The following is a 57,671-nucleotide window of genomic DNA, read 5'->3' on the forward strand; positions in this document are numbered from 1 at the left end:
TGCTTTGCTTCTAGTTCTTCAATACGTTTAATCAGAGTATCGTCAGTTCGTTCTTGAGAAGCTACATCAGTAGATGCGATGCGATTTTCTATTACAGAGATAGGAGGACGCTTCTGTACTAAGACCATTGCTCGTTTGATCGCTGTGATCAACTCTTTCTGCTCAAAGGGTTTTTCAATAAATACCAGATATTTATCTTCAAATGGCTCTGCAATCTTGCTGGTTACTTCTTCCTTCCGTCCAGACATTAAAACTAATGGAATACGGCTAAGCTCAGGACTTTGCTGCAAAGTTTCATAAACCTCAAATCCACTCATCCGAGGCAGTAAAAAATCTAGCATGATCATCCAAGGCTTTTCTTTCTGGATCATCTCCAGCCCTTTGATGCCGTCGGCGGCCTCTAGCACCTCAAAGTTTGCTGGCGGGAGCATGTCGCGCACCATGTTACGGATTACGCGACTATCATCAATTACTAGTATTTTGTGAGCTGCCACTGCTGATAACCCCTCAGTTATTTTGGTGAATAGAGATTTAGCTTGATTAGCTAGTTTGTGGGAAGACTACGCCACTGTCACTGACAGGATAGGTGAAGTTCTAAACGACAATGATAGCAAGCATATTTTAGTTTAATTAGCCATTGTAATTAGTGATCTATTTAGGCTTGTATTAACTAGAAGCTTAGTAAGTAAATAAAAGCTTACTAGTTTTTGTCAGATTTAGCTCTTGAACCCGCAATAATTTAGCACACAGATACCCAAAAATTAGAGAATATCTCCCCTAATTTGACAGCACCTTAATATTATAAAAATTTGATTTAATGAAAGTCCGTCATCGGTGGACTTTCATCAAATATTTAATAAAACCCAGATTTTTTGTGGTACGGCTTTGCCGCACCACAAAAAATCTGGGTTTTGTTTTGATGTGTGTTCTGTGTTTTGAGTTTGGCAGCAATAGCTGATGTTGATCCCTTGACTTGGTCTGTATAATCTCAAGTACAAAGATCGGGCATGGTTTAACTATGCACAGATTTTTTAGAATATTTAAGCGATCGCCAATGCTAAAACTGCCAACTAAACCAAACCCAACCTTAATTAATCCAAGCCCTGATAAGATTTCTGATGGTCATGTGCCAAATGGGCAAAAGTCAGTAATTGTTAAATTAGAAAATGTTCGCAAGACTTACACCAATGGTGCTGTTGGCTTACGCGACGTTAGCCTTGAACTATATAAAGGTGACTTTAAATTTATTACAGGGCATTCGGGATCGGGAAAATCAACCTTACTGAAATTGTTGTATGGTGCTGAACAGGCTACGGATGGCGATGTAATTGTGAATGGGTTTAACCTAAATAATTTAAAAGGTAATAATCTTGCTATGTTACGTCGCAAGATTGGCATAGTTTTTCAAGATTACAAACTTGTACCGCGCCGCACTGTATCTGAAAATGTTGCTTTTGTATTGATGGCTCAGGGATATACCTACAAGGAAATCCAGCGACGTGTGCAACCTGCGCTCAAAATGGTAGGGCTAATGCATAAGGCAGATTGTTTTCCTGAAGAGTTGTCTGGTGGGGAACAGCAACGTACAAGTATCGCAAGGGCGATCGTGAATACACCGCCGTTAGTTCTGGCGGATGAACCAACGGGCAACCTTGATCCTGATAATGCTTGGCAAGTAATTAAAATTTTGAAAAAATTGAATTCCTTTGGGGTGACGGTGCTTTTGACTACTCACGATGAGCAGTTGGTCAGAGCCGCTAATCATCCTGTCTTGCATTTGCAAAATGGTTACATCGTGTAATTATTGAGCGCGGGCTTTGCCTGCGCTCAATATAAATATTGAATACAAAAATGGTACAAAACGTCCTTCGCTTCTTTACTAAAATCGACTATCTGCTACGCGAGACTTTTTTAGGATTGCGGCGTGGCGGATGGATGAATTGGGCTGCTATCAGTACGGTGGCTGTGTTGTTGTTTTTGTTTGGGGCAAGCTTACAGATCTCTTGGCAACTGGAAAATGTACTGGGGCAACTTGGCAGTCAGTTGGAGATATCGGTCTATCTGGATGAGAATGTGGTTGGTGAGTCGATGCAACCGCGATTGCTGTTAGTGGATGGAGTTGCTGCTGCAAAGCTAATTCCTAAAGAAGACGCATGGGAAAATTTGATGAAGGATCTGGGTAAAAATGATCTTAATCAGGCGACACAACAACTTGGTGGCAATCCTTTAGTTGATGAGTTTAAGGTGAGGGCGGTGTCTAGCGATCGCGTGCCTGATATTGCTAAGCGTATTTCTGGCTTAAAGGGTATTAATGAGGTTTGGTATACCAATGAAGTGGTGGAGCGCATCGGTCAACTGCGCCGCGCTTTGAGTAATAGTAGTGTAGCGATCGTGGCAATTTTTACGGTGATTGCGATCGCGGTTATTACGACGACAATTCGGTTAATTGTGTTGGCTCGACGGCGTGAGATTGAGGTGATGCAATTGGTGGGCGCTACGGCAGCATGGATTTATTTTCCATTTGTACTGCAAGGTATATTTTTTGGAGTTACGGGCGCAGGGACTGCTTATTTAATGTTGATGCTAAGTCTGAATCTTTTAGGTGATGCGATCATTAATCAACCTGAGTTAATTAAATCCCTAACTTTGGGGTTAACCACAGATTTGCGATCGCAACTGATTTTACCTGCAATATTAGTAATCTTTGGCTCGGTGATTGGTGTGTTAGGTAGTCTGCTAGCTGTGCGTAGATTTTCTTTCAATTCATGAAGTAAGTAATCTCTTCGGGCTTACTTACTTCATGAATTGCTGAGGCAATGCTTCTAGCGGACTCTACTATGCAATATGATATGATTGCTGCAAGTATGGGTATGTAGCTCAGTTGGATAGAGCATCAGATTCCGGTTCTGAGGGTCGGGGGTTCGAGTCCCTCCATACTCGTTGATGATCACAAAGTAAATTTTGCTATGCACCGCAGGTCAAAATTTAAATGACAGCGTTTCACGCTAATGATAAAAATAAATCTTGCTGTGCTTTGCACGGCAAGATTTATTAGTAAACAAACTAAATTTTTTAATCTATGGAACGTGGATTATTGTGGTTGCCGTTGCTGGTAGTGTTCTTTTGGCTGGTGTGGTCAGGATGGAATGAGTACCAAAAAATTGAGTCCTATAAACAGTGGGCTGAGCAATTTGAGCGTCATAAATATGACATCTATGCTGTATTGGGACAAAAAGGCGATCGCCTCACATGGGGAAAGCCAACTCGCAAAGATCCACTAGATATTCAAACAGTTACTTTTCAAGATATTTCCCGCATCCGATTTCGGATTGATAGTAAGTTTTTTGATGCAAAAGATTCTGAATTTCCATTGAATGCAAAGAAAATTTCTCTGGAATTAGTGTTGAAAACGGGAGAGATGCCTAGCATTAGGTTTACTGATATCGATATTGCGGCAGCTTGGTATCGTTTTTTAAGCGATCGCTTAGAAGCTTTATCCAAACCTTAAGTTTTGTTAAGTCGATTTAAAGATTAATTTAACGATTTATGGTCGATCCAAGTATATTTACTTAGCTCAAATTGATTCTTAACCTTGGTATAAACGTAACTTTAACTTCATCTCTTAGGCTTGAATCAAGTTGTGAGGGTTTACTTTGGAAGTTATTTTAGAAGTTGCTTTAGAGTTGATAAAAGCGATTGCCGTAACATTGCTGTTGCTTCTGCTAGGAGATTTCTTTTCAACATTTTTGTATCATGTTCCTGAACATGTTTTTGGCAAGTTTCATTCCATCGTGCATCATGGTAAAAACCGCAGCTTTCTACATTATGCAGTTTTGACCAGAAATCCTCTCGTATTGCTAGATGGTATTTTAGGAGCAGTTCCTTACTTTGTATTTACCCCTTGGCTATGGCATTTATCAGCGATCGGTACGATTATTGGTCTGTTGTTAGGCGAGTTTCATGTGGTGTGGAGGCATGTTTCAATCCTTGAATGGAAAACTCCAGAACCTTGGAAATCTTGGTGTGATTTGTTATGGATTACTACGCCTGAAAGACATTGGTTGCACCATCAAAATGCTTTTGCTGCCTATGGTGATATTTTCTCATTCTATGATTATCCTGCTCAAAAATGGCTAACTTTCTTACGCTTTATCCGACGCAAATTTAAGCAGATTAATCAAGCAAGTAGCAGTAAAACTATCAGCGTTTAACTTCTTAAAACCAAAGAGAGAGGTAGCGAAGCGACCTCTCTCTTTGGTTTTATGGCAATTTTAATTGTTGAGCGGGTGTAAAAAATTGGCGAGTGACCAAATTAGTTAATAGCAAAGCTGTAATTAAATTAGCTGTAGTAATTGCAAATAAAATTACTAATTGATATCGTACTGCTAGTAATGGTGATACGCCGCCTAGAATTTGCCCTGTCATCATTCCAGGGAGTGACACCACACCAGCCACCATCATCACGTTAATTGTGGGAATCATGGCGGCTCTAATTGCGTCGGATTGGTAATTAACAATCGCCTGTTGTGGGGTTGCACCTAAACATAAATGGGCTTCGATATCCCGCGATCGCTTGACCAAATCCTGTGTATATCGCTCGGCAGCGATCGCAGCACCATTCATCGAATTTCCCAAGATCATTCCTGCGAGGGGAATTAAATATTGTGGTGAGTACCAAGTATCAGGCTGGACTACTAAAAATGTGGTGTAAGCAAGAATTGCTAATGTGCCAATGATGACTGATATCCACATGATTTGTAGGACATAGGGGACTTTTTCCCGCACGCGATTTTTGGCTTCACGGGCTGCCATGAGACTCATCAAGAAAATGATGAATAGGATTACGACTGGTTGTTTGATTTCAAATACAGCATCTAGCAAAAATCCCACTACGATTAATTGAATAATGCTGCGAAAGGTGGCGATGATTAAATTCTTGGCGATCGCTAATTTTTGCCAGACCGATAAACTAATGGCGATCGCCACCATACCGAGGGCGATCGCCATTTTGGGAATATTCAGATCGATAACAGCCGTCATAAATTAATCATAATAAAAGCGCTTGGCGTTCTTATTATCCATAGAAATCAGGAGAAGTGCTAAGTATGGCTCCTGATTTTCTAAGATTGCAATGCTGCTAACGTTTCTGAAGTTAGCACTCCATCAACAGGTAATCCATACAATGATTGTGCTTTTTTAATGGCAGCAGTAGTCTTTGAGCCTTGAATGCCATCGATCGCTCCATCATACAAACCTAGCTGGCTTAAAAGGGTTTGACCTTTTTTAATGGAATTGTCGGTGACTTTGCTTGTGGTTTCTTTACTAGCAGTCTCCTTATAACTAATAGCAGTGCTACCAGATTCTAGAGCCGCCATAGTTAGAGAACCTGCAACACCATCGGTAACTAATCCATAGGTTTTTTGAGCGAGAATAATAGCCTCTTGAGTCATTGGACCATTAATCCCGTCGATCGCGCCACCATAGAAACCGCGATCGCTCAGCAATTGTTGCAAATTTTTGATTGAGTCTGATTTGGTACTAGCGACGTTGCTCTTCGGGACATAATTGCTGCCAGACTCTAGCGCTGCAATAGTTAGAGAACCTGCAACACCATCAGCAACTAAGCCGTAGGTTTTTTGAGCAAGAATAATTGCCTCTTGAGTCATTGGACCATTAATCCCATCGATCGCGCCACCATAAAACCCGCGATCGCTTAGCAATTGTTGCAAGTTTTTGATTGAGTCTGATTTGTTATCGCTATTAGCAACATTAATAGGTGTGACCTTGACAGGTGAAACTTCGGAAACATTAGCTTCGTAAGTGTCTGCTTCTAACGCGGCAATTGTTTGCGCTCCGATCTCACCATCAGCATTTAATTTGTAAAAAGTTTGTGCGGCAATAATTGCTTCTGTAGTAGCCGCACCCTTAACACCATCGATCTCTCCTGGGTTAAAGCCACGTCTGGCTAATAGCTGTTGAATGCTTGCCACTTCAGGTGTGTAGGCAAAAGCCGCAATAGGCAAAGCATTGATGGCGATCGCACTTGCTGCTAGCCCAATACACAAGACTGATTTCGCATATTGTGAAGATTTGGCGATCGAGTTCAGTAGTTGACAATCTAAATTCTGATCAAGATTTTCGCCTTGCCGTAGCTGTTCGCAAAGCATTTCACTATGGAGATACGCAACAAGTTCCATACAATTCGGCCTCAATAAAAATGCCATTAAGCTCATTAATCGGCTCTTTTCGATTCGTGAAAAAAAAACTGATTTCGATGGATTTCCGCCATTTATATCCCTTGGTGCAAGATATAAATTGCTGGTTTAAAAGAGCCTATATATTTATTGTATGGAAAAAAACAGTAAATGTCATAAATTGCCTCTTTTTGTAATCTTTAAATAGTCCAACAAGAGGAATAGGCGCAAAGTGCCTGTCATGTTTAAAAACTTTTGCCGATCGCCTCAGCAAGTCCATCTAAGGTATATTCCAACGCCTCACAGTCAACCCGTCCTAATAACTCGTAGCAAGTCTTAGAAGTCTGAGGTCCAATTGAGGCAATTTTTATTTGGGCAATCCAGCCCTGCCAAATTTCTGGCGAGGCTACGCGATCAAGTAGTTGGCAAAAATGCTTGACGGTTTTGGAGCTAGCAAAGGCGATCGCATCTAAGCTCTGATTTTGAATTGCAGCTAGAGCCACAGGATCGATCTCTTCAGGACATCCCGACTCATAGGCAGGAATAGCGTCAACAGTCGTCCCATGTTGCTGCAACTGCTCTACTAAAATCTCCCTTCCGCCCGACTGCACACGGGGAAATAACATTTTTTTGTCAGTTAAAACATGATTGGGAATAGCAAGAAAGGCATCTACTAAAGCATCGGCAACAAAATCTGTGGGTACTAAATCTGGTGAAATTCCATAATTTGCCAAAACTTCGGCTGTTTTTCGCCCCACTACAGCAACTTTCAAAGAATGCAAAGCACGGCTATCTTGACCCGATTCTCGCAAGCGCCCAAAAAAGCTTTCAACGGCATTCGCGGATGTCAAAATTAGCCAGTCATAATTGGATAGATTGGCGATCGCCTGATCGAGCATTTCCCAACTAGTCGGCGGGACGATTGCCAAAGTTGGCATCTCGATTACCTTTGCCCCTTGACTGATCAATAAATCTGTAAATTGGCTAGCCTGACCCGCCGCCCTTGTTACCAAAATCGTTTTGCCTTGCAATGCTAACTTGTCCTTTTCGAGATCTACCTGTTGCTCAAAATTTTCCAACGATTGACTGCACTGATGTGACAATTGCTCATGAAACTTTACGGCTTCACCAATAATAATTACTGAGGGCGATAGCGATCCTTCAGGTAGTTTTGCTTGAATATCCTTCAGAGTTCCTGTCCATACTTGTTGATCGGCTCTTCCACACCAACGCACGATCGCGATTTTTGTATCCCCAGATTTTCCCGCTTGTAATTTCTCTAATAAGCTTGCCAGATTATTTGTCCCCATCAAAATTACCAATGTTGGAATTTGGGCGATCGCTTCCCAAGGTAATCGAGCCAAATCATGCCCCGTCATAACTGCAAAACAAGAACTCGCTTCTACTTCCGTAAGTGGTATGCCTGTCAACATCGGCGCTGCGATCGCACTGGAGATTCCTGCCACAACTTCCCATTCACAATTTGCTGCTTGTAGGGCAAGTATCTCAGGTAGCGATCGCCCAAATATCCAAGGATCTCCACTCTTGAGGCGCACCACGTGCTTACCTTGCAAGCAATAATCCACCAACATTTGATTGATTTCGGCTTGTTTGATGCTTTCCTGTCCGCCACGTTTACCAGCAATGATGCGATCGCAGTTTTCTGGAGCGAGATCTAATAAAGTGCGATCGACCAACGCATCACTAATAATTACTTCAGCAACGCTAATCAAGTCCCTAGCACGAACCGTCAAAAACTCCACGCTACCAATTCCTGCCCCAACAATAAAAACTTTGCCTTGAGTTATATTTTTCTTTGAAATATCTTGCATTCTAGGACTCATTCAATAAATTACTTTTTAAAGCTACACATCTACCTCATCACACTCCGAGTCAAAGTCCTGAGATAGTCCAGAGACAAATTTTCTGAGGTTCGTTTAGAGCATATAGGTAGCCAAAAAATCTTTTACGCCTTCGAGCATTTGTTCAACATCGGAACGAGAAAATTTATCAAATTCACCATGTGCTGCTGCATTGCGAATATCCGCCCAAAAACGTAACTGTTTAGCCTTTAATTCATTAAACACTGCCGCTTTCTTCAGCTCGTCAATGAGAGGGTTTAATGTAAGTGGTTCTGATTTTCCCTTTGTAGTTGTTTTAAAAGTAAGAATAGGTGGGGTTTGTTGATCGCAAAGTGTGCGTAAAGATTTTTCTAATACTGCTCCAGTTAAAACTGCTGCTGGAACATGATCGTATTTTCCCCTCGAACCTTCATTTAGTAGATTTTCAGCTTGTTCTAGATAGTTAGCTACAATCTCAGCCTCAATTTGAATTGATAGATTAGCTAGAAAACCATTTTCAAAATCATCTTTGATAGCTTTTAGTTTGCCAACAGTTTCAGACATTAATAGTGTGTCAACATATTGTTGGTCAATATGTATTGCGATAGCCTTACTACGAGAACCAATCTGGAACTTCTCAAACTCTTCGATTAAGTTCCTGTGTGTATTATTTTTTTGAAGTATCTGACCTAGAAGTGATAAGCAGCTTGTTTTCCACTGCATAGCAGCAGAACTTATACTTGTATTGCATCCATTAGTTAGATCTTCTTTAATCTGTCGATTAATTTTTTCTCCTTCATTGATAAGTACGTCAAAACGATCAACATACTTTTTTTGCAAGTTGACTGGTAGGGTCACTTAATATTTTTCTCCATATTTTGTTTTGATGTTCGTCTTTCAAATTATACTAAAAGTATTTGCTTAGAAATACATCACACTTTATTGTAAATGCTATAAACAAGCTTGCTAGTTATATCAGCATATGAATCTACAAGAATTGCAGAGACATCGATTAAAAATTATTGAACTAGCAAAACAATATCATTCTCATAATATTAGAGTGTTTGGCTCTGTTGCCAAAAATGAAAATACAGAAAATAGTGATATTGACTTTTTGATTGATCCTGATCCAGAACAAGATTTATTTGACGTAATTCGCTTACGCAGAGCATTACAGGAATTACTAAATTGTGACGTTGATATTGTCCATAGCACAGCCCTGCACCATACTATCAGACAGGAAATTTTGTCATCAGCAATTCTATTATGAGCAAAGTACCAAAATCGCCTCTGTTTTTTCTCTATCACATTAAGGAATCCATAGAGGCGATCGCTATTCATATTCAAGAAGGAAAACAAAGTTTCTTAACCAATAGAACAGTGACAATGGCTGTAATCCGAGAGCTAGAAATTATTGGCGAAGCAGTTAACAAACTTCCTGCCGAATTCAAAAACAATTATCCTTTAGTTCCTTGGCGCGATATTGGGGATTTTAGAAACGTTTTAGCTCATCACTATTGGGGGATTGATTTAGAAACTGTCTGGAATATCATCCACAACCCTGACAAATTGCCTGATTTAAATAATCACGTTAAAACTTGTATTCAAGATTTAGAAAATCACTCTTCTGAAAATCCTGAGTAAATTGAACCAACAATAATCATTATTTCGAGATAATCCAATTTAGAGGCAAAATCTCACTAAAATTGATTCATATGAAGTAAATTTACGGGAACGAGCCAAGAACTTAAGTTCTTGACTCGTTCCCGTAAGTCCTAACTCAAAGATTCTCAGGATCTATGCCCATTTCGCGAAGTTTAGCTGCATATTTAGACATAGCATTTAGAGCTTGTTCTTTTTGTTGAACCTGTTCAAGATAAGTTAAAAACTTGCTCCCATCAGGGTTAAAAACATTTAAACTTTCATCAGTTAGCTCAAAGCGAATTCCTAATCGTGGGCTGATCCAATTTTGGACATCATCAATTGGCTCTAGTCGATTCTGTTCTTGATTTCTGATCCATATTGCCAAATCATTAGAAAGATGATCGTAAACATAATATTCCTCTACCCCATAGGTTTGATAAAAATCAAACTTGCGAGACATTTCTAAAATACGATTGCCCCTAGACAAAATTTCAAATACTACTTGAGGGGCTATCCCTGACTCAAGATGTTGAATGTAAGAACCTCTTGCTCCTTTAGGTCTGCCAAATACCACCATTGCATCAGGCGCACGGCGAATTTCAGGGCGATCTTCCACAGGATACCAGAGCAAATCTCCTGCTACAAATACATTCTCATCATCTTTAAATAGAGATTCCAATCCACCTGTAATCGTCACTATCCATTGATAATGCTCGGTACTTTCTGCCATCGGTTGTCCGTCAGTACTAGGGTAAATAGTCTCTAATTTGCTGATTGTATTAGTCATGTGGTTTGACCTGTGCGATCGCCAAGCAACTGAGATTAATTATATAGCTACCGCAATATTAAAGTAGCCAAGAGATTGTGTGATGCTTCGCGTCGCACAATCTCTTGGACTATTCTTGGACTATTTTGAGATAATCCAATTGCGGCGGAAAAATCTTGCTAAATCTGACTCATCGATCGCTAAGCAGATCGGACGACCATGAGGACAAGTGTGAGGATTGCGGGTTTGTTGCCATTGCCAGAGCAGATCGCGAATTGTAGAAATTTCTAACTTTGTACCATTGCGAATTGCGCTACGACAGGCTGCCGTTGCCCTTGACATGGTGGGATCATCCTGCTGACTCATTTCTTGCAAAATTACTGCACAATCCTCATGTCCAATTAAGATTTCAGGCAGCGATCGCACAGCCCATAGGTTATTTCCAAAAGCTTCTATTTCTAAACCTAATGCTTGCAATCGTTCAATCTCATCATCAGAAAGTTGCTTTAATAAAATCGGTTGCTCGATTGCCACGATTTGCCATTGAGTTTCGATTTGTTCAAAGAGAACTCGCTCATGGGCAACATGCTGCTCCACTAGCCATAAACCACCCGCATGTTCCGCCAAGATGTAAGTATCTAGAACCTGCGCGATCGCTTTTAATGATAAATTCGGCTGCTTAAAGGTTTCGCGTTTGGTAGGAATCAAATAAGAAGTTTTTCGCTCAGCAGTTCTTAATAGATCATTAGCGGCACTATTGTAATTAATTTGTGAACTTGATTCAGGTACTTTTAGGGCTTCCGTAATACATTCTTTTAACTGAGTTTGAATTTCTCCTAAATCCTGAATATAGGCTTCAGACTTGGCGGGATTACGATTCCAGTCAATGCGATCGCAGGGTAAGTTTAAATTAACAATACACACAGGAAAACGATTGCGTGGCAAGGTTCGCTCTAAACTAGAGAGAATAGTTTGCTCTAATTCAGGAAAGTTAATTACCCGCCCATTGAGATTGATTTTTACCCAATCAGGACGACGACGAGATAGGCGATCGGGTAGTCCGAGGGTAATGGATATTCCCTCACCCCCAGCCCCTCTCCCAGTGAGGGAGAGGGGAGCAAGACTCTGGTTAACCCTCTCCCTCACTGGGAGAAGGGTTTGGGGGGTGAGGGCAAACTCTCTAAACACCAGATCATAGGGCTGAATCGAACTAATAATTTGGGGCAAAATATCACTTGCATTCTCTCCTGCCCAAATTGTGAGCCATTCTTTTCCATCGAGATTAACTTGCCAGTTAACCTGTGGATTCGCGATCGCCATTTGCTGAATTTGTAACTGTACTTTGCGAACTTGCTGTGAATTGCTAGGCAAAGATTGTAAGCGATTGGGATAACGAGAAAATAGATTGTGAACTGTGACGACTGTACCTGTGGCGATCGCCACCACCTTTGGGCTAGTGGACAAATTACCGTAATGATCATAATGAGCCTGATAGCCCACTGGTTCTAGAACAGGACGACTGCAAATATTCAAATCAGCAAGTTGGGCTAGACTATAAAGAGCTTCACCCCGAAAGCCTAAACTATTAATCTGTTGTAAATCTTCAGCATTATTGATTTTACTAGTTGTATGCGGTGTAGCTGCCTGTGATAAATCAGCGATCGTCATGCCACAGCCATTATCACTCACTTGTACTGAGAGGGAATCTGTCCAAATGGAAATCACGATTCTGGTTGCGTTAGCATCGATCGCATTTTCTGCAAGTTCTCTAACCACTGCCGCTAAGGAATCAATCACCTCACCTGCGGCAATTAGATGGACAACTTCTATAGGTAGAGTGTGAATGTTTTGCATTGCTTATCCTAAGCGCTGCTTCAGCCAAAACTGTAATGTGGGTAGTGCAATCCGATAGCCATATTTTGCACCATAGACTAGTCCCTTTTGTTCCAAACTATCCAATGCTCCTTGAAGGCTGCCACCTTTAGAAAGTTGATGTTTTTGAATATATTCACGACTATGGGGGCTAACTGTGGGATCGATCGCAAGGCTTTCTAGTACCCTTACTTGAGTGGGCGGTAAGAGCATGATCAAAGACTCAAAGGTAGGAGCAAGATCTTCGATTAGTGCCAACATGTTTTGATGGACATGATGCGGTTGAATTAGAAACTCAGATTGAGCATTTATTTGAGTGAGATAATCCAGCCAAATGCGTCTAGTTAAAGCGATCGCATCACTCAAATTTCCTTGGATATATTCTGTAAATAGCTTTAATACGCTAGTTTGGGGATCGAACTTCAATCCTTTTTCTTGCATGGTTGGTTCTAGCCATTTGCAAAGTTCGTCATTGCTAAGCGGTGGAAGTTCGACCACATTTAAACTTAACTTATGCATCCAAGGTTCAGGGACTGTAGCGATCAAAATATAACTTACCCGACTCTGAAGTTGAATTTCGCGGCGCAAATATTCTTCCCATTCACCTTTACGATCCCATGAACGGATATGCGTGAAGTTATGCAAGACGATCGCCACTCGGCAATCGAGCCATTCTGCCATCTGTTGTGGCAAGCTGAGCAAATTCTTAAATAAATTCCAAATCCCTGTTGAGGAAAGCTTCCAAATCATCCGAGGTTTGCACTGTTCCGTTAGTTCAAAAGTAATCGGCTCATCCTTAAGTAAACTTTGCAGCTTGATCAGTTCTTCAGGCTGATCAAAGGTACTGAGCAAACTTTCAGCTAATAGTTTTAAGAAGCGATCTCCATCAGTTGCTCGTAAACAATCTAAAGTAATTACTCTTGCACCAGCTTTTTGAGCAGCCCATTTGACCAAAGTTCTGCGCCCACTTCCAGCAACACCTGCGATCAGCAAATCGCCATCTTCTAACAAAATTTGACTAATTTGCTCTAATTCTGTTTGTCTACCCACCAATTTCTGGGGCAAAAATGGATTGTTAATCATCACGCAATTGTATCGTAATTCTTCCTCACCCTAATTCTCACTGCTGGTCTTTGGCAATTTTCATTATAAAGCTGATTTTGTGAAAGCCCACCTATAGCTACGCAAGAGATAGATAGGACAAATCAAAACCCAAAAGATGAGTGGCGGCGCGAAGCGCCGCCACTCATCTTTTGGGTTTTATGTCCTAAGCAAAACTTACATTGCTATAAGTCAGACTTTCACAAAACCCTTGCTGAGGTTTGTACTGCCATCGGCAGTACAAACCTCAGCAAGGGTTTTACTTGCTTCAAGATTCTTTAAGGCGATAATTACTATTTTTTAGTACTATGGTGATAACCGTTTACCTAAAAATATCGATGGCACTTGAGACAAAAGATCTTACTTCTGCCCCTCCAGTAGCTCGTTGGCATACCTTTACTGCTGATGAATCGCTGAAATTACTCCAAAGTGATGCTGAGCAAGGCATTACTAGCCAAGAAGTTGCGGCTAGATTCGAGCGTTATGGAGCTAATGAGCTAGTTGAAAAAGCTGGGCGATCTTCACTGCAAATCTTTATTGATCAGTTCACAAATATCATGCTGGTCATGCTGATGGCAGTTGCTGTGGTCTCGGCTGTCCTAGATATTAGGGATAACGAATTTCCGAAGGATGCGATCGCCATTTCTTCAATTGTATTGCTTAACGGCATTCTCGGCTATATGCAAGAGACTAACGCCGAAAAAGCTCTTGCAGCTTTGAAGCGCATGTCTTCGCCCAAGGTGAGGGTGATTCGCAATGGTGAAGTCATCGAAATCAACGGTAAGGAGCTTGTCCCTGGCGATATTATGCTTTTAGAAGCAGGGGTACAGATTGCTGCTGATGGAAGATTACTCGATGAACAGAATTTGCAAGTGCGGGAATCGGCTCTAACAGGGGAAGCTGAAGCTGTTAATAAAGAAGCAAAACTGGTTCTAGAAGAAGAAGCGAGTTTGGGCGATCGCCTGAATTGTGTTTATCAAGGTACGGAGGTCGTGCAGGGACGCGCCAAGGTGCTAGTTACAAAGATAGGAATGCAAACCGAATTAGGAAAAATTGCCGCCCTAATTCAAGATGTCGAAAATGAAGATACGCCATTACAGCAACGGATGACCCAATTAGGGAATGTACTGGTAAGCGGTTCTCTGGCCTTAGTAGCCCTAGTTGTCCTAGTCGGAATGCTCAATAAAGGCAACTTTGGTGAACTCCTCAAAACTTCACTGAGTATGGCGGTTGCTGTCGTGCCTGAAGGCTTGCCTGCGGTGGTGACTGTCACCCTTGCCTTGGGAACTCAACGTATGGTCAGAAGAAATGCTCTAATTCGCCGTTTACCAGCCGTTGAGACTCTAGGTTCTGTCACGACAATCTGTTCTGACAAGACAGGAACTCTTACCCAAAATAAAATGGTGGTGCAAGGAATTCGCACAGGGCTACATTCTCTGCAAGTTACAGGTGATGGATATGCGCCGATAGGTGAATTCAGCATCTTAGGAGATGCGAGCAAAGATTCAGCCTTTGCTGTGAATAATATTCCTGAAGTTCAGCAGTTGTTGATGGCTTGCGTATTTTGTAATGATGCAATCTTGCAGCAAAAAAATGGTGAATGGATTATCATCGGCGACCCTACTGAAGGTGCTTTGCTAGTGCTAGCAAGCAAAGGTGGTTGTGAAGCATCGGAATGGCAGCATCGGATGCCTCGTGTATTTGAGGTTCCCTTTTCATCGGAACGCAAACGTATGAGCGTGCTGGTACAAGGTGAGCATGGGGGGAATGTACTTTTTTGCAAAGGTTCACCTGAATTGACTCTAGAATGCTGTACCCATATTCAAATTGGTGATCAGATCCGTGAAATTGAGGATTTTCAACGTCAACATGTACTCGCGCAAAATAATGAACTTGCTAGCCGTGGATTGCGCGTCCTTGGATTCGCCTATCGTAATTTCTCGGAGTTACCAGAAGACGGAATTAACGAAAGAGATGAGAGCAATTTAGTTTGGGTTGGCTTAGTGGGCATGTTGGATGCACCACGTCCAGAAGTTCGTGAAGCTGTGAAGCGCTGCCGTGAAGCAGGTATTCGTCCTGTAATGATCACTGGGGATCATCAACTTACTGCTAAGGCGATCGCCGAAGATTTGGGGATTGCTGAGTCAGGCGATCTCGTCCTCACTGGTCGAGAGCTAGAACGCATGAGTCCCGAAGATCTTGATCGGGAAGTTGGACAAGTTAGCGTCTATGCCCGAGTTTCCCCTGAGCATAAACTGCGGATTGTCCAAGCCTTACAAAGACAGCATCAGTTTGTAGCTATGACTGGCGATGGTGTGAATGATGCACCTGCACTGAAGCAAGCTGATATCGGTATTGCTATGGGGATCACTGGTACTGATGTATCCAAAGAAGCCAGTGACATGATTCTTCTGGATGATAACTTTGCGACGATCGTTGCTGCTACTGAGGAAGGCCGTGTAGTTTATACAAATATTCGCCGTTTTATTAAATATATTCTTGGAAGCAACATCGGCGAAGTCATTACGATTGCAGCGGCTCCAATGCTAGGCTTAACTGTGCCTCTTAGTCCTTTGCAGATTTTATGGATGAATCTTGTTACTGATGGTTTGCCTGCCCTTGCACTTGCCGTTGAGCCAGCCGAACCAAACGTGATGAAAAGACCTCCTGTTGATCCCCGCGAAAATATTTTTGCCAGAGGAATGGGATCTTACATGGTCAGAATTGGGATTGTCTTAGCAATTATCACGATCGCGCTTATGGCTTGGGCTTATGGTTACACTACCACCAACTTCAGTGACATCTATGACAAAGAGCGTTGGGCTACTATGGTATTTACGACTCTGTGTTTAGCGCAAATGGGTCATGCGATCGCTATTCGTTCCAACACGCAGCTAACCATTGAGCTTAACCCAATGACAAATCTTTATGTCTGGGGATCAGTGATTATGACTACAGTCTTACAATTGGTACTGATTTACGTGGAGCCATTCCGTAATTTCTTTGGTACACATTTAATCACCCCAACAGAATTGGCAATTTGCTTTGGTTTTAGCGCATTGATGTTTGTTTGGATAGAATTAGAGAAATTGGTAATTCGTTGGTGGTTGTGGCAACGTCAATCCTAGCCCCAATCTGAATGACAATCCTAAAAAGTATGCTAGGCTACAAATTTGGGTAGCGATTCAAGTGTATTAAAGTTCAAGAATCAGTGGAGGAGTTAATTTGAAAAAGGTTGAAGCAATCATTCGTCCATTCAAGCTTGACGAAGTCAAAATTGCTCTGGTAAATGCTGGCGTAGTCGGTATGACGGTATCAGAAGTACGTGGTTTTGGTCGTCAAAAAGGACAAACAGAGCGCTATCGTGGCTCTGAATATACAGTTGAGTTTTTACAAAAGCTCAAAATCGAGATTGTCATCGAAGATGATCAAGTTGATATGGTGGTAGACAAAGTTATTACTGCTGCCCGTACTGGTGAAATTGGCGATGGTAAGATTTTCGTATCTCCTGTAGAACGAATTATCCGAATTCGTACTGGTGAAAAAGATTTAGAAGCTGTCTAAGTTTTCTGAACACCATAATAACTAGCCATATTAAGAGAGTCGGCACGCAGTGCCGACTCTCTTAATGTTTTTTAGGATGCTAGCAAAATAGATTCTAATATTTGAGCAATGAGCGCTCCTAGAATGGCGACGGTTACATATTTCCCAATCATCGGATTTTTCCCAAGTGAATCATCTTTTTGGCAGCCTGTGAGAAATAAGGACCATGCTTGTGTGGCATTAATAGTCTGGAATCGATTAAATCTAGATGTAAATATTAAACGCATAGATTTTACCTAGTCTGGATAGAGCATCAGGATGAAAATCGCAACGTTCCACGCATCCTTATTTTTGAAAATAACATAAGAATCGTAATAAAAGTTAACGTCAGTTTGACAAAAGCGAAAAAGGGTAAGAATCGCTTAGCGATTCTTACCCTTTTTCGCCATTTGCGATGTGCTTTGCACGCCGCAAATGGCTGTAGATGACAATAAGATGTAACAACGCTTTGCGTTCATCTTATTGTCATCTACAGCCCTGCATACCACTCGTAACCGAGATCTTCCCAATAACCCCGTTTTTTGCCAAGACTACTTGTAAGCTGAATTCTAGTTACCCATTTACTGAGCTTATAGCCAAGCTTGACAGGTGAGGCAAGACGCAATGGCGCACCATATGCTGGTGTTAAAGGCTGCCCATTCTTCTGATAAGCCATTAAGGTTTGCGGATGCATCACCGAGTCAATATCCCAACTTTCGTAATAGCCATCTGCTGAATAGAAATATACGTATTTAACTTGAGCAGATGGCTTTGCGATCGCTATTAAATCTCTTAACCGCACACCGCCCCACTGCACGATCGCCGCCCAGCCTTCAACACATACATGACGGATAACCATGCCAGTAAAAGGTATTTTTTGGAGATCTCCCATGCTTAGACTCAAGGGATTATTTACTTCCCCGTCAATCGTGAGGCGATAAGCCAGAGGGTTAATTACTGGTGTACCACGGAAACTATTAATGATTAATTTATCTGGCTCGATCGCACTAATTGGAAATTCTGGAACTGGCTGCTGTGGTTTAAAGATCAGTGACTCAACCTGCTGATTTAATGGCTCCGATAAACTACCTACTAAACCCTCAGCAAGGCTACCAAAGCCAATCGCTAGCAATCCTGCGCCTCCTAGTGACAAAAAGCGGCGGCGTGGGACTAAATCAGTCTCATCTAACTCAATCTCTGAGTTTGGTAATTTTTGTTCAGGTTCTTGTGACATAACTTAAATATAACAAAGGCGGCGCGAAGCGCCGCCTTTACTTATACCAAGGCACAAAATAGCGTAGCCATTTTATGCTTTTAAAACCCTTACTGGGTTTGGTTTTTAATTCACAAAAGTGTGTCAACACTTTTGTGAATTGGTATTATTCCCAAAACATTGAATCTAGCAGGCGATCGCCACCCACTTTTCGCCCCAATTGAGAATGAATACCACCCAAAATTAATGAGATTGGTACTGCCATAAAGTGCGTAATTCGCAACGCATCCCAGCCACCAAAACTATCTACGATCCAATAGAACTGGGCTGGCTTATACATGCCGATCCCTGTAAAAATTGATAACAATAAGATCGGAATTAGAAATGTGTAAACCAAGCGATGCCAAGCATAGTTTTTGCGCTTGGTATTTTGGCTAACTATTAAGGCTTTAACATCTTTGTTACTCGCATATCGATGTCGCCAACGCTTGCTTAGCAAAACATAAATTCCATACCACAGCAGATTTAACGCAAATAGCCACATTGCAGCAAAGTGCCAATGTCTCCCACCTGCTAACCATCCCCCTAGCCCCAAAATTGCAGGAATATGAAAACCACCGCGCCCACCAAATACAGGATTAGCGTTATAAATCTGTAAGCCACTAGTGATCATTAAAAATAAGCTGACGAGACTTACCCAATGAAAAATTTTGGCTGGTAAATCTTGTTTGGGCTTGAGCGTCTGATCTTGAGTTGGCGATCGCATAACCATTCCTATAGAGGTTTGCTTAGATTCTAGTCCAACTTCTTGCAGCCTCAAAAAACAAAAAAAGAGGTGACGCTTTGCGTCACCTCTTTTTTTGTTTAAGTACTACTGAGGCTTCTTAGTTTCGTCAGCAGGCTTAGCCGTTGGATCGGCAGGCTTAGCAGCGTCAGGCTTAGCCGTTGCGTCAGCAGGCTTAGCATCTTTAGCAGCGTCAGGCTTAGCCATTGAGTCAGCAGGCTTAGCATCAGTTGCAGCCTTGTCTTTAGCAGCATCAGGCTTAGCCATTGAGTCAGCAGGCTTAGCATCTTTAGCGGCATCAGGCTTAGCAGCATCAGCAGGCTTAGCATCTTTAGTGGCATCAGGTTTAGCATCAGTTGCAGCCTTGTCTTTAGCAGCATCGGTAGCAGCAGGAGTGGATGTAGCGGCTGGAGTAGCAGTAGGAGTTTGAGGGGTTTCTGTGGCGCAAGAAACTAATCCAGCAGATAGGCTAAGGCTAGCAATGATCAAAAGAGCTTTGAGATTCATAGTTGTTGGATTTTGTCTTTTTGGTAAAGGTTTTGGTTATTTTTTGAGTGAGTAACTATCCGTGATTTTGTGGAGGAGCTTGCGTATAATTACTCACTGCGTCAATTCTAGGTTAAGTGATGGTTAATTAATAGCTTAATTTTTGTAAATTTGTGATTTTTATAACTGATTTGCGTAGCAAACTATGCAGAAGCCTGACAGGGTAAGGAAATGCTTGAAAATATACCTATAAGAATTTTTGAACTATTAGTCCAAGGCGATCGACTAGCTAATACTGATTATGATTTATTGCTGAATGAATTAAGAGAAAATAATTGCTTTGATCGGTTAGCTCTTAGTAATTATGATTTAAATATAAATTTAAAGGTGATTTACGAAATAGTTGATCAGCGTTCTCAACTTTTACGATTAGTTTATCCAGAAATTTTAGAAACTTTAGCGCTGCACAATGTCAAAATCGATCCCCCATCGGCAACTCTGCCCCTGCTATGGCATTATTGGCTGCCCCTTGCTCAATGCCTAGCCCATCATCAACAAAAAATTGCTAGACCATTTATTCAAGGATTACTGGGAGGTCAAGGCACTGGCAAAACTACATTGGGTATAGTGCTAAATATTTTGCTGCAATATCTCGGCAAAACATTTTTAAGCATTTCTCTTGATGACTTGTATAAGACTTATGTAGATCGCCAAAAACTACGTGATCGCCGCCCCGATCTGATTTGGCGTGGTCCCCCTAGCACCCACGATATTGATCTGGGGATGCAAGTTTTGCAGCAATTGCGCGATCGCAATCCCGATCATCCTCAACCGATCTCCATTCCCCGCTTTGATAAATCGCTGCACAATGGTGCAGGCGATCGCATTGAGCCAGAAATTTCCGATGGTGCGGATATTGTTTTGTTTGAGGGTTGGTTTGTGGGGATGCACCCCTTACCAATTTCGGCTTTTCGTAATTTTGTCCCACCAATTTTGTCAGAAAGCGATCGCGAATTTGCCCTCGAATGTAATGCCAATCTCTACAACTATCTGCCACTCTGGGAATATCTCGATAGCTTGATCGTGCTTGTTCCTGAAGATTACAGCTACAGTCTGCAATGGCGGCTTGCCGCCGAGCATAACCTCATAGCTGATGGCAAATCAGGGATGAGTGACGCAGAAATCACCGAATTTGTTGAATATTTTTGGAAAGCGCTACATCCTGAACTATTTATGCCCCGCATGATTGATCGGGGTTACCCTGCCTCATGTGCTGATCTGGTGGTCGAAATATCGCGATCGCATTTACCAACAAGGATTTATAGCTAAAAGACCATAGATAGAGTTGCGGCGCGAAGCGCCGCAACTCTATCTATGGTCTTTTACAAAGCGAAGCTCTTGCTTTTTAGGTTTTATCGCAATCAATCGGAGGGAATAGTTTATTATGATGTTACAAATAAAATAACTCGACTGATTTAACGATTCTGAAAATAGTATTTTCTCATATTACTTTAAGTATTTTGAGTGATTACCCAAGTCAGGATCAATTATCATAAATTAAAATTAAGAATCGTTAAGATCTTACTCACTACATAGATTAAGGAACATTTGCAATGGGATTACCCTGGTATCGAGTGCATACAGTTCTCCTGAACGATCCAGGAAGACTGATTGCCACGCACCTGATGCACACTGCTCTCGTAGCAGGGTGGGCAGGCTCGATGGCACTTTATGAGTTAGCAATTTTTGACCCCAGTGACCCCGTCCTCAACCCCATGTGGCGGCAGGGTATGTATGTAATGCCTTTTATGACCCGTCTGGGCATTACTAATTCTTGGAGCGGCTGGACAATTACTGGCGAACAAGTTGCTGACCCCGGTTTTTGGTCTTTTGAAGGTGTTGCACTCGCACACATCGTACTTTCTGGTTTACTCTTCCTTGCTGCGATTTGGCATTGGGTTAACTGGGATTTGGAACTATTTAGAGATCCTCGCACAGGCGAGCCTGCTCTGGACTTGCCTAAGATGTTCGGCATTCACCTGTTTTTATCTGGTTTACTCTGCTTTGGCTTCGGTGCATTCCACCAAACAGGTCTTTTTGGTCCTGGGATGTGGGTCTCTGATGCCTATGGCTTGACTGGTCACGTTGCTCCTGTTGCTCCTGAATGGGGACCTAACGGTTTTAACCCATTTAACGCTGGTGGTATTGTGGCTCACCACATTGCAGCAGGTATCGTGGGCATCATCGCTGGGCTGTTCCACTTGACCGTGCGTCCACCAGAGCGTCTATACAAAGCTCTACGTATGGGGAATATCGAAACTGTACTATCCAGTAGTATTGCGGCTGTATTTTTTGCAGCTTTCGTTGTCGCTGGAACCATGTGGTACGGCTCGGCAGCAACCCCTATCGAATTGTTTGGACCTACCCGCTATCAGTGGGATAGCAACTCTTTCCAACAAGAAATTTCGCGTCGTGTTCAAACAGGGCTAAATGCTGGTTTGAGTGCTGAACAAGCTTGGTCGAAAATTCCTGACAAACTTGCTTTCTACGACTATGTTGGTAACAGCCCTGCGAAGGGTGGTTTGTTCCGCGTTGGTCCGATGAACAATGGTGATGGTATTGCTCAAGGTTGGCAAGGACATCCAATTTTCAAAGACGGTGAAGGTCGTGAACTCAGCGTTCGCCGCTTGCCTAACTTCTTTGAAACCTTCCCTGTCGTTTTACAAGACCAAGATGGCGTTGTTCGTGCTGACATTCCTTTCCGTCGTGCTGAATCCAAGTACAGTGTTGAGCAAACTGGCGTAACTGTATCTTTCTTTGGCGGTGAGTTGAATGGTAAATCTTTTGCCGATGCTCCAACCGTTAAGAAGTACGCTCGTCAAGCTCAGCTAGGCGAAATCTTTGAATTTGATCAAGAAAAGAATCACTCTGACGGTGTTTTCCGTACTAGCCCTCGTGGTTGGTTCACCTTTGGTCACGCAGTATTTGCTCTGTTCTTCTTCTTCGGTCACATTTGGCATGGCGCTCGTACCTTGTTCCGCGATGTGTTTGCTGGGGTTGACCCAGAACTCAGCGAAGAGCAAGTTGAATGGGGTGCTTTCCAAAAAGTTGGCGACAAAACTACTCGCGCTGTTGAGGCATAGTATCTAATGGAAGCTCTCACTTACACTTTTATTTTCGCTTGTTTGATTGGTTTGTTCTTCTTTGCAATCTTCTTCCGTGAACCTCCTAAGGTTATCTCTAACTCTAAAGATAAGAAGTAAATAAAAAAGCCCGCCTAGGCGGGCTTTTTTATTTAGAAGCATTAGCCCTGCACTCAAGTGCGGGCTATAAGCTCAAACCCGTTGAAACGGGTTAATTAATAATATTCTGTAGTCCACTTCAGTGGACTTGAGCTTTTAGCCAAGAACTTGAGTTCTTGGCTAGTCCTATCTATAAAACGAAAATTTTACCTATGGAAGGTCAACACCCAAAACTCATTGTATTTTCCCAGCATGGTATGAGTGACGGCAATTATGCTATGGAGACTCTAGCCAAAAAAGTTGCTCCCCAAGCATCTCAAATTATTGCCCCTTATCTAGGCTCTTTACCGTCCTTCGTACCAGATAGATTTAGGTTCTCGATTGAAACGCATTTTGCGATCGCCCCGCTTATTCAAAAAGTAGCTAAATCTGCTGAACAAACGTTTCAAGCTTATCCAGATATACCTGCGCGGATCATTGCTACATCACTTGGTGGAGTCATTTGGGTAGAAGTCCTATCTCGCCATCCCGAATGGTTGCCTCGTATTGAATCTTTAGTCCTTTTAGGCTCTCCCATTGGCGGTGCAGATGTTGCCAAAATTATGAGTGCTTGGGGATTTAGGATTGGCATGGCTAAACATCTGAGTGAAGATAGACGATACTTAGCCGAAAAGATTGCGGCGGTAATTCCGACATTAGTTGTCGCGGGGCATATTATCGGCGGCTGGGATCTAATGGTTACGGTTGAGTCCACGAAAATCAAACATGCTCATTTTATTTGTTTGAATGGAGTCAATCACTCCGATCTACGGACTCATCCTAGAGTGATTCAAGCAATTCAAGAATTTTGGGCAAAGCCTCAAAACCCTTTGTAACTCTAAACTTCAGAACTTTGCCAACGGATTAACAAGAAATGAGATCCCAAGAGAGCCTTGAGATAGGCTAAATTGCTAATAGTTCTTAAAATTAATCTGTATGTCTTATTACATTTCACCGCGCTTTCTGGATAAATTGGCTGTACATCTTGCCAAGAATTTTATGAAGTTGCCAAATGTGAATGTGCCGCTAATTTTAGGTATTCACGGGGGCAAGGGTGAAGGTAAGTCTTTTCAATGTGAGCTAGCTTTCCAGAAACTAGGGATTGATCCGATTAGAATGTCGGGTGGTGAGTTGGAAAGCCCTGATGCTGGTGATCCTGCACGATTGATTAGGATGCGCTATCGTGAAGCTTCGGAATTAGTGAAGGTGCGGGGCAAAATGTGCGCTTTATTAATTAACGATCTCGATGCGGGGGCAGGACGAGTTGATAGCACTACGCAATATACGGTGAACACTCAGTTAGTCAATGCCACGTTGATGAATATTGCTGATAACCCAACGAATGTGCAGCTTCCAGGGAGCTATGACAGCAATCCGATTAGACGTGTACCGATTATTGTGACGGGGAATGATTTTTCGACTTTATATGCGCCGTTGGTGCGTGATGGACGGATGGAGAAGTTTTATTGGCAACCCGATCGCAGCGATCGCATTGGTATTGTCAGTGGTATTTTTGCGCCCGACAATATTCCGCAATGGGAAATTGAACGGCTGGTGGATATGTATCCCGATCGCTCGATTGATTTCTTTGGTTCTCTGCGATCAAGTTTGTATGATGAGCAAGTGCGGAAGTTTGTCTATGAAATTGGTTTAGATCGTTTGTCGTTACGGTTGGTCAATAGCACTGAGGCTTTACCTGAATTTCGTCCACCGAGTTTTGATATGAGAACTCTCAAAGAGGCAGGCGATCGCTTGTTAGCTGAAGGCGATCGGGTCAGTCAGCGTAATCTTATTCAAGAATATATGCCCGTAGGAAAGGTGCATTAAATACTTAAAACCCAAGAACCTGTAACACACGCTGCGCGTGTGCTACAGGTTCTTGGGTTTTAATTTAAGTGTGATTATTTAGATTTAGGTAGATACAATAGATTTACTCACAATTCAAGAGCAAGGATGGAAAGCTATGACCGTCACCACTGCGAAAAAAATGACATTTGAGGAATATCTCACCTATGAAGATGGCAGCGATCGCCGTTATGAATTTAACGATGGAGAATTGGTTGAAATGACTCCAGCAACGGTATTTCATAATGATTTGATGATGTTTTTTGCTTTCTTTTTGCAGTCAGAAATAAATCACTCCAATCATCCATACTGTGTTCGTGTCAATAGTACTCAAATATTCAATGGTAAAAGAACTCGCCGTCCTGATGTCTTGGTCATGACCGTTGCTCAATCAAAAAGCTTAGGAAATCAGCCAGATATTTTGCATGAGCCATGTTTGTTGGTAATTGAGATTGTCAGCCCAACTTGTCGCTCAGTAGATACCGTCGAGAAGCGGAAGGAATATGCACAATTTGGGATTCCCGAATATTGGATTGTTGATTTTTTGGTGGGAACGTTTTCGGTTTTAAATTTGGTAAATGGAAGTTATATCGAGAAAGTATATAGAGAAGCCGATCTCATTGCCTCTGATATTTTTCCCAGCATTTCTCTATCGATGAATCAAGTAATGGCAAGCATATAACTTTGCTAATTTTGGGATTTACCATTAATATTTTAGATATTTGCTGATGCTTTGATTTTGGGCAAATACCTTTGACTTATGACTCAGCCGCTAGATTTTTCTAATCAGGATTTACGGAATCGCTCGTTTAAGGGGCAAAATCTTGCTGGTGCGAATTTTCGGAAGGCTGATATACGGGGATGTGACTTTGGCTACGCTAACTTAGATGGTGCAGATTTTTCTGAGGTGAGAGCAGGTCAAAGCCGTAAACAAATATTTATCGCGTTTGCGATTGTGATTGCAATTGTTATTGTATCTACAGTTATAGGTGAGATTGCGGGAGCTTTTGGCTTAGGTGGTTTTACCGATGTAATTTCGGGTGGAATTGGAGGAGGAATTATAGGTGTATTTATTGCTACGATGACAGGCGTAGGGGAGGGAGAACTTGGGGAAGGTGGTTTAATTGCAGGTACAGGTAAGATTCCATTTGCGCTTATGGTTGCAGCGCTAGCAATATTTATAGGTACTAATTCCATTACACGTTTTAGTGAAGGCTATATCCTTGGTGGAATTATCTCGTTTTTATTGTCACTTTCAATCTTCTTTTTTACTTATCGAATCTTACAAACGGCATTTAAGGAGATTAAGAATGGAACTGGAACTTCTTTTAAAGAGTCAATACTCATCGGTGCCAAGTTTACATCTGCCATCTTGAGAAACTGTGACTTTACCGACACAAGTATATATGCTACTGATTGGACTCATGCTGATTTTAAACGATGTAAGTTCTCAAGCTATCTCAATATTCCACTGATTAGAGAACTATGTGTAACGCGAATTGGGATGAATCAGGATTTTAGTTTTACCAATCTGTCTGGTCTATATTTAATGGAAGTGAGTTTTCGTTGTGCAAATCTAACCGCAGCAAATTTAAATGAAACCAATCTCAGTCAAGCAGATCTGGAAAATACGAATCTCTGCAATGTCCAAGCAATTAGAACAGATTTTACAGGTGCAAATTTTTCTGGAGCTTGTATTGAAAATTGGGCAATAACGTCAGAAACAAATTTTACTGATGTTGTCTGTAGTCATATATTTCTTGATAGTGCAAGAACTGAACGTCAGCCAGCGAGTGGTTTTCTAGAACAAGGTGACTTTGCCAAGCTTGTTACTCAGTCAACCAAAAGCCTAGATTTTTTCTTCCGTAATGGCATTGATCCTCAAGCCTTTGACTTTGCGCTCAATAACTTGATGGACAATTACCGTGAGATGGGAATTTCCCTTAAATCAGTGGAAGATTTCGGTGATGGCGATAGAATAGTTCGTTTTAATACAGTATCAGATGCTCCAAAAAGTGCAATGCACGCCCAATTCACCGAAGACTATGAGGAAATGCACCAACAATTAGAGGCTTCACATAAAAAAGTATGGGAACTTGAGCAAAAACTCGATCGCATTGATTTAGAAAATAAAATAGAGAGATTTGAACTAGAAAAACAACTAGCCGTAGCAACAGCAAAACTAGAAGAACGCCCCACATCTCAATATTTACAAAACTTGGTTTATCATCAAGCTAATCAAAAATTACTCTACGCACCCCACTCTACATTTGGTGACACCATGACAGACAAATCAATTCAATCAGGCGGCGATGTTTTCTTTACTGGCAGAGATAACTTAGGCGTTAGCGGCAAAGACTTACAAGGCGTAGCAGGTCGCGACATTAGCGGCACTGTCACCAACACCCTCCAACAACTCCGCGAAACCAACCAACCCGAAGCACCACAACTATCTGAACTCCTCGAACAACTCCAAAAAACAGTCGAAAGTTCCTCAGAACTAGACCCACCCGAAAAGCAAAAAGCTCTCGAATATCTCAACCAAATTGGCGAGATGTCAGCCAAAGACCCATCACAAAAAAAGGGAATGCTCCCAATTTTGCTAGATGCCTTCACAGGCGTAATTAGCAAAGCCGCCAACCTCATTGATCCCGTTAAGAAAATCGCAGCCGCAATTCTCAGTATTTGGCAAGCTTAATAGCGACAAGTACTTAACATGATTGCGAAATGTGCGATCGCCTAAATAAGTCAAAACAAAGTTAAAAGGAGATAACTGATGAGAACAAACACCTTAACTGATTCCATTACAATCGATACAGAAATCCAACATGGCAAACCAGTATTGAAAGGTACACGTATTCCCGTAGCCATTATTATTGGTTCCCTCGCTGGAGGTATGAGCTATGAAGAAGTCATCCAGGAATATGCGGTCACTCGAGATCAAATACTTGTAGCTTTGACATACTTTGCCGAACTCCTAAGCTATGAGACAGTTTATCCAATGGAGAAAGTCAGTTGAGATTTCGTTTCCTGATTGACGAAGATTGTCCATTGAGTTTAGAAAACCTACTCAATGGTAAAGGTTATGACACTATTCATGTAAAGACCTCTGGACTAAGTGGCACAAAAGATCCTGAACTATTTGTATTTGCTCAAAAAGAACAACGAATAATTATCAGTCGTGACCTTGGATGGGCAAATATAAAAACTTACCCACCAAACACACATTGCGGTTTAGTCGTCTTACGATTTCCATTTGAGGCAACCGCAATAGAAATTCGGCAAGTATTAGAGAAATTTATCGATAGTGTAGATATGTTAGAGATAGTTGGAGCAACTGTAATTGTTGACAAAAATAAATTTAGAGTCAGGAAAGCGTTAGTCCAAGATGATGATTAGATCGCTTGTCAATTATTAATTTCTATTGGCAAATCTTGGTGCAGGACTGCGGAATAGATATTGAAAATCCCTTTGGCGATCGGCAACAGATTCGGGACCATAGCCCCATAAACTCTTGAAATAAAAGAAAGAAACCCCTAAACCACGATTTCTGGCATTTACAGCTTGAGAATAAACCCTAGACATCGGCACATTACTATTGCGGAGTCCAGAGAGAATGGCGATCCCTGTGGAAATTTTACCTTGTACTTCCACAATTTCAGGACGACTAATTTGAGCCAGAAAATCATCTAGGTCATCGCGATACACTTGTACTAATAATTCATCAACAAAGCCCTGACGCACCCAGCTTAGCCAGTCTTGTAACTGTTGTCTGTAGGCGAAGTCATGATAATTGGGAGATACTGAGAAAATCACATTGGGTTTTCTTTGCTTCACAGTTTTACTTAGCCTTGACATAAAAGCCGTAATCTTGTTAGCTCGCCAGCGTACCCAATCAGGATTATTGACATCGGCGGGAGCTTCTTTTTTAGTTTCTTGGCGATAAAGATTGAGAGTGTAGCGATCATAGCCAAAGGTTTTGGGAAGGCTAGTGTGATCATCAAACTGGATACCGTCTAAATCATATTTAGAGACAGCTTCTAATATAAGGTCAGTCAAAAACTGCTGCACTTCAGGATGAAAAGGATTGAGCCATGCAACTTCACCTGCGGCTGTGATTGAAGTTTTATCGCCATTGCGTTGTTGGGTGAGCCAATCTGGATGGGCGATCGCTAGCTCAGACATTTGAGGAGCCATAAACCCAAACTCATACCAAGGCATCACCAACAAATTATTTTGATGCCCCTGAGCGATGATGTCTTCAACAATATCCTGTCCTTCCAAACCGCGATAGACAAAGGGCTGAATTCCTGCCTCTTGGGCGACCGTACTGGGATACATCACATAGCCTGAATTCCAGACAACGGGATAGATGGTGTTGAAATTGAGTTGCTTGAGTTGCTTGAGAGCTTCACTAAGCTGTTGGCGATCGCGAATTACTGAGAAGTCGTTACTGGTTAGCCATACGCCCCGAATCTCTTGGCGCTTGTCTACAGGCTGATTGATGGGTGGACTTGGTGGAATGCTGGGTTGGGTTAACTGCGGAATTTGTGATTTAATTTGGGCGATCGCCTGATCATTCACTAAAAATACAGGAATCAGGCTATGTAAGAGTATTGTGGTTGCAAAAGTTACGACAAAAAGAAATGACAAAAAACGTTTGCGCGATCGCAACATTTGCCTAAAGCTATGTTTAAGATTATGCCTAAAATTATTTTCTTGCCAATTTTGAGGCATAAAACTTCGTATAAGTTGCATGAGTCGCATAAGTATCGATAATTAAACTAAGTAAAAATACTGATCGCAATTCTCATTGTAAGTCTAGTTTTGGCGATGCTGGTTTTGAGCAAGACTCGTCAAAGCTAGAGTTAGTTTCTGATCTGAGAATTAAATTAGCCTTAAAAAGCTATTTTGAGTTTGTTACAGATCTCGTTGGCGAGACAAGCGTATTTTTGCCGAATCAAATTAATATAACGTTTTGTAAGCTAAAAATAATTATGAAGTTTGCAATGCTATAGGCGTTGTAAACCAAATCACCGTATGAGGAGTGCGCTGTAATGCTCAAGCAAAACCATCGAGCATGGGTGGAAGTCGATCTCTCAGCAATTAAGCATAATGTGCAGCAATTAAAGTCTCTGCTAACTGCGCCTACGGAGTTAATGGCGATCGTCAAGGCTGATGCCTACGGGCATGGGGCAATCGATGTCAGTCAAACCGCGATCGAGGCGGGTGCGACTTGGTTAGGAGTTGCCACAATTCCTGAGGGGATTCAGTTGCGTTGTGCGGGAATCACGGTTCCCATTGTGGTTTTAGGTGCAACGAACGGGGTTGATGAGATCAAGGCGATCGCTGAATATCGCTTACAACCAACAATCTGTAATCCTAAGCAAGCATTGATCTACCACGATGTTCTTTCGCAAATTGGCGAACAGGTTCCTGTCCATCTCAAAATTGATACAGGCATGTCGCGATTGGGCGTAAATTGGCAAGAGGCGATCGCCTTTGTGCAACTGGTGCAGCATTTGCCGAATTTAGAAATTATCAGTGTTTACTCGCACTTCGCCACTGCCGATGATTGCGATCGCACCTTCATGGAATTGCAAACTAAGAGGTTTGAGCAAATAATTGTCGCACTTAAGGCTGAGGGGCTTTATCCGCCACGTATTCACATTTGTAATACAGCCGCGATGTTGTGCGATCGCCAAATTCATTTCGATATTGTGCGAACTGGACTAGGTATTTATGGGCTTTATCCTGCGCCTCATCTTAAAAATATTGTCGATCTCCGTCCTGCGCTTACGGTCAAAGCGCGGATTACTCAAGTTAAAGAAATTAAAGCAGGGACAAGTGTGAGCTATGGACGATCATTTATAGCGTCACAGGATATGATGATCGCAACTGTGGCGATCGGCTATGCTGATGGCATTTCACGCGGTCTATCCAATCGCATTCGTGTATCCGTGAATGGTCAAAAAGTTTCTCAGATCGGCACAATTACGATGGATCAATGTGCGATCGATGTTACACATGTCTCAAATGTTCACGTTGGTGATGTAGTGACATTTCTAGGCGGAGCTTCAGAGAATACTGCTGATGATTGGGCTAATTTATTAGGTACAATTTCTTGGGAAGTTCTCTGCGGGTTTAAGCATCGTCTCCCTAGAATTAATGTGGTAGGCGAAATTAGGAAGTCTGAAGCATTATCTGGAGCATCACAAATTGGACTTGAGTGAGCTAAGGATCGCAAATTAAATAAAACCCAGTATTGAGGAGGCAGGCGAAGCCCGCCTCCTCAATACTGGGTTTTGAATATTGCAAGTTATTTAATTTGAGATCCTAAGCTCCAACCCCTTGGCATAATTCTGTAACCAATCTCGAAAACTAGGTGCAAGTATCTTTCTCTCAGGATCATCATGCCACATTGAGATAATCTGTCCGATGTTTCCTCCTTCTGCAGGAGCTAAATCTAGACAATCATGATTGCCACAACCATCATAAGTTAGAGGTATCCATTTTGAACTCCACCAAACATTACAAATACCTAAATCAGGTTCACATCCTTGATCTTGTCCATCTTCATCTTGAAATGTTCCACTATCTAGAAGTCCTTTCCAGATTTGCCATTCATCCTCAATACGCTCTAGAGATAAGAATTCACATCCATTAATCAATCCATAGTTATAGGATGTTTGTCCATTATGAATGCGATAGGAGGATTTGACATCTTCAGGAAGTTGGATAGAAAGCAAATCTTCTAATTCACTAATTTGAACATCAGAAGCTCCTGCCGCTAATATATCAACGTGTTCTGGAGCATTGGTTCTTAGCCAAGCTTCTATTCTTAACCAGATTTCTTGCATAAATTATGGTGCTTAAAATTTCTAGTATTTCTTGACTAGCGCTTCTATATTTCAACTATAGCATTTGGCAAATGAGTGCATACTTATAGCTGTCGCCATTCTTGTTACAGCGCTTTGCGCTTTCTCAAAAACCAGAGAAGTTTTGGAAAAGCTTGCTTCGCAAGCTTTTCCAAAACTTCTCTGTATTACACAAACCCTAAATAACCTGTAAGACATAAAACCAAATAGTGTGAGGTGGTGCTTCGCGCCGCCTCACACTATTTGGTTTTTATTTGTCCTGATACAGGTGGCTATAGCTATATAATTACTTTCTATATCAATTGTCTGTTGAGCCTATGACGCGCTTTGCCAATCAACTAGCTCAAGCAAAACAACAACTCTCTGAATATACCTTTGTTGAGCTTGTTTATCAGGGTTCCCGAACTATAGTTTATCGGGCGGTAGAGAGTGTTACCCAGCAGCCTGTAGTTATTAAGATCTTAGCTCAGGAATATCCCACATTTAGTGAGTTAGTGCAGTTTCGCAATCAATACACGGTCGCGAAAAACTTACCTATTGTAGGCTTTATTCGCCATCTACAACTATTACACTGTGGTAATGGCTACGCATTAGTCATGGAGGACTTTGGGGGGATTTCCTTAAGTCAATACTATCAACATCATTCGCTCACTATCAGAGAAATTCTTGATATCGCGATCCAACTTGCTGATATTTGCCACGAACTTTATCAACATCGGGTGATTCACAAAGATATTAAACCTGCGAATATTTTGATTCACCCAAAATCCAAGCAAGTTAAGCTGATAGACTTTAGCCTTGCTTCGCTGCTGCCAAAAGAGACTCAAGTACTCCAAAGTCCGAAACACCTAGAAGGAACTCTGGCTTATCTGGCTCCAGAACAAACGGGGCGGATGAACAGAGGGCTTGACTATCGGGCTGACTTTTACGCTCTAGGTGTAACACTATATCAACTGCTGACTGGACAACTTCCTTTTACCAGCGAAGATCCTCTGGAATTGCTCCATAGCCATATAGCTCAAATTCCTGCGGTGGTAAATGAGGTCAACCCTAATGTTCCTGTGATGGTTGCGGCGATCGTGGCAAAACTGATGGCAAAGAATGCTGAAGATCGTTATCAAAGTGCGATTATTCTCAAGCATGATTTGGAACTATGCTTAGTTCAATGGCAAGAAACGGGCGCAGTTGTTGAATTTGGACTAGGACAGAGAGATTTAAGCGATCGCTTCCTCATTCCCGAAAAACTTTACGGACGTGAAGCTGAAGTTCACACCCTACTATCAGCCTTTGATCGGGTATCTCAGGGAACATCAGAACTGATGCTAGTGGCGGGTTATTCAGGGGTAGGTAAAACTGCCGTAGTTAATGAGGTACATAAACCGATCGCACGTCAACGGGGCTACTTTATCAAAGGCAAGTTCGATCAGTTTAATCGCAGCATTCCCTTTTCAGCTTTTGTGCAAGCCTTTCGCGACCTAGTTGGGCAACTGCTCAGTGAGAGTGATATACAGCTACAAACTTGGAAGACGCAGATTTTAGAAACTTTGGGGGAAAATGCTCAAGTTATTGTTGAACTGATTCCAGCTTTAGAACGCATCATCGGCGCTCAGCCTCCCGCACCAGAATTATCGGGAACTGCTGCTCAGAATCGGTTTAACTTACTGTTCCAACGGTTTATTCAGGTGTTTACTACCGCCGAGCATCCATTAGTGATCTTTGTCGATGACTTGCAATGGGCAGATTCGGCATCCTTAAACTTGATTCAAGTGCTAATGGCTGATGTGCAGACAGGCTATTTGCTATTGCTAGGAGCCTATCGTGATAATGAAGTCTCTCCTGCTCACCCTCTGATGTTAAGCCTTGATGAGATGCAAAAAATCGAGGTTCCCATCCATACGATTACGCTTCAACCTCTCAGCTTTGCTAGTCTTAATCACCTGATTGCCGATACGCTACATGCCCGAGAATCGCTAGCTTATCCCCTCACAGAACTGGTTATGCAAAAGACTCAAGGTAATCCCTTCTTCGCTACTCAGTTCCTAAAGACATTGTATCAAGAGCAACTGATTACATTTGACCACGATGCCGATCACTGGCAATGCGATATGGTGAAAGTTCGAGAATCGGCTTTGACTGATGATGTGGTCAAGTTTATGGCTTTACAGTTACAGAAATTGCCAGAATCGACCAAAGAGATGTTAAAGTTAGCGGCTTGTATTGGAGCGCAATTTGATTTAACTACGCTGGCAATTGTTGCGGAGCAATCCCAAACGGAAGTGGCGACAGCATTATGGCGAGCTTTGCAGGATGGCTTGATTCTTCCACAAAGCATTCTTTATAAGTTCTATTTAGGAGATTTAGGAGGACTAGGAGAGTCAGATGCGAAACAACTTGAACCAAATGAAATCCTCAATTATCGATTCCTGCACGATCGCGTTCAACAAGCTGCATACTCGCTTATTCCTGATACTCTAAAGCAAACAATGCACTTGAAAATAGGGCAGCAATTATTGCAGGCAACTCCTCTGGCAGAAAGAGAGGAAAAACTATTAGATATCATTAATCAATTCAATCAGGGTGCAGAATCAATCAGATCTTCCCATGAGCGCCACGAACTAGTAACACTCAATTTGGCAGCCGCAAAAAAAGTTAAAGCATCAACGGCTTATCAGGCTGCTATGGATTATCTAACCAAAGGCATTCAATTATTGCCTGACGATAGTTGGCAACAAAGCTACGAAATGACGTTAGAACTCTACGAACTAGCCACCGAAGTAGCCTGTTTGAGTGGAGATTTCTCTCAAATGGAAGTTTTTGCTCATGTTGTATTCCAGCATGCTCGACAGTTGTTGGATAAGGTGAAAGTTTACGAAGCCAAAATTTTAGCCTATGTAGCTCAAAGCCAGCAACTAAAAGCCATTGAAACTGCACTCTCTGTCTTGGAATTATTGGACGTGACATTTCCCAAAGAACCCACACAGATAGAAATTGATCAAAGCTTGGACGAAACTCAATCAATGTTGGCAGGAAACCAACTAGAAAAATTACTGGGGCTGCCAGAAATGGTTGATCCCAAAGCACTTGCCGCAATCCGAATTTTGGCATCAATGACGGCAGGTGTCTACGTAGCAGTACCTACTCTTTTACCATTGGTTGTTTTCAAACAAGTGCAACTATCAGTCCAGTATGGAAACACATCGGTGTCAGCCTCGGCTTATGCTTGGTATGGGTTGGTTTTGTGTGGCGTGATGGGGGCTATTGAGGAGGGTAATGAGGCAGCAGAAATGGCCTTGGCACTTCTATCGGGGCTTAAAAATAATGAATTTAAAGCCAGTACTTATAACTTAATCTATCCGTTTATAAAACCTTGGAAATATCATCTTCAGGGTTCCTTAAAGCCTCTAGTTGAGGGATACCATAACGGATTAGATAACGGAGCATTGGAATATGCTGGCTACTGTGCTTGGAATTACTGCTACTTGTCCTTTTTCTTCGGTAAAGAACTTGCGGCGTTGGAACAGGAAATGATGGTATATGGTCAAGCCTTGGGGCAGCTTAAACAAGTAGCACACAACTATGTCAGGATTTTTTGCCAATCTGTTTTGAATTTGCGCGGGCAGAGCGAATGCCCTTGGCTGATTCAGGGTACGGTGTATCAAGAAGACAGAATTCTATCACAGAAAAAAGTTGATGACTTGTATGAGCTGGCTGTGCTGTATATCAGCAAGCTGATCCTTTGTTACCTTTTCCAACAGTGGCAAGAAGCTCAAGATGCAGCAAACTGCACCAAACAATACCTAGCGGCGGCATCAGGCTCTTTCAAAGTTGCAGTATTCCATTTTTATGATTCCCTGACTCAGTTAGCTCTGATGTCAGAAAAACAGGGCTTAGAAAGAGAACAATTGCTCCAACGAGTTGAAGAAAATCAAGACAAGTTGCAAAATTGGGCAGTACATGCTCCCATGAATTTTCTGCATAAGTGGCTGTTGGTAGAAGCGGAAAAATTCCGAGTCTTGGGACAGAAAATAGATGCGATAGAGTCATATGACCAAGCCATCGCTGGCGCAAGGAAAAACGGCTATATTCAAGAAGAAGCGATCGCGAATGAACTGGCTGCTAAATTCTATATTGACTGGGGCAAAGAAAAGATCGCCACAAGTTATATGCAAGAAGCTTATTATTGCTATTATCGCTGGGGTACTAAAGCTAAAATTGATGATTTAGAGCAGCGCTATCCTGAACTGCTACATTCCATTTTGCACCCATCATCGGTTTCAGGGGAAGTTTTAAATATGCTGATGGCGGTTGCTGCGCCTACAATATCGGTGCATTCTAGCACTGGCAAAAACTATAGCAGTCTTAACCAAAGCATTGATTTTGCCAGTATTCTCAAAGCCTCCCAAGCACTTTCTAGTACGATTCACCTAGATGAGCTACTGCATCAACTGACTCAGATTATTTTGCAAAATTCAGGGAGCGATTGCTGTGCGTTAATACTTCCTAATTTCTCTGGAGAATGGCAAGTACGAGCGATCGCCACACCACATAGCATTGCTCTATGCAACAGACTCCTTGAGAATGATTGCAACTTCCCCATCAAATTGATTCAGTATGTCAAAAATACCCAAGAAGTCTTGGTGATTGACAATCTTGACACCGATCTGCCGATTATCGATCCATATCTCGAACAGCAACGTCCCAAAAGTATTCTCTGTCTACCATTACTGCACCAAGGACAGTTGGCGGGTATCATGTACGTTAGCAATCGATCAACTCAGGGGGTTTTTACCAAAGATCGCATTCTCATTCTCAACTTTCTTTGTACACAAGCCGCGATCTCTCTAGAAAATGCTCGACTCTATCAGCAATCTCAGGTCTATGCAGAGCAGTTAGAGCATTCTCTAGCGGAACTAAAACAACTTGAATCTGAACAAAAAAGGCTCATAGATGTTCTCGAAACAACACCCGATTATATTGGTGTCGCCAATGCCAAGGGAGAAATTATCTGGCACAATAAGCCACTCCGAGCATTGCGCCAAGACTTAACTGTTCACAAAGATATTTCAGAATGTCATCCAGCCTGGGTTAATGAAATCATCTTGAATCAAGCTTTGCCAACGGCGATCGCGCAAGGAAGTTGGACAGGAGAACTGGCTCTCCTAGACAATAAGGGGCAAGAAATTCCAGTTTCTCAAGTGATTATCGCCCATAAGAATGCTGCGGGAGAAGTCAAACATTTCTCGACGATCATGCGCGATATCAGCGAATTGAAAAAGACAGAAAAATCTTTAAAACTGACGCAATTTGCTGTCAATAAAACCGCTATGGGAATTTTCTGGATTCGCGAGGATGGTCTAGTTCTGGATACTAACGAAGCTGCTTGTTCTCGCCTTGGCTATGGTCAAGATGAATTACAGGGGCGTTATATTTGGGATATTGATGCGTACCTCCAACCCCAAGAATGGCCACGTTACTGGCAAGATCTAACTCAAAAAAAATATGTGAGATTTGAAACTTATCACCAACATAAAGATGGCAAAATTTTCCCTGTGGAAATTACGAGTAATTATCTAGAATCCGAAGGACAAGGATTTGCCTTTGCCCAAGCCCAAGATATTAGCGATCGCAAAAACTATGAAGAACACCTTGAACGCACCAATGCAGAACTGATTCGCGCCACCCGCCTGAAGGATGAGTTTCTTGCTACCATGAGCCATGAACTCCGTACGCCCCTCAATGCCATTTTGGGAATGACAGAGGGTTTACAAGAAGAAATTTTTGGAGATATTAATCCTAAGCAGCTTAAGGCTCTGAACACGATTAATCAGAGTGGTACTCACCTCCTCAATCTGATCAACGATATTCTGGATCTTTCCAAAATTACAGCAGATAAACTCGAGCTTACCCTAGCATCTACAAATATCGTCCAGCTTTGTTATGCCAGCTTGCAAATGCTCCAACCACAGGCTCAGAAAAAGCAGATTCAGTTTCAAACTAGTCTTCCTAATCAACTGCCATCTCTGCTGATGGATACCAATCGGATTAAGCAAGTTCTTATCAATCTGTTGAGCAATGCTGTCAAATTTACACCAGATGGTGGGCAGGTTTCTCTCTATGTTGATGGACAACCTTTACCAGATCCAACGACCAATTCTCCCCAAGGCTTTCTGCGTATTACTATCAAGGATACTGGTATTGGCATTTTGCCTGAGGATATTGAAAAAATTTTCCAACCCTTTATCCAAATAGACAGTGCGCTCAATCGCAGGTACGAAGGGACGGGTTTAGGTTTGGCACTGGTGAAAAAAATTGTCGAACTTCACAACGGCTTTGTAAAGGTTAATAGTGAAGTTGGTGTTGGTAGTTGTTTTATCGTAAATCTACCTTGGCTGACAGAAACACCCTCTCCAGTTGAGAAGATGTTAGCTTTAGACTCACAATCAGATCAAACAGAACTTCAACTATCTGCTCCATTAGTTCTATTAGTTGAGGATGATGCGGCAAATGTGATGACCATCTCAACATATCTTGAGGCAAAAGGCTACCGTCTAGCTTTTGCAGAAAATGGTCAAGAGGCGATCGCTTTGGTTCAATCACTCCGCCCTAAGGTCATCTTAATGGATATTCAAATGCCTATTATGGATGGTATCGAAGCGACCAAGCGGATTCGTCAAGACCTAGGGCTTGTAGATATTCCCATTATTGCTTTGACTGCTTTAGCGATGAAAGATGATCATGAGCGTTGCTTAAAAGCTGGAGCTAATGAGTACCTCAGCAAACCTGTGAGACTAAGTCTTCTAACAGAAATGATTCAAAAGTACGTGTGAGCGCTAACTTGAAATCAAGTAGTGGACTGTTTCATCTAAATTGATGTAATAGAAAACTTGGTAAAGTCAGTCTTGACAAATTTTTGACAGATCGCCTATTGCACTATTTTAGATGAAACAGTCCACTACGCGATCGCTCTACAAGATAGACTGAGATTGCACTAAGACTACAACTTTGCCAAGTATAGATTCTAAATAAACCAAGGTGTTCTTTCTAAAACTGGATGTAAATGGAAATGATTTCCTTGTCTGAGAAAAGCGGATGTCAAATATGCTATATCTCCTGCATATTTAGTTGTAATAGGCTCACCACATAATGAATCAGTAGATCCCCAATTAAGTTTAGTTAAACTCAATATTTGTGCAGCTATTGCTCTCAAATCTGGAGGAGTATTAGGAGATCCATCAGGGTACTCAGATCTTACATTGATTTCAAGCATAACAGGTGTACCAAGAGCTTTACGGTAAGGATTATACCCAGTCGTTGAAAGATAGATTTGGTTGGGGGATGTAATTACATAGCTGCCTCGACTTAAACTTCCATCAGTTTCTGCACGGTTATCATAGAGTCTGACATTATGGTGTGAGTTTATCCATATAAATGAATATTTACCCTGTGGTCTGATTTTTCGAGCGGCTTCAAGAATTGCTGTTTTATCATCTCTTGAAAACTTAGCAGAATAATGAAAATAGATGCTTGGAGTTTCAGATATTGAAAGCCGATTCAAGGTCTGTTCAATTAACAAACTAAAATACTGAAGCTTTTCACCATAAGGAAAAGTATCTATGTTTCCAGAGTAAAATTGCCATCTACCATATTGATCAAAAACGTTCGCATATCCCATTAGACGATCAAAATTGTCTCGTCTACTTTGTGTATATGAAAGACCAACAAAAAAATCAGCATCTGGTATAGCTCCTGGTAAAACCCAAGGTGTAATCCCACACTTAGAAACTATATTTAATGCCAAATTAAGATCTTTCCAATCAGGGTTCAGTAGTGTTGGGGTATCTAACATTTGACAAGGAATTCCTTTCTCAAGTAGAAACCTTTTAACAGAATAGTATGGAGACTGTTCATCATCCATAGCGTAGGAGCCTTCTGGGATATGGATAAGAAATATTCGGCTAAGTCTATCATCTCCAATCCATTCAGGATGCTCATCAAGCATTCTTCTACATTCATTTAGAGTATCTTCAACTGAGACAGGTGTGACAACTGAAGAGTAAGTAAATCGAGTTCCAAATGTACGCTCTGAACCCCGATATTTATATTTCCCAGTTTTAAGACGCTCAATTAGATTAGCCATCCTACTACGTAATTCTGAACTACAAACAGGAATAATTTCAACTTTTTTTTCTGCATTGCTATAAGCTCCAAACTTTGTAATACCATCACGAATATCTTTAGATTCACGGCGATGACTAAATTCAACTTCTGGCTCTGGGATGCTACGAACCTGCAAACCACTAAAGGAATTGTTTTGTCTATGTAAAGCTGTGGACTCGGATTTTAAGTGACACCAAAATCCATTTACTTTTAATGGAAATATTTCTTTGGCTATATCCACTGCTGTTGCTAGACTTTTTTCAGCCCGAATTTTTGAAGAATTTGGCTCTAGAGACAAACTATGTTCTTTGATTGCCCTAGATAAATCAAATCTAATATTGTTTTGTTTGAGCATATGCTCAATTTGAGTTCTTGATAGATTAGGAATAACCTTATTACTTGCAATCTTAACTTCTTGATTAAAATCAAATAAATGCACAGTTGTCCATTCGGCATCAAAAGAAATGATCTTTCCACGCTCCCAACCATCCCACCTGACAACTGCTGTTTTACCAATTAAATCATCTGAAGAAAAATAAGAAAGAATATCTTTGACAGTTTTAATGTTCTTAACTTCTAATGTATAATCAATACATAAATAATAACTTTTTGAGTATTGACGTAACTGAAATATATAAGCAGGATAAAATCTAATAAATTTATCAACTGAAGTAGATAAAGGAATGTAGATTCTCTGACGATGAGCGATTAATCTACTGAACTTAAAGCTGTCTATATACCAGTCATGACTGGAGAGAGAGTCTTTTAGATTAGCCATAATATCTCTATATCGATCAGAAACATCGTCTAAACTAAAAGTCTCGTCACTATCAGATATAAAAGTCACAGGAAATAGATTTGAGAATTCAGTAGATTCGGATATTGCTGATAATCGAAGATTAGCTTCTCTTTCCAAAACATTATTAAATAAAATAACAGATGTCTGAGATTCTCTCATCCTATATGTCGGTGCAGGCAAATTTAGGCGTTTCATCTCATCTCTCATACGCCTTGTTCCCTCACTGAGTGCCTTAACGAACTCCGCTCCGCGCTCATCACGCATCATCTTTAGCCATTCTATAAGTTTTGGATTTCGAGGCGAAGAATCAAGTCGAGTAGTTTCTAAAGAGAATTCTTCAGGAACATCTTTGTTCCGCTGCTGAAGTCGTCCTGAATTTCTTACAACGAAAGCATTTCTATAAGATTCGCATTCAATTGGTAAACCTATTGCATAATCACGATGAGCTACTGCATTAACAATAGCTTCATCAATTGCATCATAAGGATACTCTGGTTCCTCAATAAAACCTCCATTAGGTTTTCTTTTTTGATAAAGTTTAAAGAATCCTGATTCCTTAAAAAAAGTTCTTAAATCTCTTATTTGCTTGGTAATTGACCCTGTAAATTTTCTGTCAAAAGTGGGTAAGCCTCTATCCTGAGTATTTTCAACATCTGTCTCGAATCTAAGTAGTCGAATATAACAAGCAGCTAGAACTCTCTGAGGGTTTGCTCCAAAAAAAAGTAGCCCAGCATTTGTAAAAGTATATCCTGAGCTACTTCTATTGATTGCACCCAAATCATAGAGAATCTTTTCGTCGGTATCATCATCATAAGAAGCGTCTAATAAATATGCTTTGCGAAATTCTTGGAAAGCCGCGCGATCTAAATCTCTAGAATCATAGTCACAACAATCCGCTTGCTCGTAGTCTACAACTCCTTTGTCTCTACGTAGTTGTTCTATCTGTAAGTCACTGAGTTCAATATTTTGTGAGCCTTGTCTTTTCCAGACACGAGGGCGATTACCCACAGTTTGGCAGATTCGTCTCGATGTATATGGCACATAAACTAAGCAAATAAAATCTTGAGTACCACTATCATTAGTACATTCAAAAAACTTGGCTTGAGCAGCTTGATCGGATAATAAGGCATTAAACCCTGTTAATGTACTTCTCTGATTATCTGACAAATGGTTAAGTCCTTTAACTTCACCATGTTTAGAAATACCAATAACTAAGAGACTTCCCGATTTATTTGTATTGGCAAATGCAGATACACATTCTTTAATGCTATCCATTGCCTTATTTAAGTCATTATCCCTAAAAACTTGACCTAATTTAGCCCGCCCAGCTTCTTTTCGGTCAAAGAACTGCCCCTCAAACTTAGTATCGTCTGAGGCAATTAGAAAATCCCAATATCCTAAAGGATGCTCAAAAACGTCTCTGGGGTCAGGCATTGGCAAATTGTAATTATGAGTTTATGCTATCTCAAGTTTAGCTTTAATAACTCAGGTTTTCTTTCTTAAATATACTGATTCTGTCTATTCAAAAGAAAAATAGAGCTATTTAGTTGGTATAAAATATAGCTAACCTTCAGTTTTCTTGCTACTAAGTTTCTGGGTCAAGCCTTCACCTACTAGAGATAAACCGATCGCCATAAAAGTAATCGCCAAACCAGGGAAAATCGTTGTCCACCAGATATTTTCACCAGTCGAGAGTGCGTCGAGAGCTTGCTTGAGATCGTGACCCCATTCAGGGACATCTTCGGGAATGCCTAAACCTAAAAAGCCTAAACCAGCCAGAGTTAAAATCGCATCGGCGGCGTTGAGGGTGAAAATGGCGGGTAAGCTTTGGATTACATTAGGCGCGAGATATTTCATTAAGATTGTTTTTGTATCCGCACCGATCGCTTGGGCAGCTTCGATATAAACCTCGGTTTTGGTACTGACAGTTTGGTTGCGAATCACCCGAAAATATTGGGGAATATAGGCAACACTGAGGGCGATCGCTGCATTCCAGACACCAGCACCGACCACAAAGGCGATCGTTAGCGAGAGCAATAGACTTGGCAAGGTGTAGAGAGCATCCATGAGGAATACTAAACCGCGATCCAACCATCCGCCTTTGTAGCCGCTTAGCATTCCCAAGGGTACGCCGATCGCTAAGCTAATTACCGTTGAGGCGATCGTCACTTGCCATGCCACACCAGCACCAGCGATCGTTCTTGTAAATACATCATGCCCCTGCAAATCTGTGCCAAACCAATGTTGAGCAGAGGGTGGCTCATGGATACCATTGCTGAGAAATTCACTAGGATCTGTTAATACCCCTACGGCTTGTAGGAGCGGTGCGAGAATCGCCATCAGCAAAAAGACAACGCTAATCACGACACCAATAGACATTAATCGTTGCGATACTGACTGCTTAGGCGATTTCATAGGGGACAAATTTGGAGTTTGGCAAATATTAACTAAAAACTGAATAAAAACCAATTTATCGGTTCCCTGACTAAGGTGGGAAACCGATAAATTGGTTTTCCTTGATTTGTACTATACCGCGATCGCTAAATCTAGCTAAAATAAGCTTCTGGGATCGTAGGTAAAAATTATGGATGTAATTCCCGCAATTGATATTTTAGATGGACGCTGTGTCAGGCTCTATCAAGGGGATTATCAACAGTCAGAAGTATTTGGTGAAGACCCTGTAGAGGTTGCCCAACGCTGGTACAGTCAAGGCGCTAAGTATTTGCATGTAGTTGATTTAGATGGTGCAAAGCAAGGAAAGCCCCAAAATTTGAAGGTAATCGAAGCGATCGCCCGTTCCATCCCGATGCGGGTGCAGATGGGCGGTGGCTTACGCGATCGCGAAAGTATTTTATCGGTGTTGCACTCAGGCGTAAGTCGGGTGATTTTGGGAACAGCCGCAGTCGAGAATTCCCAACTAATTGCCGATATTTGCGCGGAATTTCCTGAACAAATCATGATTGGGATTGATGCCCGTAATGGCAAGGTAGCGACGAGAGGCTGGCTGGAAACATCGGAAGTAATCGCTGTGGATCTAGCCAAACGCTTGACTTCTGTGGGTATCGCAGGAATTATTTACACGGATATTCATCGTGACGGTACGATGCAGGGACCAAATATCGAAGCTTTGCGTCAACTTGCCGAAAATGTCGATGTTCCTGTGATTGCGTCAGGTGGTGTTAGCTCGATTACGGATTTACTGAATCTGCTCTCACTAGAGTCAGTTGGTGTGACAGGGGCGATCGTTGGTAAAGCGATTTATACAGGCGATATTCAACTTAAAGAAGCAATTCGGGCTGTGGGTAACGGACGTTGGCAAGATGTGATCGATGGATCGGCGATCGCCTAATTAAAAGGAGTCGCGAAGCGACTCCTTTTATAGTTATAGCTACAGTCACTTTTATTAACGTGAGTTCGATATAGCCATTTGCGGCGTGCGAAGCACGCCGCAAATGGCAAAAAATGGTAAGAATCGCTTAGCGATTCTTACCATTTTTTGCCTTCGTCGAACTTACGTTTTATTAGGAAAAATCAAAACCCAAGAATTGATTGGCGGCGCTCCGCGCCGCCAATCAATTCTTTATTTGGCGATAGCTATAATTAGCGGGGCAAGATGAAATGCGCCCAGACATCGCCATCGACACCGCACATGTCGCGCATGTAGATGTAGGGATATCGCAAACCCTTTCCTTCAGTTTGGCTGTAACCTGTGAGGGCGTTGCCATAGGGATCATGGACAATATAGCCCTGTTCATCAAAGCCAATAATGCAAATGATATGTCCGCCGTGGGTAAAGTAGCCACCGATTACAACGGGACGATTTTCGATGAGTTCTTGTTTGATTTGTGCCCATGTGCGAGTTGTACTAAAGCCGCCACCAAAGCCATAGGCTTGATAGAGCTTTTGCATAACTGAATTATCGGTACGCGCCTGTCTACCGTAGCGATCGATGATCCATTGATACAGCTCATCCTCTAGTTGTTGGCGCGGATTGCGCGATCGCCTGCCATGAAAAGCTAACACCATCGCGATCGAAGTAACATTGCAGGTGACAAAAGGATCGCGAGGATTATCTAATTGCGAAAAATAGGGCACACCTAAAACCTTGCGCTTGGGCGTAAACTCGATCGCCTTATTCCCTTGCCTGAGATTGACATGTCCCGCAAATACAAAGCCAGACTTTCCTAGCGGTGGTACATCTTCATTTAAGGTGACTTGAAAATGGATGTCGGTAAGACTATAGCTATCGACTCCAAAAACATCGCCTGCGGTGAGAGGTGCTAACTCACTAGCTGCTAACTGGCGCGAATCGATCGGGCGTTTTTTGAATACCGTATTTTGTCTGATAGTCAGAGTTTTCATGTCTGGGTCAAAGGCGATCGCTTTGCCATTTTTGGTAATGCTGACATGTCGCTCAAAGAAAAAGCCCACATCCCCAAGGGGTGGAACCTCTGAGGTAAACTTCACCCGAAAATGACCATTAACCGCAGCATAGCCACTAATCGGGTAGGTCGTACCCGCCTTGACCATGATTTTTTGTGAATTGGAGAGTCTACTGGCATCCTGTGAAGATGCTTTCAAAAAAGTGTCAGTGATCACTGTGGCGATCGCCCCTTTTATTTGAATATTGCTAACATCAGCAGGATTAGAAAAATCAAGGGATTCGCCTAGTTTTGATAATTCGACATGGGGTAGAAAAAAGTAACCATCCTGTCCAACGGGGGCTAGCGGTTGGGCTAGTTTGACTCGAATATGGTTATCCGCGATCGTGTAGTTCCCATCTAACAAAAACTTTGTGCCTGCTTTTACTTCAGCTTTTTGAGTAAAGGGTAAAGTTTGTGAAGCTGCTGTAGAAATCTTGAAAATCGTGTCTTGCTTGACTGTGAGTGTAATTGGTGCAAGCAAATCTACATGAAGAGCGTAGAAATAACCAAACTCCCCGACAGGGGCGATCGGCTGCTTTAGCAAAACCTTAATATGTCCATCAACAGCGCCATAACGCAGGACTTCAAAGGTTTGCCCAGCTAGCACTTCGACCTTAGCATTGGGTGGTAAGGTCGAAGAATCCGCAGGTGAGGTTTTGAAGAGAGTTCCTTGCTTGGTGACCAGTGAAATTGTTGGTAGTTTGACTAAAATGTTGACGATTAGCTCCGTTAAAAGCTGATTGTTTGCGCCGATAGCCCGCACCCGCAAAAATGTTGCTGAGGCATTGGGCAAACCCGCCGCAATTTTTGCCTGCCAAGTACCCATCGTGGGGTTAAGTTGCACGGCAACTGTAGCCTCGTTGGGTAAGGTGACCAGAATCTGTAAAACTTGAGAAAAATCTGCTGTTCCTGCGATCGCTATTTCACGATTAATCTCGATTTCATTGGGTGCTTGGGTAACGGCGATCGCCGCCTTAACTACAACATCAACAGGTAAATCAACAGGTGAATTATTAGAAGCGTCTGTCATTGTTGTTCACTGTTTACTACTGTCTTTATTATCCAACAGCACTTCGCGCTCAAACCCAAACCAAGAAAATTTTTGAAAGTGTTGCTTTGCAACACTTTCAAAAATTTTCTTGTGGTTCGTTTGATCTGTAATTGCTGTAAGTTAAAGCCATTTTAGTTAAGCCCTAAAAAGTAAAGGCGGTGCATCGCGCCGCCTTTACTTTTTAGGTTTTGTCTCCCCTTTGCATGAGAAAATAGCACAAACGTCTCTAGAATTAACTAGATAAGAGTATTGTTATGGGCTTTGCTGATTATTCGATCGCTGAGATCGCGGAAGACTACAAACTCACCCTTGAGTCTGTTTTTAAATTATGCGATCGTCTTGGGATCGCATACCAAGATGCCGAAACCAAACTCGCTTTGGAAGACGCAAAAGCCGTAATCATGGCATCCGAAGCCCAAAATTCTAAAATCTCTTCCAAAAATCCCTAAAAAATCTAAAGAGTAATCGCGATCGCAAAATCGCAATAAATCTTTGAGATTAGGTTAAATTCTTTTAGATAAACTTAGATAAATTAAGTTATGTCCGTAATTATGAACAAAAATTCTTTTAAATATTTAGCGGTGGCGATCGCATTCGTAATGCTAGCCTTCCAGCTTTTTACTTCTAGCGTCAGTGCTGCCGACATTCCCATCGAACTACGTACAGTTCCCCTTAACGAAACTACCAATATTGTCTTGACTCAAAAAGACATTTCTAAGGGTAAGAAATTATTCTCTAATGCCTGTGCTACCTGTCACCTTGGCGGCGCAACTTTTACCAATCCTAACGTCAATCTTTCGCCCGAATCCTTGGCTGGTGCTTATCCAGTGCGTAACAATGTCCTTGGTTTGGTAGATTTCATGAAGAAGCCTACCACCTATGATGGTGTTACTGAAATCTATGATGTTCACCCTAGCCTCAAGAGTACTGATATTTTCCCCACCATGCGTGGTCTTACCGACAATGACCTCAAGCTAATTGCAGGTTATATCCTCTACGAACCTAAGGTTAAAGGTATCGGCTGGGGCGGCGGCAAGGTATATTATTAAACTAGAAATCTGTGCTTTTAGTCGAGTCACAGTTTAGTTTCAAAAAGCTGATGCTCTTAGCTTTTCTCTACGTGTTTTAGTTGCTTTAGTTCGAGTCGAGTCGAATTAGTGCAGGTCAAGTTGAATTTTAGTCGGTAGTTAATTATGAATATTTCTTCCTTTGCGAAAAAGCTAGGTCTAGCGATCGCTAGCCTTTTGTTTGTTGTTGGTAGCCTTTTCATCACCGCTTCTCCTGCGTCGGCTGATACAGTCACCGTGAAGATGGGTTCTGATGGTGGTCAACTAGTATTTGAACCTAAAGTAGTCACAATCAAGGTTGGCGATACTGTCAAATGGGTTAACAACAAGGCTTTCCCTCACAACATCGTATTTGATGGTCATGAAGAACTTTCTCACAAGAAGTTAGCTCAAAAGCCTAAGGCTGAGCTAGAGTCTACCTTCAATGAAGCTGGTGAGTTCTCTTACTACTGCTCTCCTCACCGTGGTGCTGGTATGGCAGGCAAAGTGGTTGTCCAATAGTTCAATTAATAACTGAGCTTATTTGACAAAAAAGAGGAGCAAACATTGTTTGCTCCTCTTTTTTTGTTGGAGTTTATTTGTACAGCGATCGCTTTGAGGTAATTGATGAGGATGGATCATCATCCTATCTAAATGTCATAATTATCAAAGATAGCTTTCCAAAAAATTTCATTCAGCATGAGTAACTGTCTTTGTCTTGCTTGCGATCGTTCAAACTCAATAACAACCAAGTTTTGTAGTCAATGCGGCGCGAAGTTGCAAATTCAAGAGCGTTATCGCGCTTTGAAGGTAATTGGTCAGGGGGGATTTGGTAAAACTTTTTTGGCTCAGGATGAGTCGAAGCCATCACAGCCTCGTTGTGTGATTAAGCAGTTTGCTTTTGAGACGATCAATCCTAATGCGAGTCAAGGGACTTTGGATGTCGCAGTCAGGTTATTTGAGCAGGAGGCAAAGCGGCTTGATGATTTGGGTAAGCATCCGCAAATTCCTGAACTTCTATCTTTCACAATCCATGAGGGTAAGCAGTATCTCATCCAAGAGTTTATCGATGGTGAGACTTTAGAGCAGGAACTATCGCGAGTTGGTGCTTTTAGTGAGCAGCAGGTGCGGGATGTGTTGGTGGAGGTGCTGCAAATCTTGGAGTTTGTGCATGGCAAGTCGGTAATTCATCGCGATATTTCGCCAGACAATATCATTCGGCGGCGCAGTGATCAAAAGTTGGTGCTGGTAGATTTTGGGGCGGCAAAGCACGCAACGGCGACGTTATTGGCAAAGACGGGGACGGGCATCGGAAAGCCGAGTTATGGCGCTCCTGAGCAAATGTTGGGTAAGTCGGTATTTCAGAGCGATTTGTTTGGGTTGGGTGTGACTTGTTTACATTTGCTCACGAATGTGGAACCGTTTACGCTCTATGACGTTTTGGAAAATGAATATCAATGGCGACAGTTTTTGAATGGGAAGGTGGTGAGTGATGAGTTTGGGAAGTTGTTGGATCGGCTTACTGCTTATAGGGTCAAGGAAAGACCAAGTTCAGTTATGGAGATTTTACAAGAGTTGCGTATTGGGCAAAAAACATCAAATACAGTCAGTACTTCTTCTGTTTATAGTTTTAAAGGGGAAGATTTACAGGTAGAACATGGAGTTTCAATACCTTCAGCTATACCGAATAAACAAGCAACAAAAACAACATCTTCTAATAATCCTGTTTCAAATCAGAATGTCGCTAAATCCCCAGTTGAGTTGCGATCAGATAAAAATGTCGATTACAGTGAATTAGAATTTCTATTAAAACAGAAAGATTGGGAAGCCGCAAACGAGCTCACAACTGAAATTATCCTAGAAATTACAGAAAGAGAACAAGAACGTTGGATTACCAATGTAAATATGAATAACTTTCCACATACTGATCTTTTGACGATTGATCAACTATGGCTTTATTACAGTGCAAGAAAGTTTGGATTTAGCTGTCAAGTAAAAGTATGGTTTGAGTGCGGTGGAGAGATTGAAGAGTATGACAAAAAAGCTTATCATCTTTTTCTTACAAGGATTGGTTGGTATGATCCCAAAAAGTTAATTGCTAAAGAAGTAACTTATGATCAATTTATGAATAAAACGAATAATGCTAAAAATGCGCCATATGCAAGCTTACCTAATTTATTCTATGACATAAGAACTTCTAATAGTATTGGAATATTATCTTCTTTAGCTCAAAAAGTTCTCGAAAAACCCTCTTCTCTCCAATAAATCTCTACTCATCTAAATAAATGTTTCTAAATCAAGTTCTCACAAGGTTACATCTAAGCCCGTAGCATCTCCAAAATCTGAATCGATCACTAATAACAAAGGTTGCGTGATTGTGATACTAATTGCTTTGTTGTTATTGACTGTTGTGTAAATCCTGCTCCCTATAATTATCGGAATATGGGTATTGAAATTAACAATTTATGCTAGTGACAAGGGCAAATAAGATGTTCGCAAATAACTCAATATCTACGAATTAGATTTAAGAAAAATCTTCAACACTATAAACTTGTCTATAACATTGATCTTTCTGCAATTTGTTGTGAGATGTTACACAGTTTTTTGTCAAGTTTACGCTCTTTCTATCAAAACTTTTTAAATCACTCCAATAGCTATTTTCGTGCATGACTAATAAGTATTTAGGGCTTATCGGATAAGCAACTTGTACTCCATAAGAATCGATACCAAAGCCATGATTTTGATAAGGTTTAATAACTATCGGGTTGTCTGAAGTCAATAGTGGTATAGAGGTAGAGTTAATCCCAAATAACCATATATGGTTTGCAAAAATTTTTGTGATATTTGAGTTGAGACCTTTATCAAGAATGTCCACAATAAGAAATAAGTGTTGAGCATTAGCATCTTTTTCTACACTAAATCTAATTAAGTCATTAAAATCAATTGATTGATTGGGATTTACTGGCTCAGGAATTGAAAAATCTAAACATCCTTGTTTTTTAGTCGAAGACTCGTCAAGTTTAGATTTAAGATCGCTTATATCTTGGAGCGTATTTTGAATTTTCTGCCTCTGATTCATTGTTCTACCTAACTGTAAAGCTAGAAAGAATGAAAAATGAGATTTAAGCTCTTGATCTATTACTTCATTAGAATATGCATATCTCTCTATATTTTCAAGACGGGTTATCATCTCATTCAAAAAATTACTAAATTTGGTTTCGTATTTAGACAACTCTTTTTCTATAACTTGAGATTTTTCTTTTTCTTTTTCTTTATATTCTTCAGACAAAAACTCTACTGGAAAGTCATTGAAATAGGTAAGGTTAGCAATGTTTTTGACATTAGTCTGGTAAGACTTTTGTGTATCTTTATCCATAACAAATATTTGCTCTTGATGGTTAGCAAAATTTTTCAAATAGCAACGAGGAACAAAATGTTGTTGTTTTACAGCCATACTAATCCCAAAAAATAGTGTTAATTGTCTACAAGAAAGTATGTCACGTTATACATATAGTAAAAAAGTGAAATACTTTTTTGTCGTGATTAGATATAGACTATTTCGCCAACTTTAATGCTTGCTATTACTTCCTTAATTCTTGGCACTAAAGGCTTGAGAGTTTCTAATCGATTATTTGGTGCAGATAAAACAATCACAGCTAAATCAATTTTAGTGAGGTTTTGTTGTGCTGACAGATTATTATCAATCGTAATAAACACATCAAATTCACCCGCCGCAAGCCTCAGTAATTCACCGTTCTTCTTGCTTGCCCATCCTTGCTCTGGCACAGTCACGATAGTATGACCATCAGATATTTCTCGTTTAAGCTTTTTTGGCAAGCACTCATCAAGCAGCACTTTCATAATCATGCGCCAAGTAATACTTAATTGACAGATTTAAAAACTTTACTACTTTTTCTTTCTGCACAGTTGGAAAGTCTTCTAAAAATTCTTCCAGAGAGTCGCCTGCTTCCAGATAATCAACCAAATTCTTTACAGGAACCCTAGTTCCCTTAAATACAGGTATTCCAGAGAGAATTTCAGGATCTCTTACAATTAATTGATTTTCCATTTTGTTGCCTCAATGTTTGATCTCTCATAATTTAGATCTTACAACGAAAATATGAAATCATAAAATTCATGATTCTTTAGGATTTATTTCTTAGCGATCACCTTTTTCGGGGAGAGATTTGCGATCACGGCGCAAATGCAAAACCCCTGCATTTGGGATATGGGCGAGAGGCTTGAATAGATAGATAACATTCATACTCTATATTTGTTGAGGTAAAATTGGAGAGTCTAAATCAAGGCATACAAAAAATGTCTAAATCCATGACTCAGATTGTCACTTTAGAAAATGTCTTAGAGCTAGCAAAACAGCTTTCACTAGTTGATAAAGTTAATTTGATTGCCCAAGTAACTCCTGAGATACAGAGAGAATTAACTGCCGTGAAAACTAAACCTCGTCAATCCTTGCGAGGTTTATGGCGTGGAGCAAATATTAGCGATCGCGATATCGCTGAAGTAAGACAAGAAATGTGGGCAAATTTTCCATCTAGCAGCTACAGCTTTTCATCTGGGACTAACACTCATTAGTTGCGATCACCGAATGCCTCTTGCTGGAATTCATTTAATCGTAATGACCACCGATCGCAAATATATAAACGTACTTATCATCGAATTTATAGATGAGTCGATCTTTCTGAGAAAGCCTTCTCGACCATAAGCCCGAAAGATTATGCTTTAACGGCTCTGGTTTCCCTATTCCCTTAGCAGGATCATCCCTTAGTAACTCTTTGATGATTTTACAAAGGTTTTTGTGAAGGTTCTTATCTTTCTGCCTGAGTTCCTCATAAGCCTCCCATGTATCACCCTAAACTAAGTATCTCATCCATCTCTTCCTTGCTAGGCTGATAACCTTGACGTTGTTCATGGGTTACCCTAGAACGAGATATCTGGTTTATCAGAACATCATTTTGTAAAACAAACAAAGTTTCCTGATGTTGTTCCCAATCCTCAGAACTAATTGCTGTAAAACCCGACTGCTTAGCAAACTGCCAAATTTGCATAAATTTAATCAACGAGGCTTCAGGTGCTTGCTCAATTTCGCGAATTAATTGCTCTTTGATCGTCATACATTTGCCCTCCTTGCTTTTTAAGCATAGCTTATAAATTTTTGCAGATCTATACATCTAGCGATCGCCTAGTCAAAATCTCACACCTAAAAAACTCTAGAGGTAGCGATCGCGATAACATGAAAAAAGCCATGTTATGTAAAGTCAAGTTAGAAATTAAGTTATGTCGAATATTTGGGAGTTAGATTTTTATTCCCGTCCCTTACTGGATAGCAATAATAAAAAAGTTTGGGAATTGCTGATCTGCGATCGCGATCGCCAGTTTGAATGGGTACGCGAATGCCCCTCCACAGAAGTCAACTCCGAATGGTTAGCCAAGCAACTCACCGATTGCGTAAATAGCACAGGACAAACTCCGATTAAGATCCGCTTTTTCCGTCCCAGCATGACGAATATTATTATGCGTGGTTGTAAGCTGGCAGGTATAACTGGACAAGCATCACGGCGAGTATTTACGATGTCAGCTTGGTTAGAGGAGAGAATGGCGAGCATTTATCCTAATCGTGATGGATTTCAAGCTGTTGATCCTAATCCTTTGCCATTAAAAGTATTAGCAGCCCAAGCCCCCAAACCTGTTCCTGATGCGCTGATGGGTGAGCGGTGGATCTTGGTATCGCTGAAGGCAGGTGATTTCGCAGATGCGAAGGAATGGTCGATGGACTTTAGCGAACTGCTGGATATCAGCCATCTTGATCCTGATACCATCATTTCAGGAATTATTATTATTTCGGCAAGGGCAACGGCTTTGGCGGCTTGGATGTCGGGTGTTGATCCTGTATTTATTAAGTTTGAGCGCAACTTACTAGGCGATCGCACACAAATGCAATTGGAAGCAAGTGCTGATGCACAATGGGTTTTGGCAAATTTGCAAGCACCTAAGGATAAAGAAGCGATCGCCCAAGGAGCCTCCTTTGAGAAGGCTAAACAAAATTCTCAGGGATTTCATTTCTTAGCTGTACAAAAAAATCCTGATGAAGAACATTTTGCGGGATTTTGGATGCTAAAAGAGGTGATTTAGACTGTAAAATCAGAAAAGCCTGATAGTTTTACAGGGTATTACATGAAAGGCAATTGGCTATTTCAGAGGGGAATTGCTAAATTTATTATTCTGAATCTGTTAGTAGCAATTGCCTATACTTATGGGGTAAGGATCAGTCATGACTTTGCAACTTTGCCTGGTACAGTTGCTTCAGTGTGGTTTCCTTCGGGGATGACATTAGCCCTAGTTTATTTATTAGGCGATCGCGTCATTTTAGGAATTATTGGTGGCTCTACCTATGCCCTGACATCAGGTTTACTAAAAATCTCATCATTATCGATTTTTAATCTCGTATTAATTCTGATTGCTTGTGCTTGTGGAAATGTTCTACAGCCCATGATTGCCACTTATCTAATTAAAAGGTTTTCACCCCACAAACAGATCTTTAGTCATGTGAATACAGTTGTCCTATATATTATGGCAGCAGTTTTTGCACCAACTATATCGGCATCCTTTGGGATTACTAGTCTCTGCGTAACAGGTATCATCCCATGGACGAGTTATGGCATTAGCTGGATGACTTGGTGGCTCGGTAGTGCGCTGCCACATTTAATCTTTACCCCGACTATATTGCTATGGCAAAACCTTTCTTACAAAGAGATCTGGCATAAATCTTGGGAGATAGGATTAGGGCTGAGTATATTTTTAGGTGTTAGCTGGATTGCTTTTGTGAGTGGCTATCCCTTAGCTTATCTATTTCTGCCAATTCTGATTTGGACAGTGTTTCGGTATGGTAGTTTTTTTGCAAGTTTATTAGTGAGCATAGTTTCCCTAATTGCAATTTTAGCTACGGCAAAAAATCATGGACTCTATATTCCCAATGAACCCAATGCATCTTTATTGCTACTGCAATCTTTTATGGCGGTGCTAGCCTTAACATCGTTAATTCTTTCTGCGGTAATCGATGAGAAAAATGCAGCACAGACCTCTCTTAAACAAGCAATGGAAAATCTTGAATTGCAAGTAATTGAGAGAACTACAGAATTACAACGCAGTGAAGCTCTTCTCAAACAAGCAAATTTAGAGCTAGAAAAATTGGTGAATATTGATGGGCTGACCCAAGTTGGCAACCGTCGCTGTTTTGACGATCGCCTGAAAATGGAATGGGAAAGACTCAGACGAGATGTACAACCAATCTCTTTGATCTTATTTGATATTGATTATTTCAAACTCTATAACGATCTCTATGGACATCAAATGGGTGATGATTGTCTAACGACGATCGCGCAAACAGCCAAAAAAGTATTATCTCGTCCTGCTGATTTAGTTACACGCTATGGAGGTGAGGAGTTTGCAGTCATTTTACCCAATACTGATACTCAAGGAGCGTTCATAGTTTCAGAGCAGATTCGGATTGCGATTGCAAATTTGGGGTTTGCTCACCAAAATTCGGATAACAACGATATAGTTACGGTTAGTCTTGGCGTGGCTAGTATGTTACCAAGTCTGAATCAAGAGCGTTCAGTACTGATTAAGCAAGCTGATATCGCGCTTTATCGTGCTAAACAGCAGGGGCGAAATCAATCTGTAGTTTTCTCTGATGGCGATTAGCACTCAAGCCCAAATTAGATCATTTGAAAGTCTTGCGAAGCAAGACTTTCAAATGATCGGAAATAGCTGTAAATCTAGGATTATGTGGTGATTTGCCCTGCCGATACTAAAACCCTAACCTCGTAAATTGCTATGTCACATCTTCGCCAAAACGTGATCACTAAAGACTGGGTGATTTTTGCCACAGAGAGATCGAAGCGTCCCCATGAATTTGTGCGATCGCATGATGATCTTCCTCCAGAATTGCCGAGTTATAAACATAGCTGTCCTTTTTGTAAGGGCAATGAAAATCCATCGGAAACTGAATATTTTCGTGTAGAAGATGAACGTGGTTGGCGAGTACGGATTATCCCGAATAAATATCCTGCGCTTTCTCCTATTGGCGATCGCATTCGGCATAGCGAAGGTATTCATCGCTCGATTACAGGTGTGGGCTATCACGAAGTCTTGATTGAACATCCTGATCATAATGCGACGATCGCCTTAATGGATATTAGTGATGTGATCAATATCCTCAGAGCGTATCGTCAGCGCTATAACGCTATTAGTGAAGATAAGCGCATTGAGAGCATCATCATTTTTAAAAATCATGGTGAGAGTGCAGGGACATCTTTAGAGCATCCCCATTCACAAATTACGGCTACGCCTGTTGTGCCTTCACAGATTCGCTATCGAATGGTCGAAGCAACTAGTTATTTTGATGATATGGGTGAATGTTTATTCTGCTATACCCTCCGAGATGAGTTAAAGGCAAAAGAGCGAATTGTTTTAGAAACAGAACATTTTGTCACGTTTATCCCCTATGCGGCGCTTTCTCCTTTCCATCTGTGGGTATTTCCTCGAAAACATGTTTCCTGCTTTGGCGATATTACTGACACTGAATTATTGGATCTTGCCTATAGTCTAAAAACAGTTCTAGCGAAGCTCTATTATGGTTTAAACAATCCTTCGTACAATTATACAATTCGCTCTATGCCCACCGATGAGCGGCAATCTGACTATTTCCATTGGTATCTAGCGATCGTGCCACGAGTAACTAAGGCAGCAGGTTTTGAGCTAGGTAGTGGCATGTATATTAATCCAGCGATGCCAGAGGATAGCGCTAAATTTTTACGAGAGATCGATGTGTCTTCTCGAATTTAAAAACCTTTGCTCTCTGCTTAGAGCGTGCTTGATAATTGGAACGCTGAGATAGGGCTTGGAGACCAAGCCCCTACCTTTAAAAACATGTAGGGATTTGGTCTCCAAATCCTCTTTTAAGATGATATAGAAAAATCATGACGAGCTTTGTTCTACGTAACATCAGTTATCTAAAACCGAAAAGAGAAATAGCGGCGCGAAGCGCCGCTATTTCTCTTTTCGGTTTTAGAATTTGATTTGATAGTTGGTAATACCTGTATTTCTGGCTACGGTCAAAATTGCAGTCGATGGACGCTGTGCTAGATAATCAACAATTTGTTTTGCATCGCTGATCGGTGCGCCATTTAAACCAACAAGCCGATCGCCTCGTTTTAAACCCATGAGACTAGCCAGAGAGTTAGGACGCACTTCATAAACAGTGAGGCTCGCTGGATTGAGAATTACTCCTAGTTGAGGACGTTCTGCTAATGGTGCAGTCTGTGCTGTAGTTTGTGGTGCGGTTTGTGCCGAGGCGATCGCTGGAGCTGTGGTTTGGGGCGATAGGGCAGGTGCTGGTTTCGTCTGAGAACTAGGCAGACTGGCTACAGTATTGGGTTTGATGATGGCGGCGCTACGGGTGAGAAATTCTTTGGCAATGGGGGCGCTTGTGGCAAAGCCAATTCCTGTATTGGATCGTCCATCGGGGCTGAGAATTGCTTTATTCACCCCAATCATTTCACCGCGAGAGTTGAGCAATGGTCCCCCAGAGTTCCCAGGATTAAGTCTGGCATCGGTTTGTAGATCGCCATTGGTTGCGACACGGCTGAGAATGCCTGTGGTGAGCGTGCCTGACAATCCAAAGGGACTACCGATCGCAAATACTTTTTGACCGACAAGAATGTTTTCGCGATCAGCAAATGATAGAGCAGGAAAGCGATCGCTAGAGTTAATCCGCACTAAAGCCAAATCATTTTTGCGATCGATGGTGAGAACCTGTCCGTTATAGGTTTTTCCTTCAGTATTAATAATTTTGACCAGCCCATTTTTTGCGTCACGAATGACATGCTCATTGGTAATGACTAAGCCTTCAGGGGTAATGATGCTGCCTGAGCCAGTGCTATTCGCGGTTTTGATGGTTACTACCGCAGGATTTGCTGACCGATAGACTTCCATTGTGATTTTTTCTTCAGGCTCAAAATCATTGGGTGCGGCGGATACTGCCGCGACTTTGCCAAAGCTGGGGATGCTGACTAGGAAGGCGGTTATTACGCTCAAGGCGATCGCTCTGGTTTTCATTGGCTTCTCTGCTGTCTGTATAATTCCTGTTCTGGCAATTTTGACGAGGGCGGCGATCGCACAGTTCCGATGAATGTTTAAGCCATTTGTCGCAATTTGGTTTGCATTCACAACTGATGTTACGTGGAACTCAGTGTATAAATTCCTTGCTACTAGCACAGCAGGGCAACCACGGGGGGATTGCCCCTACCTGAATAATTTAAATTTTCGGTAGGGGCTATGCCCCCGTGCCAGCCCCGAGCCTTCAGTATTGCAGAAATTCCTTCCACGTAACATCAGTTAACAACAGAAAGCGGCGCGAAGCGCCGCCTTCTGTTAGGAGTAGAATATAGATATAAGCAACTTCCTATTTAGGAGGTGATGCAATTGTGTCTAGCAAGAACAATCTCTTCAAGTTCTGCGGTGTGATTTTAGTAGCTATCTCAATGGGTGGATTACTCTCTGGCAATAGAGTTAATGCTCAAAATGCGATCGCTACTTTGGCAAATGGTAACTATCAGTTTTGTAGTCAACCGCAACCCCAAGATTGGCGCAATGGCGCAGGAGTCTGTTTTAATTTTGTCAAAACAG

The 57,671-nt window shown here is 41.5% G+C and carries 51 protein-coding genes, 1 tRNA gene and 1 pseudogene (2 of these 53 only partly in view); 30 read left to right on the plus strand and 23 right to left on the minus strand.

The annotated features are described in order from the left end of the window. A protein-coding gene (locus ABM313_RS19375) for a response regulator (protein ID WP_434684780.1) crosses the window boundary here: on the minus strand, positions 1-494 show its 5' portion. It extends 82 nt beyond the left edge of the window; only the first 494 of its 576 coding nucleotides appear in the window; the start codon lies at positions 492-494; its stop codon lies beyond the left edge, outside the window. A 524-nt stretch (positions 495-1,018) separates the two neighbouring features. Here ABM313_RS19375 and ftsE point away from each other — a divergent pair. The 5 genes from ftsE (at position 1,019) to ABM313_RS19400 (ending at position 4,211) form a co-directional block, all read left to right on the plus strand. Then, on the plus strand, positions 1,019-1,801 hold the full coding sequence (gene ftsE, locus ABM313_RS19380; RefSeq protein WP_434684781.1) for a cell division ATP-binding protein FtsE: 783 nt from the start codon (positions 1,019-1,021) through the stop codon (positions 1,799-1,801). A 50-nt stretch (positions 1,802-1,851) separates the two neighbouring features. Further along, positions 1,852-2,769, plus strand: coding sequence for a cell division protein FtsX (locus ABM313_RS19385; RefSeq protein ID WP_434684782.1), 918 nt, complete (start codon positions 1,852-1,854; stop codon positions 2,767-2,769). 97 nt (positions 2,770-2,866) lie between these two features. Next, positions 2,867-2,940, plus strand: a tRNA-Arg gene (locus ABM313_RS19390). 139 nt (positions 2,941-3,079) lie between these two features. Beyond that, positions 3,080-3,508 carry a hypothetical protein gene (locus ABM313_RS19395; RefSeq protein WP_434684784.1) on the plus strand — a complete coding sequence of 143 codons (429 nt, stop codon included), beginning with the start codon at positions 3,080-3,082 and terminating at the stop codon, positions 3,506-3,508. Between the two features lie 145 nt (positions 3,509-3,653). Then, on the plus strand, positions 3,654-4,211 hold the full coding sequence (locus ABM313_RS19400) for a sterol desaturase (RefSeq protein WP_434684785.1): 558 nt from the start codon (positions 3,654-3,656) through the stop codon (positions 4,209-4,211). A gap of 49 nt (positions 4,212-4,260) precedes the next feature. Here the strand turns inward: ABM313_RS19400 and ABM313_RS19405 are convergent, their stop codons facing one another. From ABM313_RS19405 to ABM313_RS19420, 4 genes are all read right to left on the minus strand, one after another. After that, complete coding sequence (locus ABM313_RS19405) at positions 4,261-5,040, minus strand: ABC transporter permease (protein ID WP_434684787.1); 780 nt, start codon at positions 5,038-5,040, stop codon at positions 4,261-4,263. An 80-nt stretch (positions 5,041-5,120) separates the two neighbouring features. Beyond that, positions 5,121-6,197, minus strand: a complete 1,077-nt coding sequence (locus ABM313_RS19410; protein ID WP_434684788.1) for a peptidoglycan-binding domain-containing protein — start codon at positions 6,195-6,197, stop codon at positions 5,121-5,123. 242 nt (positions 6,198-6,439) lie between these two features. Beyond that, positions 6,440-8,038, minus strand: coding sequence for a uroporphyrinogen-III C-methyltransferase (gene cobA / locus ABM313_RS19415; RefSeq protein WP_434684790.1), 1,599 nt, complete (start codon positions 8,036-8,038; stop codon positions 6,440-6,442). A 93-nt stretch (positions 8,039-8,131) separates the two neighbouring features. Then, entirely contained in the window at positions 8,132-8,893 is a 762-nt protein-coding gene (locus ABM313_RS19420) for a DUF4145 domain-containing protein (protein ID WP_434684792.1), read from the minus strand. Between the two features lie 124 nt (positions 8,894-9,017). Between ABM313_RS19420 and ABM313_RS19425 the strand changes: the two genes are divergently transcribed. Both ABM313_RS19425 and ABM313_RS19430 read left to right on the plus strand, forming a co-directional pair. Further along, complete coding sequence (locus ABM313_RS19425) at positions 9,018-9,305, plus strand: nucleotidyltransferase family protein (RefSeq protein WP_434684794.1); 288 nt, start codon at positions 9,018-9,020, stop codon at positions 9,303-9,305. Next, positions 9,302-9,679 carry a HepT-like ribonuclease domain-containing protein gene (locus ABM313_RS19430; RefSeq protein WP_434684795.1) on the plus strand — a complete coding sequence of 126 codons (378 nt, stop codon included), beginning with the start codon at positions 9,302-9,304 and terminating at the stop codon, positions 9,677-9,679. Before ABM313_RS19425 ends, ABM313_RS19430 begins: the two co-directional genes overlap by 4 nt. Positions 9,680-9,815: 136 nt before the next feature. Here the strand turns inward: ABM313_RS19430 and ABM313_RS19435 are convergent, their stop codons facing one another. The 3 genes from ABM313_RS19435 to ABM313_RS19445 all read right to left on the minus strand — a co-directional run bounded on the left by ABM313_RS19435 (position 9,816) and on the right by ABM313_RS19445 (position 13,400). After that, on the minus strand, positions 9,816-10,466 hold the full coding sequence (locus ABM313_RS19435) for a Uma2 family endonuclease (RefSeq protein WP_434684797.1): 651 nt from the start codon (positions 10,464-10,466) through the stop codon (positions 9,816-9,818). Between the two features lie 120 nt (positions 10,467-10,586). After that, positions 10,587-12,299, minus strand: coding sequence for a DNA mismatch repair endonuclease MutL (gene mutL, locus ABM313_RS19440; RefSeq protein ID WP_434684798.1), 1,713 nt, complete (start codon positions 12,297-12,299; stop codon positions 10,587-10,589). A 3-nt stretch (positions 12,300-12,302) separates the two neighbouring features. Next, positions 12,303-13,400 carry an ATP-binding protein gene (locus tag ABM313_RS19445; RefSeq protein WP_434684800.1) on the minus strand — a complete coding sequence of 366 codons (1,098 nt, stop codon included), beginning with the start codon at positions 13,398-13,400 and terminating at the stop codon, positions 12,303-12,305. A gap of 356 nt (positions 13,401-13,756) precedes the next feature. Here ABM313_RS19445 and ABM313_RS19450 point away from each other — a divergent pair, with 356 nt between their 5' ends. After that, entirely contained in the window at positions 13,757-16,546 is a 2,790-nt protein-coding gene (locus ABM313_RS19450; RefSeq protein ID WP_434684801.1) for a cation-translocating P-type ATPase, read from the plus strand. 97 nt (positions 16,547-16,643) lie between these two features. Continuing rightward, positions 16,644-16,982, plus strand: coding sequence for a P-II family nitrogen regulator (locus ABM313_RS19455; protein ID WP_094531885.1), 339 nt, complete (start codon positions 16,644-16,646; stop codon positions 16,980-16,982). A gap of 71 nt (positions 16,983-17,053) precedes the next feature. Here the strand turns inward: ABM313_RS19455 and ABM313_RS19460 are convergent, their stop codons facing one another. From ABM313_RS19460 to ABM313_RS19475, 4 genes are all read right to left on the minus strand, one after another. Beyond that, on the minus strand, positions 17,054-17,248 hold the full coding sequence (locus ABM313_RS19460) for a hypothetical protein (RefSeq protein WP_434684804.1): 195 nt from the start codon (positions 17,246-17,248) through the stop codon (positions 17,054-17,056). Positions 17,249-17,490: 242 nt separating this feature from the next. Further along, positions 17,491-18,234 (minus strand): molybdopterin-dependent oxidoreductase, encoded by a 744-nt coding sequence (locus ABM313_RS19465; protein ID WP_434684806.1) that lies wholly within the window; start codon positions 18,232-18,234, stop codon positions 17,491-17,493. Positions 18,235-18,379: 145 nt separating this feature from the next. Continuing rightward, positions 18,380-18,985: a cytochrome b/b6 domain-containing protein gene (locus ABM313_RS19470; protein ID WP_434688529.1), complete on the minus strand. Its 606-nt coding sequence runs from the start codon at positions 18,983-18,985 to the stop codon at positions 18,380-18,382. Positions 18,986-19,084: 99 nt separating this feature from the next. Continuing rightward, positions 19,085-19,504, minus strand: a complete 420-nt coding sequence (locus ABM313_RS19475) for a hypothetical protein (protein ID WP_434684808.1) — start codon at positions 19,502-19,504, stop codon at positions 19,085-19,087. Positions 19,505-19,714: 210 nt separating this feature from the next. Here ABM313_RS19475 and ABM313_RS19480 point away from each other — a divergent pair, with 210 nt between their 5' ends. The 9 genes from ABM313_RS19480 to ABM313_RS19520 all read left to right on the plus strand — a co-directional run bounded on the left by ABM313_RS19480 (position 19,715) and on the right by ABM313_RS19520 (position 28,008). Next, on the plus strand, positions 19,715-20,812 hold the full coding sequence (locus ABM313_RS19480; protein ID WP_434684810.1) for a glycerate kinase: 1,098 nt from the start codon (positions 19,715-19,717) through the stop codon (positions 20,810-20,812). Between the two features lie 284 nt (positions 20,813-21,096). Beyond that, positions 21,097-22,626, plus strand: coding sequence for a photosystem II chlorophyll-binding protein CP47 (gene psbB, locus ABM313_RS19485; RefSeq protein WP_434684811.1), 1,530 nt, complete (start codon positions 21,097-21,099; stop codon positions 22,624-22,626). A gap of 6 nt (positions 22,627-22,632) precedes the next feature. Next, positions 22,633-22,746: a photosystem II reaction center protein T gene (locus ABM313_RS19490; RefSeq protein ID WP_094531873.1), complete on the plus strand. Its 114-nt coding sequence runs from the start codon at positions 22,633-22,635 to the stop codon at positions 22,744-22,746. A 191-nt stretch (positions 22,747-22,937) separates the two neighbouring features. Next, entirely contained in the window at positions 22,938-23,600 is a 663-nt protein-coding gene (locus ABM313_RS19495) for an alpha/beta fold hydrolase (RefSeq protein WP_434684814.1), read from the plus strand. Between the two features lie 100 nt (positions 23,601-23,700). After that, positions 23,701-24,591 (plus strand): AAA family ATPase, encoded by an 891-nt coding sequence (locus ABM313_RS19500; protein ID WP_434684815.1) that lies wholly within the window; start codon positions 23,701-23,703, stop codon positions 24,589-24,591. 136 nt (positions 24,592-24,727) lie between these two features. After that, positions 24,728-25,291: a Uma2 family endonuclease gene (locus ABM313_RS19505; protein WP_434684817.1), complete on the plus strand. Its 564-nt coding sequence runs from the start codon at positions 24,728-24,730 to the stop codon at positions 25,289-25,291. 78 nt (positions 25,292-25,369) lie between these two features. Then, complete coding sequence (locus ABM313_RS19510) at positions 25,370-27,307, plus strand: pentapeptide repeat-containing protein (RefSeq protein ID WP_434684819.1); 1,938 nt, start codon at positions 25,370-25,372, stop codon at positions 27,305-27,307. A 78-nt stretch (positions 27,308-27,385) separates the two neighbouring features. Further along, positions 27,386-27,628 carry a DUF433 domain-containing protein gene (locus tag ABM313_RS19515; RefSeq protein WP_434684821.1) on the plus strand — a complete coding sequence of 81 codons (243 nt, stop codon included), beginning with the start codon at positions 27,386-27,388 and terminating at the stop codon, positions 27,626-27,628. Continuing rightward, positions 27,625-28,008 (plus strand): DUF5615 family PIN-like protein, encoded by a 384-nt coding sequence (locus ABM313_RS19520; protein WP_434684822.1) that lies wholly within the window; start codon positions 27,625-27,627, stop codon positions 28,006-28,008. The genes ABM313_RS19515 and ABM313_RS19520 overlap by 4 nt, the downstream gene beginning before the upstream one ends. A 15-nt stretch (positions 28,009-28,023) precedes the next feature. Here the strand turns inward: ABM313_RS19520 and ABM313_RS19525 are convergent, their stop codons facing one another. Continuing rightward, on the minus strand, positions 28,024-29,346 hold the full coding sequence (locus ABM313_RS19525; protein WP_434684824.1) for a family 10 glycosylhydrolase: 1,323 nt from the start codon (positions 29,344-29,346) through the stop codon (positions 28,024-28,026). Between the two features lie 320 nt (positions 29,347-29,666). Between ABM313_RS19525 and alr the strand changes: the two genes are divergently transcribed. Continuing rightward, a complete protein-coding gene (gene alr, locus ABM313_RS19530) occupies positions 29,667-30,842 on the plus strand; it encodes an alanine racemase (protein ID WP_434684827.1) in 1,176 nt (391 codons plus the stop codon). Positions 30,843-30,932: 90 nt separating this feature from the next. Here alr and ABM313_RS19535 read toward each other — a convergent pair whose 3' ends face one another. Beyond that, entirely contained in the window at positions 30,933-31,469 is a 537-nt protein-coding gene (locus ABM313_RS19535) for an SMI1/KNR4 family protein (protein WP_434684829.1), read from the minus strand. Between the two features lie 335 nt (positions 31,470-31,804). Between ABM313_RS19535 and ABM313_RS19540 the strand changes: the two genes are divergently transcribed. Continuing rightward, positions 31,805-38,314 (plus strand): AAA family ATPase, encoded by a 6,510-nt coding sequence (locus ABM313_RS19540; protein ID WP_434684831.1) that lies wholly within the window; start codon positions 31,805-31,807, stop codon positions 38,312-38,314. A gap of 191 nt (positions 38,315-38,505) precedes the next feature. Here ABM313_RS19540 and ABM313_RS19545 read toward each other — a convergent pair whose 3' ends face one another. Together ABM313_RS19545 and ABM313_RS19550 are read right to left on the minus strand one after the other, a co-directional pair. Further along, a complete protein-coding gene (locus tag ABM313_RS19545; RefSeq protein ID WP_434684833.1) occupies positions 38,506-41,877 on the minus strand; it encodes an RNA-binding domain-containing protein in 3,372 nt (1,123 codons plus the stop codon). Between the two features lie 129 nt (positions 41,878-42,006). Further along, positions 42,007-42,858 carry an ABC transporter permease gene (locus tag ABM313_RS19550; RefSeq protein WP_434684834.1) on the minus strand — a complete coding sequence of 284 codons (852 nt, stop codon included), beginning with the start codon at positions 42,856-42,858 and terminating at the stop codon, positions 42,007-42,009. Between the two features lie 169 nt (positions 42,859-43,027). Here ABM313_RS19550 and hisA point away from each other — a divergent pair, with 169 nt between their 5' ends. Beyond that, a complete protein-coding gene (gene hisA, locus ABM313_RS19555) occupies positions 43,028-43,792 on the plus strand; it encodes a 1-(5-phosphoribosyl)-5-[(5-phosphoribosylamino)methylideneamino]imidazole-4-carboxamide isomerase (protein WP_434684835.1) in 765 nt (254 codons plus the stop codon). Between the two features lie 251 nt (positions 43,793-44,043). On the opposite strand, the gene ABM313_RS19560 is transcribed toward hisA, so the two are convergent. Further along, complete coding sequence (locus ABM313_RS19560; protein ID WP_434684836.1) at positions 44,044-45,897, minus strand: C39 family peptidase; 1,854 nt, start codon at positions 45,895-45,897, stop codon at positions 44,044-44,046. Between the two features lie 275 nt (positions 45,898-46,172). Here ABM313_RS19560 and ABM313_RS19565 point away from each other — a divergent pair, with 275 nt between their 5' ends. The 4 genes from ABM313_RS19565 (at position 46,173) to ABM313_RS19580 (ending at position 49,229) form a co-directional block, all read left to right on the plus strand. Beyond that, positions 46,173-46,367: a translation initiation factor IF-2 gene (locus tag ABM313_RS19565; RefSeq protein WP_281007127.1), complete on the plus strand. Its 195-nt coding sequence runs from the start codon at positions 46,173-46,175 to the stop codon at positions 46,365-46,367. A 90-nt stretch (positions 46,368-46,457) separates the two neighbouring features. Next, a complete protein-coding gene (psbV, locus tag ABM313_RS19570) occupies positions 46,458-46,967 on the plus strand; it encodes a photosystem II cytochrome c-550 (protein ID WP_434684837.1) in 510 nt (169 codons plus the stop codon). A gap of 144 nt (positions 46,968-47,111) precedes the next feature. Then, positions 47,112-47,486, plus strand: coding sequence for a plastocyanin (gene petE / locus ABM313_RS19575; protein ID WP_434684838.1), 375 nt, complete (start codon positions 47,112-47,114; stop codon positions 47,484-47,486). Positions 47,487-47,663: 177 nt separating this feature from the next. Next, entirely contained in the window at positions 47,664-49,229 is a 1,566-nt protein-coding gene (locus ABM313_RS19580; protein ID WP_434684839.1) for a protein kinase domain-containing protein, read from the plus strand. A 259-nt stretch (positions 49,230-49,488) separates the two neighbouring features. Here the strand turns inward: ABM313_RS19580 and ABM313_RS19585 are convergent, their stop codons facing one another. From ABM313_RS19585 to ABM313_RS19595, 3 genes are all read right to left on the minus strand, one after another. Further along, positions 49,489-50,418, minus strand: a complete 930-nt coding sequence (locus tag ABM313_RS19585) for a DUF4238 domain-containing protein (protein ID WP_434684840.1) — start codon at positions 50,416-50,418, stop codon at positions 49,489-49,491. An 89-nt stretch (positions 50,419-50,507) separates the two neighbouring features. Next, on the minus strand, positions 50,508-50,825 hold the full coding sequence (locus ABM313_RS19590; RefSeq protein WP_434684841.1) for a DUF5615 family PIN-like protein: 318 nt from the start codon (positions 50,823-50,825) through the stop codon (positions 50,508-50,510). Further along, positions 50,809-51,033: a DUF433 domain-containing protein gene (locus ABM313_RS19595; protein WP_434684842.1), complete on the minus strand. Its 225-nt coding sequence runs from the start codon at positions 51,031-51,033 to the stop codon at positions 50,809-50,811. The genes ABM313_RS19590 and ABM313_RS19595 overlap by 17 nt, the downstream gene beginning before the upstream one ends. A gap of 260 nt (positions 51,034-51,293) precedes the next feature. Between ABM313_RS19595 and ABM313_RS19600 the strand changes: the two genes are divergently transcribed. Next, complete coding sequence (locus ABM313_RS19600) at positions 51,294-51,557, plus strand: hypothetical protein (protein ID WP_434684843.1); 264 nt, start codon at positions 51,294-51,296, stop codon at positions 51,555-51,557. Between the two features lie 34 nt (positions 51,558-51,591). Here ABM313_RS19600 and ABM313_RS19605 read toward each other — a convergent pair. Both ABM313_RS19605 and ABM313_RS19610 read right to left on the minus strand, forming a co-directional pair. Next, a pseudogene (locus tag ABM313_RS19605) lies at positions 51,592-51,834 on the minus strand (Txe/YoeB family addiction module toxin); the annotation flags it as partial. After that, positions 51,830-52,096, minus strand: a complete 267-nt coding sequence (locus tag ABM313_RS19610; protein WP_434684844.1) for a hypothetical protein — start codon at positions 52,094-52,096, stop codon at positions 51,830-51,832. The gene ABM313_RS19610 and the pseudogene ABM313_RS19605, both read right to left, overlap by 5 nt. Positions 52,097-52,259: 163 nt before the next feature. On the opposite strand from ABM313_RS19610, the gene ABM313_RS19615 reads away from it, so the two are divergent. The 3 genes from ABM313_RS19615 (at position 52,260) to galT (ending at position 55,829) form a co-directional block, all read left to right on the plus strand. After that, a complete protein-coding gene (locus ABM313_RS19615; RefSeq protein ID WP_434684845.1) occupies positions 52,260-53,114 on the plus strand; it encodes a Tab2/Atab2 family RNA-binding protein in 855 nt (284 codons plus the stop codon). Between the two features lie 42 nt (positions 53,115-53,156). Beyond that, positions 53,157-54,686: an MASE1 domain-containing protein gene (locus ABM313_RS19620; RefSeq protein WP_434684846.1), complete on the plus strand. Its 1,530-nt coding sequence runs from the start codon at positions 53,157-53,159 to the stop codon at positions 54,684-54,686. A 132-nt stretch (positions 54,687-54,818) separates the two neighbouring features. Further along, entirely contained in the window at positions 54,819-55,829 is a 1,011-nt protein-coding gene (gene galT, locus ABM313_RS19625; RefSeq protein WP_434684847.1) for a galactose-1-phosphate uridylyltransferase, read from the plus strand. Positions 55,830-56,051: 222 nt separating this feature from the next. Here galT and ABM313_RS19630 read toward each other — a convergent pair whose 3' ends face one another. After that, positions 56,052-57,212 carry a S1C family serine protease gene (locus tag ABM313_RS19630; protein WP_434684848.1) on the minus strand — a complete coding sequence of 387 codons (1,161 nt, stop codon included), beginning with the start codon at positions 57,210-57,212 and terminating at the stop codon, positions 56,052-56,054. Positions 57,213-57,469: 257 nt separating this feature from the next. Here ABM313_RS19630 and ABM313_RS19635 point away from each other — a divergent pair, with 257 nt between their 5' ends. Beyond that, positions 57,470-57,671 carry the start of a hypothetical protein gene (locus ABM313_RS19635; protein ID WP_434684849.1) on the plus strand. Its footprint extends 329 nt past the window's final position, so 202 of the gene's 531 nt are visible here — the first part of the coding sequence; it begins with the start codon at positions 57,470-57,472; its stop codon lies beyond the right edge, outside the window.

The organism is Pseudanabaena minima str. Chao 2107 (assembly GCF_051131155.1).
GTDB lineage: Bacteria > Cyanobacteriota > Cyanobacteriia > Pseudanabaenales > Pseudanabaenaceae > Pseudanabaena > Pseudanabaena minima.

What these genes read in the sequence shown, in the direction of transcription:
- ftsE (WP_434684781.1), top strand. Translation starts at nt 1,019, where the DNA reads ATGCACAGATTTTTTAGAATATTTAAGCGATCGCCAATGCTAAAACTG.
- ABM313_RS19385 (WP_434684782.1), top strand. Translation starts at nt 1,852, where the DNA reads ATGGTACAAAACGTCCTTCGCTTCTTTACTAAAATCGACTATCTGCTA.
- ABM313_RS19395 (WP_434684784.1), top strand. Translation starts at nt 3,080, where the DNA reads ATGGAACGTGGATTATTGTGGTTGCCGTTGCTGGTAGTGTTCTTTTGG.
- ABM313_RS19405 (WP_434684787.1), bottom strand. Translation starts at nt 5,040, where the DNA reads ATGACGGCTGTTATCGATCTGAATATTCCCAAAATGGCGATCGCCCTC.
- ABM313_RS19410 (WP_434684788.1), bottom strand. Translation starts at nt 6,197, where the DNA reads ATGGAACTTGTTGCGTATCTCCATAGTGAAATGCTTTGCGAACAGCTA.
- cobA (WP_434684790.1), bottom strand. Translation starts at nt 8,038, where the DNA reads ATGAGTCCTAGAATGCAAGATATTTCAAAGAAAAATATAACTCAAGGC.
- ABM313_RS19425 (WP_434684794.1), top strand. Translation starts at nt 9,018, where the DNA reads ATGAATCTACAAGAATTGCAGAGACATCGATTAAAAATTATTGAACTA.
- ABM313_RS19430 (WP_434684795.1), top strand. Translation starts at nt 9,302, where the DNA reads ATGAGCAAAGTACCAAAATCGCCTCTGTTTTTTCTCTATCACATTAAG.
- ABM313_RS19435 (WP_434684797.1), bottom strand. Translation starts at nt 10,466, where the DNA reads ATGACTAATACAATCAGCAAATTAGAGACTATTTACCCTAGTACTGAC.
- mutL (WP_434684798.1), bottom strand. Translation starts at nt 12,299, where the DNA reads ATGCAAAACATTCACACTCTACCTATAGAAGTTGTCCATCTAATTGCC.
- ABM313_RS19445 (WP_434684800.1), bottom strand. Translation starts at nt 13,400, where the DNA reads ATGATTAACAATCCATTTTTGCCCCAGAAATTGGTGGGTAGACAAACA.
- ABM313_RS19450 (WP_434684801.1), top strand. Translation starts at nt 13,757, where the DNA reads ATGGCACTTGAGACAAAAGATCTTACTTCTGCCCCTCCAGTAGCTCGT.
- ABM313_RS19460 (WP_434684804.1), bottom strand. Translation starts at nt 17,248, where the DNA reads ATGCGTTTAATATTTACATCTAGATTTAATCGATTCCAGACTATTAAT.
- ABM313_RS19465 (WP_434684806.1), bottom strand. Translation starts at nt 18,234, where the DNA reads ATGTCACAAGAACCTGAACAAAAATTACCAAACTCAGAGATTGAGTTA.
- ABM313_RS19470 (WP_434688529.1), bottom strand. Translation starts at nt 18,985, where the DNA reads ATGGTTATGCGATCGCCAACTCAAGATCAGACGCTCAAGCCCAAACAA.
- ABM313_RS19475 (WP_434684808.1), bottom strand. Translation starts at nt 19,504, where the DNA reads ATGAATCTCAAAGCTCTTTTGATCATTGCTAGCCTTAGCCTATCTGCT.
- ABM313_RS19480 (WP_434684810.1), top strand. Translation starts at nt 19,715, where the DNA reads ATGCTTGAAAATATACCTATAAGAATTTTTGAACTATTAGTCCAAGGC.
- psbB (WP_434684811.1), top strand. Translation starts at nt 21,097, where the DNA reads ATGGGATTACCCTGGTATCGAGTGCATACAGTTCTCCTGAACGATCCA.
- ABM313_RS19490 (WP_094531873.1), top strand. Translation starts at nt 22,633, where the DNA reads ATGGAAGCTCTCACTTACACTTTTATTTTCGCTTGTTTGATTGGTTTG.
- ABM313_RS19495 (WP_434684814.1), top strand. Translation starts at nt 22,938, where the DNA reads ATGGAAGGTCAACACCCAAAACTCATTGTATTTTCCCAGCATGGTATG.
- ABM313_RS19500 (WP_434684815.1), top strand. Translation starts at nt 23,701, where the DNA reads ATGTCTTATTACATTTCACCGCGCTTTCTGGATAAATTGGCTGTACAT.
- ABM313_RS19505 (WP_434684817.1), top strand. Translation starts at nt 24,728, where the DNA reads ATGACCGTCACCACTGCGAAAAAAATGACATTTGAGGAATATCTCACC.
- ABM313_RS19510 (WP_434684819.1), top strand. Translation starts at nt 25,370, where the DNA reads ATGACTCAGCCGCTAGATTTTTCTAATCAGGATTTACGGAATCGCTCG.
- ABM313_RS19515 (WP_434684821.1), top strand. Translation starts at nt 27,386, where the DNA reads ATGAGAACAAACACCTTAACTGATTCCATTACAATCGATACAGAAATC.
- ABM313_RS19525 (WP_434684824.1), bottom strand. Translation starts at nt 29,346, where the DNA reads ATGCCTCAAAATTGGCAAGAAAATAATTTTAGGCATAATCTTAAACAT.
- alr (WP_434684827.1), top strand. Translation starts at nt 29,667, where the DNA reads ATGCTCAAGCAAAACCATCGAGCATGGGTGGAAGTCGATCTCTCAGCA.
- ABM313_RS19535 (WP_434684829.1), bottom strand. Translation starts at nt 31,469, where the DNA reads ATGCAAGAAATCTGGTTAAGAATAGAAGCTTGGCTAAGAACCAATGCT.
- ABM313_RS19540 (WP_434684831.1), top strand. Translation starts at nt 31,805, where the DNA reads ATGACGCGCTTTGCCAATCAACTAGCTCAAGCAAAACAACAACTCTCT.
- ABM313_RS19545 (WP_434684833.1), bottom strand. Translation starts at nt 41,877, where the DNA reads ATGCCTGACCCCAGAGACGTTTTTGAGCATCCTTTAGGATATTGGGAT.
- ABM313_RS19550 (WP_434684834.1), bottom strand. Translation starts at nt 42,858, where the DNA reads ATGAAATCGCCTAAGCAGTCAGTATCGCAACGATTAATGTCTATTGGT.
- hisA (WP_434684835.1), top strand. Translation starts at nt 43,028, where the DNA reads ATGGATGTAATTCCCGCAATTGATATTTTAGATGGACGCTGTGTCAGG.
- ABM313_RS19560 (WP_434684836.1), bottom strand. Translation starts at nt 45,897, where the DNA reads ATGACAGACGCTTCTAATAATTCACCTGTTGATTTACCTGTTGATGTT.
- ABM313_RS19565 (WP_281007127.1), top strand. Translation starts at nt 46,173, where the DNA reads ATGGGCTTTGCTGATTATTCGATCGCTGAGATCGCGGAAGACTACAAA.
- psbV (WP_434684837.1), top strand. Translation starts at nt 46,458, where the DNA reads ATGTCCGTAATTATGAACAAAAATTCTTTTAAATATTTAGCGGTGGCG.
- petE (WP_434684838.1), top strand. Translation starts at nt 47,112, where the DNA reads ATGAATATTTCTTCCTTTGCGAAAAAGCTAGGTCTAGCGATCGCTAGC.
- ABM313_RS19580 (WP_434684839.1), top strand. Translation starts at nt 47,664, where the DNA reads ATGAGTAACTGTCTTTGTCTTGCTTGCGATCGTTCAAACTCAATAACA.
- ABM313_RS19585 (WP_434684840.1), bottom strand. Translation starts at nt 50,418, where the DNA reads ATGGCTGTAAAACAACAACATTTTGTTCCTCGTTGCTATTTGAAAAAT.
- ABM313_RS19590 (WP_434684841.1), bottom strand. Translation starts at nt 50,825, where the DNA reads ATGAAAGTGCTGCTTGATGAGTGCTTGCCAAAAAAGCTTAAACGAGAA.
- ABM313_RS19595 (WP_434684842.1), bottom strand. Translation starts at nt 51,033, where the DNA reads ATGGAAAATCAATTAATTGTAAGAGATCCTGAAATTCTCTCTGGAATA.
- ABM313_RS19600 (WP_434684843.1), top strand. Translation starts at nt 51,294, where the DNA reads ATGACTCAGATTGTCACTTTAGAAAATGTCTTAGAGCTAGCAAAACAG.
- ABM313_RS19610 (WP_434684844.1), bottom strand. Translation starts at nt 52,096, where the DNA reads ATGACGATCAAAGAGCAATTAATTCGCGAAATTGAGCAAGCACCTGAA.
- ABM313_RS19615 (WP_434684845.1), top strand. Translation starts at nt 52,260, where the DNA reads ATGTCGAATATTTGGGAGTTAGATTTTTATTCCCGTCCCTTACTGGAT.
- ABM313_RS19620 (WP_434684846.1), top strand. Translation starts at nt 53,157, where the DNA reads ATGAAAGGCAATTGGCTATTTCAGAGGGGAATTGCTAAATTTATTATT.
- galT (WP_434684847.1), top strand. Translation starts at nt 54,819, where the DNA reads ATGTCACATCTTCGCCAAAACGTGATCACTAAAGACTGGGTGATTTTT.